At 50.0% G+C, this 57,671-nt stretch carries 49 protein-coding genes and 1 tRNA gene (2 of these 50 running past the window's edge); 12 read left to right on the top strand and 38 right to left on the bottom strand.

Going from position 1 to position 57,671, the window contains the following annotated elements:
- The 3 genes from PJI16_01850 to PJI16_01840 all read right to left on the bottom strand — a co-directional run.
- Positions 1 to 216, bottom strand: partial view of a DUF86 domain-containing protein gene (locus tag PJI16_01850; GenBank protein ID MDT3776302.1) — the 5' portion only. Its footprint begins 198 nt before the window's first position; the window shows 216 of its 414 coding nt (coding positions 1–216); it begins with the start codon at positions 214 to 216; its stop codon lies beyond the left edge, outside the window.
- On the bottom strand, positions 206 to 613 hold the full coding sequence (locus PJI16_01845; protein MDT3776301.1) for a nucleotidyltransferase domain-containing protein: 408 nt from the start codon (positions 611 to 613) through the stop codon (positions 206 to 208). Before PJI16_01845 ends, PJI16_01850 begins: the two co-directional genes overlap by 11 nt.
- An 825-nt stretch (positions 614 to 1,438) precedes the next feature.
- Positions 1,439 to 2,398, bottom strand: coding sequence for an exopolyphosphatase (locus PJI16_01840; GenBank protein MDT3776300.1), 960 nt, complete (start codon positions 2,396 to 2,398; stop codon positions 1,439 to 1,441).
- 490 nt (positions 2,399 to 2,888) lie between these two features.
- Between PJI16_01840 and PJI16_01835 the strand changes: the two genes are divergently transcribed.
- From PJI16_01835 to PJI16_01825, 3 genes are all read left to right on the top strand, one after another.
- A complete protein-coding gene (locus PJI16_01835; protein ID MDT3776299.1) occupies positions 2,889 to 3,359 on the top strand; it encodes a helix-turn-helix domain-containing protein in 471 nt (156 codons plus the stop codon).
- On the top strand, positions 3,356 to 3,874 hold the full coding sequence (locus tag PJI16_01830; GenBank protein ID MDT3776298.1) for a Fic family protein: 519 nt from the start codon (positions 3,356 to 3,358) through the stop codon (positions 3,872 to 3,874). The genes PJI16_01835 and PJI16_01830 overlap by 4 nt, the downstream gene beginning before the upstream one ends.
- 202 nt (positions 3,875 to 4,076) lie before the next feature.
- Positions 4,077 to 5,288 (top strand): outer membrane beta-barrel protein, encoded by a 1,212-nt coding sequence (locus PJI16_01825; GenBank protein MDT3776297.1) that lies wholly within the window; start codon positions 4,077 to 4,079, stop codon positions 5,286 to 5,288.
- A gap of 99 nt (positions 5,289 to 5,387) precedes the next feature.
- Here the strand turns inward: PJI16_01825 and PJI16_01820 are convergent, their stop codons facing one another.
- Positions 5,388 to 5,915 (bottom strand): peroxiredoxin-like family protein, encoded by a 528-nt coding sequence (locus PJI16_01820; GenBank protein ID MDT3776296.1) that lies wholly within the window; start codon positions 5,913 to 5,915, stop codon positions 5,388 to 5,390.
- A gap of 209 nt (positions 5,916 to 6,124) precedes the next feature.
- On the opposite strand from PJI16_01820, the gene PJI16_01815 reads away from it, so the two are divergent.
- Positions 6,125 to 6,997: a TVP38/TMEM64 family protein gene (locus PJI16_01815; protein ID MDT3776295.1), complete on the top strand. Its 873-nt coding sequence runs from the start codon at positions 6,125 to 6,127 to the stop codon at positions 6,995 to 6,997.
- A gap of 52 nt (positions 6,998 to 7,049) precedes the next feature.
- Here PJI16_01815 and PJI16_01810 read toward each other — a convergent pair whose 3' ends face one another.
- Positions 7,050 to 7,934, bottom strand: coding sequence for an MBL fold metallo-hydrolase (locus tag PJI16_01810; protein ID MDT3776294.1), 885 nt, complete (start codon positions 7,932 to 7,934; stop codon positions 7,050 to 7,052).
- Positions 7,935 to 8,124: 190 nt separating this feature from the next.
- On the opposite strand from PJI16_01810, the gene PJI16_01805 reads away from it, so the two are divergent.
- A complete protein-coding gene (locus PJI16_01805) occupies positions 8,125 to 8,559 on the top strand; it encodes a hypothetical protein (protein ID MDT3776293.1) in 435 nt (144 codons plus the stop codon).
- Positions 8,560 to 8,660: 101 nt separating this feature from the next.
- Here PJI16_01805 and PJI16_01800 read toward each other — a convergent pair whose 3' ends face one another.
- The 3 genes from PJI16_01800 to PJI16_01790 all read right to left on the bottom strand — a co-directional run bounded on the left by PJI16_01800 (position 8,661) and on the right by PJI16_01790 (position 11,064).
- The gene (locus tag PJI16_01800; protein ID MDT3776292.1) at positions 8,661 to 9,350 is read right to left on the bottom strand and encodes a TIGR04211 family SH3 domain-containing protein; all 690 of its coding nucleotides are present in this window, start codon (positions 9,348 to 9,350) and stop codon (positions 8,661 to 8,663) included.
- Between the two features lie 557 nt (positions 9,351 to 9,907).
- A complete protein-coding gene (locus PJI16_01795; protein ID MDT3776291.1) occupies positions 9,908 to 10,522 on the bottom strand; it encodes a cytochrome P460 family protein in 615 nt (204 codons plus the stop codon).
- Between the two features lie 80 nt (positions 10,523 to 10,602).
- On the bottom strand, positions 10,603 to 11,064 hold the full coding sequence (locus tag PJI16_01790; GenBank protein ID MDT3776290.1) for a YHS domain-containing (seleno)protein: 462 nt from the start codon (positions 11,062 to 11,064) through the stop codon (positions 10,603 to 10,605).
- A 243-nt stretch (positions 11,065 to 11,307) separates the two neighbouring features.
- Here PJI16_01790 and PJI16_01785 point away from each other — a divergent pair, with 243 nt between their 5' ends.
- The 4 genes from PJI16_01785 (at position 11,308) to PJI16_01770 (ending at position 17,075) form a co-directional block, all read left to right on the top strand.
- A complete protein-coding gene (locus tag PJI16_01785; GenBank protein MDT3776289.1) occupies positions 11,308 to 11,883 on the top strand; it encodes a TetR/AcrR family transcriptional regulator in 576 nt (191 codons plus the stop codon).
- A gap of 1,226 nt (positions 11,884 to 13,109) precedes the next feature.
- Positions 13,110 to 14,096 (top strand): acyl-CoA desaturase, encoded by a 987-nt coding sequence (locus PJI16_01780; protein ID MDT3776288.1) that lies wholly within the window; start codon positions 13,110 to 13,112, stop codon positions 14,094 to 14,096.
- Positions 14,097 to 14,307: 211 nt separating this feature from the next.
- Complete coding sequence (locus tag PJI16_01775) at positions 14,308 to 15,330, top strand: hypothetical protein (protein ID MDT3776287.1); 1,023 nt, start codon at positions 14,308 to 14,310, stop codon at positions 15,328 to 15,330.
- A gap of 794 nt (positions 15,331 to 16,124) precedes the next feature.
- Positions 16,125 to 17,075 (top strand): hypothetical protein, encoded by a 951-nt coding sequence (locus PJI16_01770; protein ID MDT3776286.1) that lies wholly within the window; start codon positions 16,125 to 16,127, stop codon positions 17,073 to 17,075.
- Positions 17,076 to 17,446: 371 nt separating this feature from the next.
- On the opposite strand, the gene PJI16_01765 is transcribed toward PJI16_01770, so the two are convergent.
- From PJI16_01765 to PJI16_01755, 3 genes are all read right to left on the bottom strand, one after another.
- Entirely contained in the window at positions 17,447 to 19,039 is a 1,593-nt protein-coding gene (locus tag PJI16_01765; protein ID MDT3776285.1) for a hypothetical protein, read from the bottom strand.
- A gap of 561 nt (positions 19,040 to 19,600) precedes the next feature.
- On the bottom strand, positions 19,601 to 20,500 hold the full coding sequence (locus tag PJI16_01760) for a UbiA family prenyltransferase (protein MDT3776284.1): 900 nt from the start codon (positions 20,498 to 20,500) through the stop codon (positions 19,601 to 19,603).
- A 67-nt stretch (positions 20,501 to 20,567) separates the two neighbouring features.
- Positions 20,568 to 21,296: an HAD family hydrolase gene (locus tag PJI16_01755; GenBank protein ID MDT3776283.1), complete on the bottom strand. Its 729-nt coding sequence runs from the start codon at positions 21,294 to 21,296 to the stop codon at positions 20,568 to 20,570.
- Positions 21,297 to 23,203: 1,907 nt separating this feature from the next.
- On the opposite strand from PJI16_01755, the gene PJI16_01750 reads away from it, so the two are divergent.
- Complete coding sequence (locus PJI16_01750; protein MDT3776282.1) at positions 23,204 to 24,172, top strand: glycosyltransferase; 969 nt, start codon at positions 23,204 to 23,206, stop codon at positions 24,170 to 24,172.
- Positions 24,173 to 24,454: 282 nt separating this feature from the next.
- On the opposite strand, the gene PJI16_01745 is transcribed toward PJI16_01750, so the two are convergent.
- From PJI16_01745 to PJI16_01725, 5 genes are all read right to left on the bottom strand, one after another.
- On the bottom strand, positions 24,455 to 25,894 hold the full coding sequence (locus tag PJI16_01745) for an oligosaccharide flippase family protein (protein MDT3776281.1): 1,440 nt from the start codon (positions 25,892 to 25,894) through the stop codon (positions 24,455 to 24,457).
- Positions 25,895 to 25,926: 32 nt separating this feature from the next.
- Positions 25,927 to 26,925, bottom strand: a complete 999-nt coding sequence (locus tag PJI16_01740; protein MDT3776280.1) for an SGNH/GDSL hydrolase family protein — start codon at positions 26,923 to 26,925, stop codon at positions 25,927 to 25,929.
- A 904-nt stretch (positions 26,926 to 27,829) separates the two neighbouring features.
- Positions 27,830 to 28,285, bottom strand: a complete 456-nt coding sequence (locus PJI16_01735; GenBank protein MDT3776279.1) for a hypothetical protein — start codon at positions 28,283 to 28,285, stop codon at positions 27,830 to 27,832.
- Positions 28,286 to 28,817: 532 nt separating this feature from the next.
- A complete protein-coding gene (locus tag PJI16_01730) occupies positions 28,818 to 28,952 on the bottom strand; it encodes a hypothetical protein (GenBank protein MDT3776278.1) in 135 nt (44 codons plus the stop codon).
- A gap of 122 nt (positions 28,953 to 29,074) precedes the next feature.
- Entirely contained in the window at positions 29,075 to 29,821 is a 747-nt protein-coding gene (locus tag PJI16_01725) for a class I SAM-dependent methyltransferase (GenBank protein ID MDT3776277.1), read from the bottom strand.
- Between the two features lie 231 nt (positions 29,822 to 30,052).
- Here PJI16_01725 and PJI16_01720 point away from each other — a divergent pair, with 231 nt between their 5' ends.
- The gene (locus PJI16_01720; GenBank protein ID MDT3776276.1) at positions 30,053 to 30,520 is read left to right on the top strand and encodes a hypothetical protein; all 468 of its coding nucleotides are present in this window, start codon (positions 30,053 to 30,055) and stop codon (positions 30,518 to 30,520) included.
- Positions 30,521 to 30,665: 145 nt separating this feature from the next.
- Here PJI16_01720 and PJI16_01715 read toward each other — a convergent pair whose 3' ends face one another.
- The 12 genes from PJI16_01715 to PJI16_01660 all read right to left on the bottom strand — a co-directional run bounded on the left by PJI16_01715 (position 30,666) and on the right by PJI16_01660 (position 44,505).
- Positions 30,666 to 31,124, bottom strand: coding sequence for a hypothetical protein (locus PJI16_01715; protein MDT3776275.1), 459 nt, complete (start codon positions 31,122 to 31,124; stop codon positions 30,666 to 30,668).
- A 234-nt stretch (positions 31,125 to 31,358) separates the two neighbouring features.
- A complete protein-coding gene (locus PJI16_01710; protein MDT3776274.1) occupies positions 31,359 to 31,499 on the bottom strand; it encodes a hypothetical protein in 141 nt (46 codons plus the stop codon).
- Between the two features lie 211 nt (positions 31,500 to 31,710).
- On the bottom strand, positions 31,711 to 33,075 hold the full coding sequence (locus PJI16_01705) for a hypothetical protein (GenBank protein MDT3776273.1): 1,365 nt from the start codon (positions 33,073 to 33,075) through the stop codon (positions 31,711 to 31,713).
- On the bottom strand, positions 33,072 to 34,916 hold the full coding sequence (asnB, locus tag PJI16_01700; protein ID MDT3776272.1) for an asparagine synthase (glutamine-hydrolyzing): 1,845 nt from the start codon (positions 34,914 to 34,916) through the stop codon (positions 33,072 to 33,074). Before asnB ends, PJI16_01705 begins: the two co-directional genes overlap by 4 nt.
- A 239-nt stretch (positions 34,917 to 35,155) precedes the next feature.
- The gene (locus PJI16_01695) at positions 35,156 to 36,301 is read right to left on the bottom strand and encodes a hypothetical protein (protein MDT3776271.1); all 1,146 of its coding nucleotides are present in this window, start codon (positions 36,299 to 36,301) and stop codon (positions 35,156 to 35,158) included.
- Positions 36,302 to 36,422: 121 nt separating this feature from the next.
- The gene (locus PJI16_01690) at positions 36,423 to 37,733 is read right to left on the bottom strand and encodes a hypothetical protein (GenBank protein ID MDT3776270.1); all 1,311 of its coding nucleotides are present in this window, start codon (positions 37,731 to 37,733) and stop codon (positions 36,423 to 36,425) included.
- Positions 37,734 to 37,763: 30 nt separating this feature from the next.
- A complete protein-coding gene (locus PJI16_01685) occupies positions 37,764 to 39,065 on the bottom strand; it encodes a hypothetical protein (GenBank protein ID MDT3776269.1) in 1,302 nt (433 codons plus the stop codon).
- A gap of 161 nt (positions 39,066 to 39,226) precedes the next feature.
- The gene (locus PJI16_01680) at positions 39,227 to 40,015 is read right to left on the bottom strand and encodes a methyltransferase domain-containing protein (GenBank protein ID MDT3776268.1); all 789 of its coding nucleotides are present in this window, start codon (positions 40,013 to 40,015) and stop codon (positions 39,227 to 39,229) included.
- Between the two features lie 697 nt (positions 40,016 to 40,712).
- The gene (locus tag PJI16_01675; GenBank protein MDT3776267.1) at positions 40,713 to 41,021 is read right to left on the bottom strand and encodes a hypothetical protein; all 309 of its coding nucleotides are present in this window, start codon (positions 41,019 to 41,021) and stop codon (positions 40,713 to 40,715) included.
- Between the two features lie 24 nt (positions 41,022 to 41,045).
- Complete coding sequence (locus PJI16_01670; GenBank protein MDT3776266.1) at positions 41,046 to 42,884, bottom strand: NAD(P)/FAD-dependent oxidoreductase; 1,839 nt, start codon at positions 42,882 to 42,884, stop codon at positions 41,046 to 41,048.
- Positions 42,884 to 43,999: a glycosyltransferase family 2 protein gene (locus PJI16_01665; protein MDT3776265.1), complete on the bottom strand. Its 1,116-nt coding sequence runs from the start codon at positions 43,997 to 43,999 to the stop codon at positions 42,884 to 42,886. Before PJI16_01665 ends, PJI16_01670 begins: the two co-directional genes overlap by 1 nt.
- 429 nt (positions 44,000 to 44,428) lie before the next feature.
- Positions 44,429 to 44,505: transfer RNA gene (locus PJI16_01660), tRNA-Met, on the bottom strand.
- A gap of 87 nt (positions 44,506 to 44,592) precedes the next feature.
- On the opposite strand from PJI16_01660, the gene PJI16_01655 reads away from it, so the two are divergent.
- Positions 44,593 to 45,234 carry a hypothetical protein gene (locus PJI16_01655; protein MDT3776264.1) on the top strand — a complete coding sequence of 214 codons (642 nt, stop codon included), beginning with the start codon at positions 44,593 to 44,595 and terminating at the stop codon, positions 45,232 to 45,234.
- Between the two features lie 59 nt (positions 45,235 to 45,293).
- On the opposite strand, the gene PJI16_01650 is transcribed toward PJI16_01655, so the two are convergent.
- The 10 genes from PJI16_01650 to PJI16_01605 all read right to left on the bottom strand — a co-directional run.
- On the bottom strand, positions 45,294 to 46,484 hold the full coding sequence (locus PJI16_01650) for a DUF4340 domain-containing protein (GenBank protein ID MDT3776263.1): 1,191 nt from the start codon (positions 46,482 to 46,484) through the stop codon (positions 45,294 to 45,296).
- A gap of 63 nt (positions 46,485 to 46,547) precedes the next feature.
- Positions 46,548 to 48,476, bottom strand: coding sequence for a Gldg family protein (locus PJI16_01645; protein ID MDT3776262.1), 1,929 nt, complete (start codon positions 48,474 to 48,476; stop codon positions 46,548 to 46,550).
- Between the two features lie 45 nt (positions 48,477 to 48,521).
- On the bottom strand, positions 48,522 to 49,259 hold the full coding sequence (locus tag PJI16_01640; GenBank protein MDT3776261.1) for an ABC transporter permease subunit: 738 nt from the start codon (positions 49,257 to 49,259) through the stop codon (positions 48,522 to 48,524).
- Positions 49,260 to 49,418: 159 nt separating this feature from the next.
- Positions 49,419 to 50,366 carry an ABC transporter ATP-binding protein gene (locus PJI16_01635; GenBank protein ID MDT3776260.1) on the bottom strand — a complete coding sequence of 316 codons (948 nt, stop codon included), beginning with the start codon at positions 50,364 to 50,366 and terminating at the stop codon, positions 49,419 to 49,421.
- Between the two features lie 96 nt (positions 50,367 to 50,462).
- The gene (locus PJI16_01630; GenBank protein ID MDT3776259.1) at positions 50,463 to 52,268 is read right to left on the bottom strand and encodes a BatD family protein; all 1,806 of its coding nucleotides are present in this window, start codon (positions 52,266 to 52,268) and stop codon (positions 50,463 to 50,465) included.
- Positions 52,265 to 54,178 carry a VWA domain-containing protein gene (locus tag PJI16_01625; protein ID MDT3776258.1) on the bottom strand — a complete coding sequence of 638 codons (1,914 nt, stop codon included), beginning with the start codon at positions 54,176 to 54,178 and terminating at the stop codon, positions 52,265 to 52,267. The genes PJI16_01630 and PJI16_01625 overlap by 4 nt, the downstream gene beginning before the upstream one ends.
- A 1-nt stretch (position 54,179) precedes the next feature.
- Positions 54,180 to 55,229 (bottom strand): VWA domain-containing protein, encoded by a 1,050-nt coding sequence (locus PJI16_01620; GenBank protein ID MDT3776257.1) that lies wholly within the window; start codon positions 55,227 to 55,229, stop codon positions 54,180 to 54,182.
- A complete protein-coding gene (locus PJI16_01615; GenBank protein MDT3776256.1) occupies positions 55,226 to 55,723 on the bottom strand; it encodes a DUF4381 domain-containing protein in 498 nt (165 codons plus the stop codon). Before PJI16_01615 ends, PJI16_01620 begins: the two co-directional genes overlap by 4 nt.
- A gap of 15 nt (positions 55,724 to 55,738) precedes the next feature.
- A complete protein-coding gene (locus tag PJI16_01610; GenBank protein ID MDT3776255.1) occupies positions 55,739 to 56,746 on the bottom strand; it encodes a DUF58 domain-containing protein in 1,008 nt (335 codons plus the stop codon).
- Positions 56,730 to 57,671 carry the 3' portion of a MoxR family ATPase gene (locus PJI16_01605; protein MDT3776254.1) on the bottom strand. It continues 33 nt past the right edge of the window, so the window shows 942 of its 975 coding nt (coding positions 34–975); the start codon falls outside the window, past its right edge — the gene reads right to left on this strand; its stop codon occupies positions 56,730 to 56,732. The genes PJI16_01610 and PJI16_01605 overlap by 17 nt, the downstream gene beginning before the upstream one ends.

Here is a 57,671-nt window from a genome sequence, read left to right as displayed (position 1 = left end):
CCTGCTCTCCTGGGGAACACCCCACCGCCGCTTCCGGACAATGTGCATAGCCAGATCAATTGAAACTTCACAAGTCCTTTGGAGGTTGAGAAGAATAGATTCTTGAGCCAGTAAATTTTCATAGAGGTTCTGATCGCTCAGATTGTAGACCTGACGAATCCGTTGAATACACCGCTCCAGACTCGCCACCTTGTTTAAGACGACGTCATCGGGCATACACCGACCCCCGAGTTCGGACATCCTCAAGAATCCCGGACCTTTCTTCGTTAAGCCGGGCATAGGATGCATAGACAACCATTTCAAAAAATTCCCGCGCTCGGTCGTCTCCACTGAACAGACATTCGCCTGTGGACAAAACCTGCATCTGCATCACCGTCGATGCGGCACGGAGATCAATCAGATCAACCTCACGATGAAGATTCAGCGCCAGATCTTGTTGAAGCCCCACCAACATATTTGGCGCAAGCCGATTCTGCGCCAGCACGGCCAAATCAATATCGCTCCCAGGACAAGCCGTCCCTTGTGCCTCGGATCCAAACCGGTACACGGCCAGGAGAGCCGGCACAGTCCGCTTTATAGTGGTGATAACCGATTCTAATTTCTCGTCTTTCATCGTTCCTGCGCTTTCTTCTCGGGCCTTCCTGCAACCCACCACTACCACTGCCGTCAGGCTAATGCCCCAACCACAACCTGTCAACAGCAAAGCCAAAGACGCTGCAACGTGGACATTAAGACCTTTCGACCCACCACACTTTTTTCCCGCATCAAAGAAATGGAGATAACATTTTCGCGTCTAGAAAAAAGAATGAAGATGCCCTCAATTCTTTGTGAAGCTTAACCTGGGCTTAAAGGAGGAGAGGTCGTACTATTTCAGGAGGATGTGGAGGCCGCGCTTATAATGCCAGCTGATGAAATTGGGGAAGCGTTTTTTCGGATGGTTTTTCGGTAGGTTGTATCTTTTGTCGCAGATATACTGTGGGACCTGATCTGTTTTTATGTAGGCTTTCCCGTTGTTAAATTGGTCACTCTTGGTAAATATCCAGAGGGAAAAGCCACTGTGACTCAGGAAATGATCACCTCCACAGGAGGTTTCCCTATCTTGCTTTTTGGAACAATGTGGGGCTGTTGAAAAAAGCCGCCAGCGGCGTTCTCTTCATGTTTCCGTGCTCACGTACTGGAAGTACGCTCTGCGCGCAAAAATGACTGCGGTCTTGCTGAACGAACCCTTCGGGAAGACTCAGGGCATGCTTTTTGAACCGCCCCGAGGCCTCTGATATGCACCGTGCCTGTGGGTCAATATGCTCCTGGAAAATATTAATTTTCACCACTCCCAATGTGGTTCACGGGCTTTTGGCGGGGAGGAACACTTGGGGGAAGGGGTCGGGGTGCCCGTTCCATCATAAATTTCTGCCTCTATATCCTGTTAGGCCGTTTCAACTCATGCCTTCCCTGCCTCTACTGCGATTAGGCTTTGCATGTGAATTTTCTCAATGATTTCTTTGAGTGTGTCACCAGCCACTTCATTGGCGACCTGACAGGTTCCCGCATTCCGATGCCCGCCACCGCCATACGACAAACATAACTCGCCGATATTGACCGTTGAAGTCCGGTTGACGATCGAACTGCCAATGGCGAACACGGTGTTTTGTTGTTTCAACCCCCACATGACATGGATGGACAGATTGCATTCCGGATACAGCGCATAAATCATAAACCGGTTGACGGCATAGATGGTCTCCTCGCCCCGAAGATCCAGCACGACCAAATTTTCATGGACGGTCGAGCACCGCATGATCTGTTCTTTCGCCAATTCGGCATGTGTACGGAAGAGCTGCACCCTCTCCTGTACGTCCGGCAGGGCGATAATCTCATCGATGCTGAGGCTAATACATTTTTCGATGAGTTCCATCATCAACTGGTAATTGGAGATCCGGAATTCCTTAAAGCGCCCCAATCCGGTGCGGGCATCCATAATGAAATTCATCAAGGCCCAGCCGCGAGGGTTAAGAATTTCGTCGATCCCGTATTGAGCTGAATCGCCTTTATCGACCGCGTCCATCATCTCATTCCATTCGGCCGGAAAGGTCTTTTCCCCACCGTAATACCGATAGACCACCCGCGCAGCAGAAGGCGCCTTGGGATCGATGATATGTTTGCTTCTCTCACCCTTATTACGAATGGTCTCACTCAGGTGATGGTCAAACGCGAGATGAACCCCCTCAACATACGGAAGATTGGTGGTGATATCATTTACCGAAATTTCCACCTTGCCGTCCTGCATATCTTTCGGATGGACAAACTTGATGTCCTCAATAATCCCCATTTTTTTCAGCAGAACCGCACAGACCAGTCCGTCAAAATCACTGCGGGTCACTAATCGGAATTTTTCAGTAGCCATAAGATTTGATCCTCAAAGACAAACAAGATTGATAAGAGCAGGGCGCGTATTTGTTCCTGATTGTTCGGATTTCATTCATCAGGCTTCAGGCTCCAAGCCCGGACCTCTTTAAATTTATTATAATTTTCGGTCCTGCCGTTTAGATCTTAAGTATTTGAGATTATCGCGTTTTATTTTTCCAACCGGAAAATGGCGGCTTGGACTATTGTGTTTATTCTTTCCTGAGCACACTCTGATATCGTTGTGTATCTCAAAAAATACGGATTTTACTTTTCATCTTGATTAATTTTTCATATAGTTCGATACCTTTTACATCTCCATCTGGACCCTCTATAGAGGGTCCGAATATCTAAATTCCTAAAAAATCACAATAATTTGAATAATAAAAACATTAAAAATACTTTAAACAATATTAATATATAATTTAATTATACTGTTAAAGATATTTTTATGTATTGATTAAATATTGTTTACGATATAAATTAAGGAAATGAGGAAAAGACAGACCACAATTGTCGATGACATGGCCTTATCACAATTACGTATCGATTCCTCAGTTGAGGATCACAATCTTAAGCCCAACGATTGGATCCGGCTTCTGCGGAATTATCTGCGGATGACGCAGGCGGAACTCGCTAAACGAGCCAAGATCACGCAAGCCAACCTCGTGGCAATTGAATCCGGAAAAGTCGATCCGCGAGTCGGCACACTTCAAAGGATCTACCAGGGCCTCTCCTGTCACCTCAGCGTCGAGCCCAGACCTCAAAAACCTCTGAAGGAATTACTCCGTGACCGAGCTCGGGCTATTGCCCTTCAACGGTTAAAAAAAACGATGGGGACCATGGCACTGGAAGAACAGGCGCCGGAGAAGGAAATGTTTAGGAAGCTTCTGGAAAAACGGACGGACGACATCCTTCGCGACCCTCGCGAAAAATTATGGCGCAAAGAACATGGCGGATGACATCCGGCGGAGATATCTCAGGCCTAATTCTCGGGCATCTATCGACCCCGGCTGCCCGCAATGCCGCAGAGACCGAAACCATCAGCCGGGCTTATGATAAACATGTGTTTCGCGCACGCCGAAAGAAACGCGGGGCTGAATGGCTGACGGATGACTACATTCGTCAAGTGCATGCGGATATGTTCGGGAACATCTGGGAGTGGGGAGGGCAGTACCGTCAAACCCGATTGAATATTGGGGTTGAACCGCATCTGATCCGCAAACAAATTAAACTTTTAACGGAAGATTTCCTTTCTTGGAACGAGGCGAATTCCACTATGCCGGTTGTTGAGATCGCGGCACGACTTCAGCATCGCCTGACCCGGATTCATCCGTTTCTCAATGGGAATGGTCGCCAGGCCAGGCTGATGACGGACATTTTTTTTACTCCCGCCACTACGACATTCCGCAGTGGCCTCAAATCCAACTCATGCCCCAGGGAAACCAGGTTCGCGAAGACTTTATCAGGGCCATGAAAAACGCCGACGAGGGCGACTTTGCCGGACTGATGAAATTTATTGAGAAATGTCTGGAGGAATCTAACTAGGCTTTTCCCATTGTTAGTATGTTCCAAGAGAGACGCTTCACCACGCGGCAAACCCACCGATTCATCACGCTCCTCGCTCCTCTCTTCAACGTCTAAAATGGAAGCGGCGGCTGACGGAGAACGAGAAGACAATGATATCAATGGCATGGTGGATAGCCAGGATCACGTTGGTGATCTGTTCAATTACAACGACTTCAGCCTTTGCCGGGGAATCGGAGAGACTGACCCAGAACGAGGAACGATCGCAAGCTCTATCAGACCAAGCCCAGAAATTCCAGTCGCCTCAATGGCATTACGGCGGATTTGTGGATCTTGGCTACTCACAGGACTTTAATTACCCTGACAATCACCTCTTTCGCAATCGGGGCACCACGCCCAGAGTCAACGAACTCGAACTCAACATGGGCGGTGCCTATATTATGAAGAGTGCGACCGAACAGTCCCGATGGGGTGCAGAGCTATTGGGGCAGGGCGGACAGGATTCCAAAGACTTCGGTTTCGGTACCAATCTCCCTCATGTTCCTGGCTCCGATGTCTGGCGTCACTTCGGTCGCGCGAATCTCTCCTACCTGGCTCCGGTCGGCAATGGCTTGACGATTCAGGCCGGACTCTTTAACAGCTTCATTGGGTATGAATCCCTCTACGCCAAGGATAATTTCAACTATACGCGGTCCTGGGTGGCCGATTACTCACCCTACCTCATGTTCGGAGCGAATGCGGTCTATCCGGTCAACGACCGGTGGACCGGTGCCGTCTTTATCATCAATGAATATTTCCATCTTCAAGACGCCAATAATCTGCCGAGTTATGGGGCACAGACCATCTACAAACCGGGTGAGCCCTGGACAATAAAGGAAACCGTCTATTACGGACCTGATCAGTCGAACACCTCTCTGGAATTCTGGCGATTCTTTTCCGACACCATTGTTGAATGGAAGAGCAAGAAGGTCACAATTGCCGGCCAGTATCAGATAGGAACTCAGAAGAATGCCACTGTGGCCGGCAACCCCAGATTAATGTATATGGGAGCGGCCCTCCATATGCGCTGGCACCTTAAAAAATCCTGGTTTCTCGCACTCCGACCGGAATTGTATTCCGACCCGAATGGTCTCATTACCGGCTCTGAGCAATTCGTCTGGGCGGTTACCGCCACTGCGGAATACAGGCTTCCATACGAGTGGACCAATTCCATCTTCCGGCTGGAATACCGCCATGACAACTCAACGGGTCCCGGTGGCGGGTTCTTTAAAGGCGCGGAAAATCGTTTAACCCCCTCGCAGAACTTACTGATTTTTTCCGTCATTTGGACATTCGACTCACAATGCTCGAACACACCGTGCTGAGATCACTGAGAGAAGAGGCGCATTAACTTGGGAAGAAGCCGGCTCACAAAATTCGAGAAAGCTGTTGTGAAAAAATTTCTGTATCCACCCAGCGGAAATTTATTCATACGTTCCGCGGATCGGATAGTCATTCTCCTGAATCCACCTCAGCGTATCGACTAATTCATCGGGATCGGATCGGTTGAACGGGGTGTTGGAAATATCGATCAACTGGACTTTGCCTTCCGGATTCACCGCAAACATTCCAGGTTCGGGGAACGGTTGGTCCGTTTCCTTCGGAGAGCATGGATGAGAGATATACAGCCCGAGTTCCTTCATCTGTTCAATGGAGAGCCCGTAGGCCACCGGGAACGTCACACCTGCCGTTTCCGCCATCTCCCTGGCCTTGCTTTTTGAATCTCCTGAGACTGCCACGATTTCCGTCTTCGTGGCCGGAAACTTATCTTTCAAGGATTCAAGCTTCGTCAGGTATTTTTTGCATATCGGGCAATGCAGACCTCGATAGATAAACACGACTTGCCAGTTCCCCTTCTTTTCCGGCTGACCCAATGTGACCTCCCCGCCACTCACCAGCGGGAGGGTGAATGCAGGCAGTCGGTTTCCTGACGAAAGTTTTGTTGTGCTCATCCATCTCTCCTTCTCTGAGGATTCATTTTCCTCAGGACTTTTCTTTTAAATCGATAACTGGATCGCCTCATTTGGCGACCCTGAAAAGATTCCGTTGATTTCACATTAACAAGCCCGACCTATCGGGGAATCTCTTCTATTTGGATAAAAGTTCATTTTTTGATGGAACTTTGTCTAACAACATGGGAATATTCGTGATTCAATCCTGAATGAAAAGCATCCCGAATTGGCCTGTTGATAAAACGTGTACTAAAGAAGACATCCAGACATTGCTCGACCCATTCCCATATTCCCGTTTTTCTCCCAAGCGTCTGACCGTTTCATTCTGGGTCAAAGTGGCAGCGTTGATGACCTTGTCGGTGGCGATCTACGTGGTCATGCAGACCATCAACATCGGTGAGGTATTCAATCCCGACCGGATCACCCAATGGCTTTCAGAGGCTGGTCCTTTGGCCCCTTTCCTGTTCATGGGATTGATGGCTCTCGCCGTGATCATCAGCCCGATTCCAAGCTTGCCTTTAGATATTGCCGCGGGTGCGGTGTTCGGACCATTACTTGGTGCCATGTATGCCGTCATCGGAGCTGAAGTCGGTGCGATCACGAGTTTTTACATTGGGCGAGCCGTGGGCCGGGAAGTGCTGACCCGACTGCTCCATATCAACATCGCCTTCTGTGAGAAATGCTCGGACCGTCATCTGGCAATTTTTGTGTTTCTATCCCGTCTGATCCCGATCTTTTCGTTCGATCTGATCAGCTACGGTGCCGGGCTGACTAACATGTCGATTCGTGTCTTTGCTCTCGTGACGTTCCTGGGAATGATCCCTCCGACCCTTGCTCTCACTTACGCCGGGAGCTATATGGGCTCAGGAACTTGGCTCACCGTCGTTTTGGGACTTGCGATGGTAGCATTACTCCTTCTCATTCCCTCAATCGTCCTTCGATACCCCACCTCCCGATTCGTGAAACTTTTGCGAGGGGAGACCTCAGGATCAACTCCAGCCCCTGTTCCACTCCAACAACCCATGGCGACCCCCGACCAATCCCAACCACTCTGCGACTCTTGTCACGGAAAGATGGAATGAGATCCTCGATTTTTGTGGGATACCTCCCCTCTAGCTCACGAGGGAGGTCGGGTCAAAGCGGCAGGGACTGAAAATTCCACCGTCGTTGAAGGAGTTCATCCAGGGCTTTTTTCATGTCGCGATGAGGAAGGTGGATACGTTCGCCATGCCCGGGCAGGACCCACTCAAAGGAAAGGGGGAGCAATTTCTCGACCGATCGTTCCAAATACGCGTCATCCCATACCAGCCGTTCCGGAGTCCCGAGTTGTTGGAGTTTTGGATTCCACCACAGATGATCGCCTGAGAACAAAAAACGATTCTTATATAGCAAAGCCATGCTTCCTGGGGTATGGCCGGGAACAGGAATGCAGACAAACTCCGGAGCAACGTGTACGGAATTCTCACCATCAATAACGTGCTCTGCGCCGGGCATGGCAGAAGCGTCCGCACGATGAATGATCCGGATGGCATTAAAATGCTTTGCATAACGAGCGGCCTCCGCCACATCATCCTCGTGACTGAGGAAGATGTACCGAATCCCGCCTTTCTCTTCAAATGCCTGAACCAGATGCTTGAGGAAACGGGGAGAATCGACTAACCAGTTTCCTTGGGAATGTTGGATGAAATAGCCATTGGCTCCAAACGATTTTTCCGAGTTGAATCCCACGTAGTCCACTCCGCCTTCTATATGTAGTGGAAATGAAGCTTGAGCCTCCAAGAATACCTTGCGATCCTTCTTCTCCGTGCCGATTGATCCCACCGGACAGGCGATCAGGGCTTGGTATGCAGCAAATTCCTCCTTTGCCGTTTCCGGTTGACGGAAGACGGTTGAATAATCACCGTCTTCCATAAACGTGAGTGGAGCTAATTGCCGACAGGTATCACAATCGATACAGGTGGAGTCCACAAAAAAGTTTCCCTCGATATTTGTCTGTAATCGCTTGGAGAGGTTTGCCATAATTCGATGCTCTTACTGGTTCAGTATACCGGGCAGAAAATCGTCCATGCCATATTCAGAAAAAGAGGTTGTATGGCCCTGTGTTCCAAGATACGCTAACATTCAGATTAACAAGAATGACCAAAACCGACACTTACAGGACATAGAAAACCAAACGTTATTGTACCAATCCTAAACGACGGAGGGATTTATGCAAAAGATCGCAGCCATGGTCCTGACAGCGGCCTTATTCGCCGGATTCAGCGGATGCAGTTATGTATTCTATCCGCGTGCGGATGACTATGCGGCGAAAGCGAAGGGGAGCACCAGCGTCGAAACCGTGCTGAATCTCACCACCATGATGGAAGCGAGTGCCGAAGCGGCAAAAGGCGGAACAGGGAACGATCAATCAATGGACGACCTGCACAATCAATTTCATGCCTTCGACAATTCATTGTGTTGTGTGGACGAGGCCAAACGGGAGACACCAACCTACGCTCTCGCGGTGACCCATAACAAGGAGTTGTGGGCCATCTTTAAACGACTATGGAAGTTCAAAGATACGCAACCCCAACGAGATGAACACCTCGGGTTATTTAAGAGGGAGATCCAGGAACTCCGCGCGACACTTGAGGCATTGAAATAAAATGGCGACGCCAATCCACCCGACTGGCCTTGATCGAATGTGTGCGAGATGGGTGCCCAAGGAAGGGGAAATTTGCGTCACGGTATTTTTAAGGTTATCACCTAGGTATAGCGGGTATAACTCGTCGTCTGTCGGGGTCGTGACTTGAGAATTACTCCGATTAACAGACCGATGAGTACCAAACCGCCTCCATAGAGGAGCCATTTGAGTTGTAAGTTTTCTTCCAGCTGCCTGGCTTTTGACGATAACTCTTCAACTTGGCCTGCTAAGCGGGTATTCTGCTGCGTCAGCTCGATGTTCCGGGCATGCTCATTGATTGAATCGGCCGATATACGTTTCAATTCTGTCAGTTCTTTGGACAGGGATTGCACCTGCGAATTCAGTGTCCGGTTGTTTGCGTCGGTTTCTTTGTGCTCAGCCTGAATGCTCGCACGCGCTTCGCGTTCTTTATCGATTTCAGCTTTTAGGCTTTGAAGGCGTTTCTCGGTTGCGGCCAGCTTGACACGAGCGATGGGTTCTCCGACGAGGTACTGAGACGTTATCCAGCCCTCCATCCCATCGGTGGTACGAACCTGGGTGAAACCGGCTTCCTCGTCTACCGCGAGAATGGTCAGTTGCGTCCCGCTGGGGAGACCACGGTGTAAGATGCGATGAGCAGTAGTGGGCCCACTGCGTAGCGGCACAGTTACCACGTCAGAAATATAATTCACCTCTCCGACTGCGGCCAATGGCTGTGTGGTCAACCCAAAACAGGAGAACGATAAAAAAACGAGATAGATTAAATACTTCAAAGCGTTTCGTCTCCTTGTTGTGTCGCACATCTCGAAAAAGGAGTTCTTCGGGAGAAAGGTAGAACGCCATACTCACAGGGAATGGGAAATATAGATGCCCTGGGAGACAAGCCGATAAGTAGCAAAGGAGCCGCGAGGTGTCAATGACGCCAAAAATTCGGCTCGTGAAAGTGGAGGCTCAAAAAGGTTCATTCCTTTGTTGACTATCCATTTATCCCCCTTTTTTATCCACGAATATAGGAGATCTGGAAATGGTCAAGCCAATAAGTCTAGAGAGGCTGGGTGGGTGAGGTAGGAGAAATGAAAGTCTTCACCACAATAATTTTTTGACTCCGGTGATCATATGACCCACCACCTGAAAAATGGGCTGGTCGAGCTTACGCTCAAGTCAAGGAGCGGACCATTTTTGAGCCCGGCGAATTGGTCCGCCCCTCCACAGTATGCGTCGGGAAGATGCAATTGCCGACTTGGGTGACCATATTTTAGGGTCATTTTCCGCCAAAAAGTGTCAGGCGAATAAACCTCTTTATGGAAAATTGCCGTTGAATTGCCTATTCCTATTTAAGTTTCTCTCTCATTTCCTTTTGAAGCACAGGGTACCCAAAGGAATAAATCCATTTTTCCGCATCCACAGCTTTATGCGGCGCCAACTCTTTGGCCGGGGTATGACAAGGAAGACATTCTATTTTGTAATCCTTGGACACCGTGTGTTGAGGATCATCCGGGTCAAAGAGAGACCATCCCCAGCCATCACCCCACAGACTGGATTCTTTAAACCGCCCGTTCGTATCCCTGACCAACACAAACCAGCCTTTGATGGTGGTCGCATGACCAACTGCCGGCCCGGTGGTCATCGGCATGGTGTCGGCGTTTAAAAGTTCCTTCACCAACACGGCTCCGTCGGGGAACTGGTTGTTCTCGTCGTAATACTTGATTGTGTCTGGCTGGGTATACACGACGTGGTATTCCTGCAAACCTGGGTTACCCTCCACCTTTGCGTGAGCCCACGTACCAAGTGTGGGCCATTCCCGGTAATTTTCCGGAACACTGATGGCCCCGGTCTTGGGGTGAACGTTGGGGGCAAAAGGCTTCGCTTCATTCGTCATCGCCCACCCTGCCAAACTCCCCAACCCCAGGATGAGGACGATTCCCACGGGTACAAACTGTTTCATGTACTTCTCCTTCACAGTTGGCATCTATAAAACGGCCGAGGTCCGTCACATAGACCATGACGGACCTCGGGTTTGTTCCTTTATAAATCCGACGGCGCCTTATCTTTGATGTCTTTCCAATTGGCCTCGGACTTTTTTAAATAGCCCGGAATATCCTTTGCCCATTTGCTTTGGATATCCCGATCCAGATTCAAATACAGTTTTCCCTGAACGATCTTCCAAGCTTCCGGGTCGGACACGAATTTTTTCCCGACCGCCACACCATAGGCACAATATCCGCCGTAGGCTGGCACATACTTTCCGGGGCTGGCCTCGAACATTTCTTTATGATCTTTAGTGGCAAAGGCATAGGTTACCCCCTTGTACTCGGTCACGTGGTAACCGGAGCCCTTCATCGGCTTGCCCTCGGTGAAATAGGCGACCGGATCATACCCGCTGATTCCTGGAGTGCTATTGGTGACATCCCCGGCGAAGGCGGGTGTGGCCACGATGACCAGGAACATGGCGAACAGAGAACCTAATACGGTCTGCATCATTTTCATGATGGATCTCCCTTTCAAAAGTAGAATGGTTGGTAAAATTAAGTATACAGATCTGTATCCTTTATGGAGCCTAGTCAGACGAGTTCTTGTTTCGTTACACTTCTTTTTTCAGCCGATTTGACCTGGCATACTCAATTTAAATCATTGGTATATATAAATAAAAATGATAGATGTTTGTCAGGAATATCTTGTTATCCACATAATATTTAGAAAATATATTGGTAGACGTAAAGGTCTAGTAGAGTGAAGCGAAAAAGCAGCTCGCCCTCCAAACGGGAGCAACTCATCCAGACAGCTGTGACCTTATTTGCGCAAAACGGGATTCATGCCACGGGAATCGACACCATAGTGGAACAGTCGGGGGTGACCAAAAAAACCTTGTATGCGCATTTCCGCTCAAAAGAGGAATTGGTACTCGCGGCATTGCGACACTATGACGGGCAGTTTAGGAATTCATTCATGCGGCAAGTGGAAACAAAGGCGCGCACTCCCAAAACTCGCTTGCTGGCTATTTTCGAGGTGGCGGAAATCTGGTTTTCGCAACAGAATTTTTACGGATGTATGTTCATCAATGCCGTTGGTGAGCATTCCACCCCCGATACCTCACTCCGTTACGTCTGCAGCGATTTCAAGCGGATGATGACGGAGTTTATCCTCGGGCTATGCATCAAGATGAGAGCGCGGAATCCCCAGCAGTTAGCCGAAGAACTCGCGCTCCTATTGGAAGGCGCAATCGTGACAGCCCAAGTGTCTCAAAAATCTGACGCAGCCAAAATTGCCAAACGCGCAGCAGCCGTGCTGATCGAAAACCAGAGTTAACATGAAACACCCCAGACATAGGATCAAATAGCAAGGGGAATTATCAGGTAATCCTCATTGCTTTGATGATCATCACTCGTCAAATACAGCTTCCTTAATATTAGGCCATTAGCTTGGTCGTTGGGCCTCCTGTGAACAACTCAATAAATTCAGACATGACCGTGCTGATTTCTGTTGATGTGGGAGATTCCCTTATGTTTAGGAAAAGAATGTTCGATCAACAAGCCCATTCCACTATCAGAAGCCATCGGGGTTGAAATCGTGTAGGGCAGGAAGGACTTCATGTCATAAGCCCCATCTTGAATATTGTCCTGTGGGGCACCGTATTTGGCGGGAAGGCTTCAGGTGAGGCCAACAATCCTATGGGCTTCCTGGATTTACTTACAACGAAAGCACAGGGATTGTCCTCTTATGATCCAGCGAAATACCAGACAGATACGATGAAAGACCCATTTTGAGTGCATTTTTTTGCCTTATCCACAATCCAGGACCTACTGGCACGGGAGAAGTTCTCAGTCACACTCAAGCGGTGATTATAAATACTTCAGGGTTTCCATAGTTGCCCCATGCTAATGTCCTGGAAAACAAATTAGTAAATCTGTAGGTGTTTTTGTTATACTATGCCCATACATCGGACTCAGTAGGGGGGTTCACAAGAGCGGGTGCATCTTTCGTGAGCTTGCCCTGCACCTTCCAAAATAAATATTCATACATTCCTCGAAACTGAATAGTCATTCCTTGAATTTATTCCACTGTTTCGAGCAGCTTACCAAGATCGGACCCATTGAACGGAGCGTTTGATATATCAACCAGGCCCAGTTATCCGTCCGCATCCATGACAACAGACCAAACCCGGAACACCATAACTTTCCACGCCCAATAAGTAGAAAATTCATGGGAGGAAATGAGTCTTGAAAAAAGTTTTGGCGTGCCTATGATCAATCTTCAAATTCTTCAGTGTCACCACGATGGGTACTTTGGGCAGGCTTTTTCAACCGATTCTTATCGACTAGCCAGCCTCCCATCAAATACTAACGGCCATACACACTGTGAAATTGTATTTGCCAGAAGCTCTCCTTCTGGTTTACTTTGTAGAGTTTGAACATTTCCCTTTATCTTAAGAAAGTTGTGGATCCCTGTTTTACACAATGGCTTCAATGAAGTTCAATGAGTCGTAATCTGTAAATATCTCGGGATTCCCTACACATGAGAGAGGAGCGTTAAGGATGCCAGAAATCCAGCGGATCATGTCGGGCACATGGAAGCTGTTAAAGTCCTTGTTTGACAGCCAAGAAGCAACAGCACTGGCTTCCCATAAAAACGGTCGCGACATCGATCTGGCACGCACGGTCCCGTTTCTGGCTTTGCATATTGCGGTCCTCGCAGTCTTTTGGGTGGGTTGGAGTCCTATAGCGGTCGGGGTTGCCGTGTCGTTGTATATCATAAGAATGTTCGCTATTACGGGTATTTATCACCGATATTTCTCCCACCGTACGTTTCGCACCTCACGAGGGATGCAGTTCGTATTTGCCTGCCTTGGGGCCAGCGCGGCCCAACGAGGTCCCTTATGGTGGGCCGCCAATCATCGCCACCACCATGCCTATTCCGACAAGCCTGAAGATGTGCACTCTCCCGTCCTCCGCGGACTGTGGTGGAGCCATGTCGGCTGGTTTTTAACTCATGACCAACTTGCCACGAAAATGAACCGTATCAAAGATTTTGCGCGATTCCCGGAATTACGGTTTCTAAATCGGTTCGATACACTTGTGCCGATTGGGTTGGCAGTGATCCTGTTTCTATTGGGGAAATGGCTCGGTAGTGCCTATCCAAATCTAGGAACAAGTGGGTGGCAAATGCTGGTGTGGGGCTTCGTGATTTCGACTGTTGTCCTGTGGCATGGCACTTTCACCATCAACTCGCTCTCTCATGTTTTCGGCACCCGGCGTTTTGCTACATCCGACCATAGCCGGAACAACTTCCTCCTGGCCATCATCACATTAGGTGAAGGGTGGCACAACAATCATCATAAATATTGCAGTTCCACCCGTCAGGGATTTGTATGGTGGGAAATCGATGTGACATATTACGTGCTGCGATGCCTGCAATTCTTCGGAGTCATCTGGGATATTCGTCCAGTGCCGGCATGGGTCCTGAATCAAGCAGACCTTGAAGAAATTGGCCAGGACGCTGAGTCCGAAAAGATGGCGATGTAAGACCCGCCAATACCCCCCTGGATGGTCTTTGAAGGCGTTCGACCACATTTATACGCCATCCCTTTTATATATTTGGATCTCCAAGCCGTCCCTTTCTCACTCTCCCACATCTCACAAGCTAAAAACTCGTCTTTATCATGAGAGATGCACCCACTTGGAAGGGTGATGTATGATTAGACTGTTAGCTCCTTATTTCTTGTGAGGTACGATCATGTTTCGCACTTGTATCCCCCTCATGACAATAGTTTTTGTCACCGCTCTTACCTTTTTGCTTGGAAATCAAACAGCGTGGGCCTTCTCCATAATTGAGCCGAAAGAATTCACGGTTCACCAGTCGGGAGAACATATCCCGGTTGCCCTGGATTTAGAGGGTCTCCCAGGAGTCACCACGGTGAACTACTATTGGTATGGGGAATTTGACGATATGCTGCGGGAATTGGTCGAGGAAAAATTAGCCCTTGTCGCCACGGCAAAAAGTAGCCCTCCCTTTGGCGGAAAGATCCTAATACCCAAAGAAAGGATGGGCTCCTATCGACTTCTGGCTGTAGCCGAACAGGGTGGAAGACAATCCCAGCATGAATCCTTGGCCATCTTCGATGAAATTATGATTCAGATCGAGCCAAACGCCGAACTCTTGGAAATAGACTTTCAAACGGACAAACCCCTGCGATTAGGTCGAGCCAGCGGGACTCGTGTCTATGACCAAGTGGACTTTCTCGGAAAAACCTTTGAATTACCAGTGATTGGGCGATTCTCAGACGGAATCGTCCGCTCCATTCGGGCTCAAACCACAGGAACCACCTACCAGTCCGCCAATGACAAAGTTATTTCCGTCAACCCAAATGGAGTACTCCGACTAAGGGGGAATGGGGAAACCGTACTCACCGTCAAAAACCGCAATCAAGAGGCCACCCTCGACATCATGGTTGAGGTCAACGATGAAGCCAATCATCCACCGGTTTCGGATCCCGGCCAAACGCAAACGGTCCTTTCGGGAACACGAGTCACCCTGAATGGCTTAACGAGTTATGATCCCGACGGCGGTTCTCTTCAGTACCACTGGGAACAAGTACGCGGAAGTAAAGTCCCATTGCTGGACCCGTATTCGGCTCAAGCCAAATTTTTGGCCCCATTTGTAGTAGAAGAACGGCTCTTCCGTTTCACGCTCAAAGTTACGGACATTCAGGGCGCCGATAGTCTACCTGCCTTTGTCGACGTCATCATTACGCCATAGCGAAATGGACCTGGACATACAGTTCGAGATAGAAACCACAAGATGGCTGATATAATCAGCTTCTTTCCCTCCTTGACTCTCCGATCTCCAGAGCAACCGTAAGCCTGACAGGGAAAGCATCCCTATTCTGTTCGCTATATTTTGCCATTCACCAGAAAGCGTTTGAGAACATCATCCCCTATATGGAACAAGAGGATGGGGAACTAGAATCCAAGAAAGAAAAGACGGGAATGAAAACGATACCCTTTCTAAGCTAGCGGAAATGTCAGGTAAAATATCTTTGCGGCCAGAAAAGGTTCCATTTGACTCCTATCCAAGTAGGGCCTGATCCAATTCCTCAAATAAAAAATCTAAAAGTACCCTGCCCACTCTATGCCATGAAACCAAAATACGACAGATGCCATGTGAATTGAGGTTACAGAGAAATAGTCAGATGACCGGGAGTCAGATCGTGAATTTGGAGAGTGTGATGCTGCGGGAAAGGGAGAGGGAATAAGACGATTTAACATGCACCTGAATTTACGATTCATGAGCGTCCACATGTAGAAATTGAACCTCCAGCCTGATCCTGCAATTGTTTTTCGGGTTCATCTCAGGGAATAATGCCTTTTTTAAGAATGCAGAAATTTCTTCCCCATTGAGATCCAAAAGTATGGGTCCCCGACCTCACACGGCTACTAGATTATGTTAATGGATAGCACTGATCCTAAAATGGGAGAGGCAATTCACAAAAACAAGGGAATGCAAGGTTGCCCTTCGAATTCCAATGAGTGCGTGAAAGATTACCGGTGCCTATGTTGAAATCAAGTTGGTGGGAAGGTAGCTGGTTTGTGTGGCCTCTGATGGCCTTCACCATTCTGACCGCATGCCTGGGAAAGTTTGAAACGAAACCCACATTGACCGACCCGTGTCGCCTCGATTGGCAAAAGCAAGCAGGCATAGCGAAAGCGGATCTTCCTGATTCAACTGTGAACCGTGGGCTCCCGGTCTTGGTATTTAATATTCATGACCGCCTTCTTTCCGATTCGTTCTTCTCGAGCGAGGCCCACACTGAAGGAGAGGTCACATGCATTGGGGATCTAGCCTCCATGTTCGATCTAGTGCTCTTTCAAGAAGCCTTTGTCCGTCCGGCGCAACTCGCCCACTACACCAAACATGCTTGGGCAAATCACCCATTGTTCACTGAAGGCGGTGGTGGTGACTGGTGGCCCTTGCGAGCCATGTGCAACATATGTTTGAGTCCCGGACTCCTGATGCTCGCCCGTGAACAGCCTGAGTCTATCTATTCAGAACCCTATGAGGACTTTGCAGGCTGGAATACTGACCTGAACAAAGCCGATGATTTCTTTTCGAAGGGCTTTCAGCTTGTCAAATTCCAAAATTTTTGGGTGCTGAATAGTCATATGGACGCGGGTCGCGGAGAGGCCAGCATTGAGGCCAGAGCCCTTCAGTTTAGACAGATTAGTGCGGGCATTAGGCGTTTGGTTTCTCCTGATGCACCCCTGCTCGTCGGAATGGACGCAAATCTTCGCCCGGACAAAGGGGAACGCGACGCAGAGATTTTGGAAGAATTTCTAAATGCCAATGGGCTAACCCTGGTGCAACAAAGCGGGCCGGATTTGATTGCCGTCAGAGGAATCCGCACCGACCGCCCCAAATCCCTATCATTAAAAGGCATCCTTAGCGATCACAACGCCCTGTCCGTCATTATGTACCCGCCATCCAGGCAAGAGTCACAGGACTAATCAGATTCCCCTTAATGTTCCGGTGACTTCCCGTCTCTTTTTCAAATGGGTCAAGTGGTGGGACCGAGTTTGTGGATCGGTATTGGGGAGAACTCTATTTTTTAAAGGACTGTGAATGGACTTATCAAAGATATCAGCCCTTCTAGTGATGCCTCAACACACCTGCCAACTCTCTACGAGACATCTACAGCGATTTCAAACACATGAGGAGGGGCCTATACGGAAGGTCGGAGATAAAACCCCTCAAAGAATAGAGAGGAACTCGCGCTCTTATTGAAAGGCCCGATCATACCTCCCCAAGTTGCTCAATATCCTGAATCGGGTAAAATTGCCAAACGGGCCAAAGAAGATCAACTAGTCAATCGACAAATTTATATTTTTGTGTTGATGTACACGTTTACTCTAGTATCGAAATCCTTCCCCAGAGAATCGAACATCTTTTCATCCAGGCCGATGAAACTTGCATCGTTCCGAAGATTTTCATCCGCTAAAGTCCCTCGGTCAACGATAATGATTTTGGCAAGAGACGATTCTACCTCTTCGATAGTTTGAGACCTTTCCGACCTTCCATGCCAGGGCACTTGCATCAGGAAGGCGGTATAGGCATCAATATTTTCAAATCGGCTTGTCGAGGCAATTGGACCACTAATATTGAGGGTACTCAATTTTTCTTGTAGAACTTTGGCCGCCTGGTAACTGGGCCTTTGAGGGAAAAATGAACTGTTGGCGAGGGGAAAGAGAAAAGATAATGATATAATGGCCAGTGCCATGATATGAAGAATTTTTGCCTGGCTGGTCCGACTCTTGGCCAGATGTCCCACATAGCCCAAACTCCCGCCAAGAAGAAACGGGTAAACGGAGTAATAATATCGTTTTTCTCCTGCATAACCCGGCAAAAATATCACCACAAGACCCCCGATGAATATCGCCGCCCAACGCCAGCGATCTGACCGGATATTCTGTCTCCATGGAGCATGAAACAAGAAGCCAAATACGACCGAGACCAGACCGATGCCAAGCCAGTCAAAGTCCTTCAGCAGATGTATAGTTTTCATCACATTTTTATGAACAATTTTCAATTGGTGACGGAGATTCTCTGTGCTCTCAAGCGGGGACCAGTGGGAATACTTTTTTGAGATTGGATCCTCCCAGGATGAAACTCGACCCTGTTCAGGAATAACAAAGTCAGAAAAAGTGGGATGTCCCCGCCCAACACCAGGCGGCCCCATTACGGCATGACTAATTCCTGCACTTGTCGAAAACACAGGCTTTCCATATTTGAGGGACAATATGAGAATCCAAGGCCCGGCGATAAGCATTAATCCGATGATGGTGATCGCGACGCTACGTAGAGCACGAGTCAGACTAGTCTCTTGAGAAACAGTCCATAACAACCCTGCCGCCATAATCAGAATAAATGCAAATGGCAACCCAGGCGCTTTCGCTAAATAGGCAGCCCCGAATAATAGCCCGGCAGAAAATTGAACGGATGCCTTGTCGCACCAATCCGGCTGCAGAGTTCGGCTAATGGCCATGCAAAGTATTCCACTCATTAGGAGATCCGGAGTGATACCTTGAACCGCCCAGTGGACACTCATAAGCGCAACGATCCCGAGAGCCACAAGGATCGCGGACGACCCGATCCCCAAAACCCGGAAGATCGCCATACAGCCCATGAGATACACAATCGCGGATATTCCCATGGCCATCTGCGCAGCGGATAACGGTTCTTCCATCAAGCCAAGCAACGGAATAATGATCCAGCTCACCATGGGCCCCCAATAACCGGAAACCGCTAAATCGAACTGTCCCGACGCATAATATTGCGCAATTCGAATATAGGAAATCCCATCAGTACTGATCCAATCCTGATTGACCCAACCGGCCCAAATCAGCAACCCAATCTGAAGAACAAAGCAGCCGATCATAGCTCTGGGGATGCCTTGTCGATTCATCTCATCCATTGGAGATACCCCTTCACAGAAAGTTCCCTTGAGAAATAAGCCGTTTCCCTAGGCAAACTTCAACCTATTTTTTTCCAATTCATGTACCTACTATTCCACTTTCCTATCTCACCACTTTCATTTCCGCCTCACACATATTCACAATCAGGACTCCGGATGCCTCCGAACCCTGGGAAGGCGCTGTGTCACAAAAGGCATACATGTTCGAGGCCGGGAATTTCCTCGCATTTGGATCCCTTTCATAAAAGATCCTCCACAATTTCAACTGGCATTTTGGCAGAGTCGTGCTCGTGCTCGGAAGAATTTTTGGATTGTGAAGGGAGCATCCCGTGCATGCCAGTATATTTTCTTCGGGAGGCATTGCACGCTCAAACGGCTTTAAATTTCCTCAACCCATGATATGGTCACTTGGGCCATACAATTTCGAATAATTCTTCAGAATGGTTACATAAGACTGAAGGGGACTTTGGTGGTTGCCTTACACCATCGCCTAACGAAAATAGACCCACAATCCTCAGCCTCGGGCATCCTGTATTCATTTGGCTAGACAGGTGACGGCACTTACTTTTCACCAACAGTCCATAGAGGTGGAATGATGGCTGGGTTAACATTAAACAACTCATATAAAAACGGGATTTCAGAAAACATAAGGAGGAGAAAGAGCAATGTGCTCAATCCTACATACACGACAAATCCGCCTTCCTTGTATAATTTTTCTGGATTTTGAACAGGGCTATCCTTAAGCATGCCAATCTTAAGATAATACGTCAAAAATCCCGCCCCAATAGGAACAAAAAGTATCAACTCCATATGATATCGAACAAGAAATATTCCAGATACAAATGAACAAGCCATCGCATAGAAAAACATACTGAGCAATAGACGGTTTTCTGTGTAATATCCGAATGACTTCCGATACGCCTTTGCACGTATCGGATCATCAATACGCCGATATTCGGCAAATCGCTTGGTTGCCATGAAAAATGCGCCAACCATCCAGTAGGCCAACACAAGCGAAAGAGGAGGGATGCTATGGGTTACAAGCGCAAACCACCCGAGCAACAACCGAATTGGATTATTCAGTGATTCAGTAAGCACATCCAAAAAAGGGAGATCTTTGGTCCGTATGGGGGGAATATTGTAAATGAGGCCGCTCACCAAAAATACCAGGGCTGTCGTCCCAAAATACCCATTTAGGGAAAAAGCAAGAACCATCCCTGAAACCCCCAATAAGAACCATTCTATCAAGGCCCAACTGGTTCTGACCTTTCCGGAAGGAACAGGCCGGTCCTTTTTTACCGGATGAAGACGGTCATAGGGCGCATCAAGAACTTCGTTCACCACATAATTGCTTGAGGCAATCAAACAGGTAGCTGCGATAGCCAGGAGCAAAGGAAAAACACTTTCCCAGGCGAAGAGTTCCAGCTCATAAAACAAGGCCAGCACGATGCCCAGAATCATAAAGACATTCTTAAACCAGTGATCGATCCGGGCAATCTGAAAATAAGGCCATAGTATCCGAAAAAATTTAGATGGCTGAGTGGATAACATCGCAAAGACCTCTAAAATTAGTAATCGAACGAAGTTCGGTTGTTGCACTCGCATTAAACCCGCGAGACGTTCTGCGAGAAAATATGACGTATGGCATTCCGGCAGCTTTGGCACCACAGGCATCGACGTCATGCCGATCACCCACATACAACACTTCCCCTGGATCAAGATTCCAGAGATGACAGGCATAAAGAAACCCCTTGGGGTTTGGTTTAAACGCATTAATCTCCGGATCCGTTCCGCATAATTCCACTGTTAACGGAACAGGAATCCCTAGCTCCTGCAATTTTTCTCTTACAGGGTAATCAGAAAAGACTCCCGTACGAAGACCCATTTCGTCCGCCAACTGAAAAAATTCTACCATTCCACGGCGCCGGCAGATCTTGAGGTATTTCAAAGGGCGACGATACATCCATTCCCTTACAATTAATTCCACCTCTCTAGAGGTCACACAGAATCGTTCGGCAACAAGGGAATATTGTAAGCTCGCCAAGGGGATACTGGGATCTTTCATAGCCCGCAACGCTTCACGTCCTTCTCGAAAACATTTCAAAATCCTCCAGACACCCAGAGCCTCTGGAATAGAACCTAACGAAAATGGAGCAGTAGCCAGCTCAAAGGCCATCAGGCCACGAAGGGCCTTTTGGTGATACAGTGTCCCATCAATATCGAGCAAAACGGCACGAATCTGCTGAACTTGTTTCACAACCCAGGCTACTCCTCAAAATCAGAAAAATGGCTATTCAAAAATAGACTCTAAAAAAACTCACGAGCACTATATGCATGGTGCATGGTACAAATTACTTAAATCCATCAAGATATTGAATGCTTGTACAAAAATCCGCTTTTAGGTTCTCTTAAGAACTTCCTGGTCCATACAAGCAAGAATTGGTCCGTAATGAATCTATATCGGTAGCCAGAATTACTGGCTGTACAAAAATTTTGAAAAACGGACCAGTTTCAGGCTGTATCCGATAGTAGCCGTCCAGCTTACGCGCAGGTATCAAGAAGCCAAGATTGAGAACTCTAAGCGCGGTCTACTGTCCTCAGTTGACTCTTCCTATGATACATGCTGTTTTCTGACGACAGTGAAGGTGATAGTTGGGACTATTTTCATGGCCATCATCCCCTATTAGGGGAAGACCGTTTCTGAACAACTACCGGCGGGGGAAGACGATTAATCTCCCAAGTAGTTATCAGTCTTTTTTGCCTTTTTTATCTCCTCCTAAATGAAGCCAAATGTCTAATGGAAAAACCATAGTCTTTGGCCTTTTTAGGGGATTGGCGAGGACTATCTGGATAATAATATATGATTTAATCCACGCTGCAAGCAATCATTCCCATTAGGAAGGGGAGGCGAGATTATGGTCCAATACTCAAGGACTGGCTGGGCAACGCGGTTGGGTGTCATGAGGCAATATCATCGGATCGATTATAGGCATGATGAATCTTCTAAAGAACAACACTTATATCCATGGCATGGGAAGGAGTTTCGTCAATATTCGCCTGGCTAAATATAAAATAACGCATTGCCATCATCCCCATTTTTTTGCGCTCGTATCTTGAGAAATGAAACAAATAGCGCAACAAGCATGGCTGTCAAAACCTATACAAACTTTTAAGCAAGATGTTTATTTAAGATCTTCTAAGCATGTTCTAGATTTTTTGCCCACACAGGAAGCCAAGTTCACTTTAAAATACTGGGAATTCCATTGGTCTCTTGAGAAAGAAAAGCCTAAATGGTCGAATGACTCCAAGGGTTACCTACAACCAATGACCTTTGAGGCGCCGAATTTCCGGGCAATACAGCCTCTGCTTTTCTCTTTCAGGGAAGTACCCGCAGATGCCAAGGATACAGTGATATCTGTATAACCCGTTCTACCCTAGGGTGCAAGTATGATCGCAGCCATCTTTTGGGAGGCCCCTATCGCCTCCCCCTCATGGAACAGATAATCGGTGACCACCCTCTACCATATACCGTGACTCTTAAACAAAGGCGCGAGGTTTTTGAGCTCGTACCCTTCTCGATAGAGCCGTCTACGCACTCTTTGCACGGGTACTCCTTGTCTACCTTGGATGACACACTATTACGACGACTTGAGTGGACGGGAGCGCAATCGATATGGCGACTTCCGCTACGGCATGGGTCAAAGCTGTAAGGCTAATACACATCTCTCAGCAAGCTGAGGAGAGGATCCTGCGCCGGACCCCTGACACGAAGAACGGTCTTCTCTGCCTCTCTGAGGTATGACGGCACTGCCGGGAACATGCCCTGTACAGGCTTGAGACGAGGCCATGCGGACCATCGTCGAAGCCATCCTCGGGGTTCCCCCTCCAGATCGTCGGGACCCGCAGCGTGGACCAAGCCCTCAGGGAGCAAGGGGTGGCCCTCGGCCGCTCAGACCATGTCGAGTTCACAGGGGACCGTGCGAGATCATCCCCCCTATGGACCGGTTGCTGATCCCGTCCGACCACGAAGTCTTCGTGACACATTGCCAAACGGCCTCCCGTCAGGAATAATTCCATTCCCGTGGAGTGAGTGGCGGGTAGAGTCAAGACAGGCGCCGCCTGTAAAAACAGGCGCGCGCAAACACAGCAACTGGAGGAAGACCCATGCGTGAGAAGGAGCAGCCGGAGCCCGGCCCCACTGCCAGGCCGGTGGTAAGCGTGCTGATTGTGGCGGACCATGACACCGAGCGCCACGCCGAACTGGCGGATCTGCGCAGTTGTCTGCACGCCCTCGCCGCCCAGGAGGTGGACGCCCCCGTGGAATTTCTGCTCGTCGAGACACAAGAGCGGGCCCGAAGCCTTCCGGCGGAGGTGCTCGCCCTGTTACCGGGCTTACGGGTGATCGGCGTGCCTCATAATGCGACCTACGAACAAAAGAACGCGGGCGCACAGGCGGCGCAGGGGGACATCATCGCGCTCTTGGATGTCGACTGCATTCCGGTGGCCGGCTGGCTGCAGGCCCTGATCACCACGTTCCGGGCCCATCCCGACTACGTGGCGGTGAGCGGCCGCACCAGGTATGAGGGCAAAACCACCAGCGAGCGCTGTCTGTCGGTCCTCTCCCGCGGCTTTCTCGATCCCGGCAAAGAAGGCCCGACCCGCTTCATTTCCAATAACAACTCCGGGTTTCGCCGGGAGGTGTACGCACGGTTTCCCCTGCCGGAGGGAGAAGGCCCCTACGCCGCGCAGCTCCAATCGGCGGCCATGAGGCGGGACGGCGGCCGTTTTCTCTTTCAGCCCACCATGACCGTGATCCACGACTTCGAGGGCTGGACCATGGAGCGGGATATTCGGTGCCATATCGGCTGGGCCACGATCCGAATCCGGCAGATTGATCCCGGGTTGCGATTCAGCTGGCTGCTCCGGCTCGGGCCGGCGTCCATTCCGTTGTTTTACATAGGGCGGGTGGTGGAGAGCGTGGGGACGTGTCTCCGGGTGGGCCATCAATACGGGCTGCGGCTGACGGACTATCCCGTCGCCCTGGGACTGACCCTGTGGGTTCATTTTCTCGAAATCACCGGCATGCGGCTGGCCTTCCGACACCAGCGCGTGGACCACACGAAATATCGCTGACTGCTTATGGCCAAGCCATTTTCATTTTTTTCTAGTGTGTCCGTAAAATCGAGGGATAAACACAAAGCGACCAAGGCCGCCCGACAGGTCTTCTCACTTAATATTTCAATTCCCTTATTTGTAGGCCATCTCTTTGCCTCCTACTGAGGCTATGCCAGCTAAAACCAACAACACGGCTGGAGTTCGAAAAGCAACACGTGTCGTGCTCTGCGCACTGAACTCACTTAATTCTCCTACAAAGGATTTTGTCCACTATCCCTCAATTACCCTTGAAATTCGAACTCACATTTCCTTCTGTTGTTCTATAGTTTCGGCTTTTGATCCTATAAACGAACGAGCCAGTGCAATTTCGTCGTGACTGAATTCTCGCAAGACGAAATATGCCAGAATTATCACCACTCCGATACACCCAATTTTCATCATGAGCAAAAGGCCAGAGGTTGGCCATATCACGGCCAACGTATAGGCCAATACGCTAATGATAGCGCCACGTAAAAACGTTCCAATTGGTGGGAATATCCCCCAGAGGCGGTTGATCGCAAACAGGGAAGCTAATGCACCAATTCCCTGACACAGAGCTGTCACCATGGCCGCGCCAAAAGCACCGAATCTGGGAATCATCACCAAGTTTCCGATCAACACCAGCACAACCAGCGGAATGCTTAAATATAAGGTGAATAGAGGAGCACCTGAAGCCGTCGCAATGACCACGGCTACTGAGACCATCACAAATGCGATGGCCCCCATAATCAACACCCCCAGGATTGGACCAGCAAGCTCGAAAGACTGGCCAAACACCAATGTGACAATCTCAGGAGCAGCACCCGCAACGAGAGCTCCAAAGGGGAATAAACCCACAACCATTCTCATTGCACCAAATCCCATACTTTTTGCCTGATCAATTCTCCCTTCAAAAAGCAGACGGCTCACTGTCGAGAGCAATAATGGAGAAAACGACATCCCGAACAGACCAGGAATGATAGACAAATTCTGAGCCGCACCATAAATTCCTGCGGCCTCCAGCGTTCCGCCAAGAATTTTCAGCATAACCAAGCCCATGCTAGAAAAAATAAGGAACAATATGGATGAAACACACAGGAGAATACCGAAGTCATAAAATGGGCGAGTGAGAATGGCAACCTTGCCAAAGAGGGGAGGCCTGACATATCGACGGCTGACAGCGAGTTCGACAAGGGACGCCCCAAGACTTCCAATTATAGCGCCAGGAACAGACAGGCCCATTTCAACCAGGACCAGAATCAACAGCAACCTGGCAATCCAACGGCAAGCATTGGTCACGGCTTTTTGCCGAAAATTACCAATTCCCACGAGAATACTCTGGTGCGCTTGAGTCAGGCTACTGATTGGAATATGGAGGGCAAAGAGGGCGAGATACGGAGCGAGCAGCGGTTCGTCGAGCAGCCAGGCAAGAGGAAACGCCAGCAGTCCTAGTAACACGCCTCCGACAACCCCTGCAACGAATTGCAACCGGATGAGGGTGCTACCAACTGGCAGCCAGTTTTTCGCTTCCCCAATAAACTTAATCGCTGGACGCGCAAAAAATGAGTTAATCCCGAGCTCCACCCATCCAAACAACGTTGCGGAGAGCACCAATAAGCCATAGCCATCCGTTCCAAGTCGTCGGGTAAGGAACCCTGCGGTAATGAGCCCGGTAAGCGGAAACAGGAGCCCGGCGAGAAAGACTCGGACTGTCCCATCCACAAGGTGACGGCCTGGTTGGGACGACAAGGGACTCACTGGGGGAACTCTGGTTGGTGTTCCACATACACCGCTAATTCTTCCCCGATTCGACGATGAACCGCAGGGGAAGGATGCAGGTCAAACCGGCTTGCCATATATTTGTTCATAGTAAATTCTTTACGTAAGTATGACAAATCAAGATGCTTGATCGTGTCTTGTGTCAGTCTGTCAGAAAGAATACCCCAGGCATTTTCCTCCATTCTGGGAAGGAGCACGATCAGGTAGGGAAGTCCGTATTGATCCGCTGTCTCCTTGAATTGCTGAATGTACCGATAAGAGTCGGGAATCTTCCCATGTGAAAGCAGTGGGTCAATGTATTGAGGTGGAGAAATCCAGCGTGAGCCGATATCCCTTAGGACATACAAAAGGCGAATTCCTCTCAAAACCTCTCCGACCCGAGAATCCAGAAGCATAGCGACATTCTGTCCAACCAGATACCCAGCTGCATCAATAATGGGGGTCCGCTTGAGATCCAAATCTGGTGGAATGATTGCCATGATAACCAGATCCGGCTGAATGGCCAGCATCCGGTGTTGAAGCAGGGCGGCCATCTCTCTCACGCTATAGGCCGACACTCCGAAATTAAACACTTTCACGGTCTGGATATTTTGTTGCTGATTAATAATATGTTCCAGAACTTCTGGGAATGTTCCATCAGTATTGGGGATGCCCTCACCAAACGTGACGGAATCCCCGGCAATGGCAATGCGATATTCCGGTGGTTGTTTGAGGCCATAGACCGCCCCGGCGGCTTTTGAACGCAATCCCAGGCTATCCGTGTTGATGACTGCAAGCCCTCGGGCTCGGGCTTGCAGAAGATTGGGCTTATGGATGTAGGGAATGTCCTCGCTTGATTCAAATGACGTATAGATCGGATCATGAATATGATGCTCCGAATACCCCCAGAACCTGACCCCAATTTCCAAAAGGGGTAAGGTCACGAGGAGCAGATAACCTGCATACAATAGAATCCTTTTCAATCTTTTTGGCATTGATGATTCTTTCTTAACTAAGCCAACCGTGGCGGCTTCGACTGCCCCGTTTTCAATTCGTAAATTGATTCAGTATCGATAAAACAGGACCTTCCTAGAAGGAATCAATCCTAACACGGCATCAAAAATCCGGCATTGGAATTAAAATGACTCGACAAGAATAAATTTCTCTGGTGGCACCTTTTCTTGGTCCGCCCATGCCGGCAGGGCTCGATAAAGGTTTCCCACAATTCCTCCTCCCATGCTGCGTAGCCCGAAACCACAATGACCGATAGGCCAGCTTCTTTGCTATTTGTTGCCTGTCATTGCTTGATCATGGCGATTAATAGCCAACCCACCCCACTGGAATTGTCAGAATCAAGGAATGAAGCGGTGTCTTGCCCTGATCCATATTTCCTGCATGAACTTGTTGATCCTCCACTTTGCCTTTTTTTTCGTAAACCATTTCAAGGGATGCCACGCCCATTCGCTCCGGGCCCGAGTGATCTCTTTCACCTTTCTCCACAAGTCATATCAATAATGGGAGTGTTAAAAAATTCTGCCTGGCCGGACACGCACAAGAAATCTGTAAATATCACAGACCACCGACGAAGAACCATATACACCTGGGACACCGTCTCATTCACCACCATTCATGCCCATCTCTTTGCTAATTGCGATTGCGCCAGGACCGCCAAAAGAGACCCCGGGCACCCAACCCCGAGTATAGAGTTCTACCCCAGCGGCAACGAGCTTATTGCCTAGAGATGGGGGGCAGCGCTTCGCTGAATCTCCCCAAAGCGTTGTCGTGCGAACTGTTCGGCAATCTCGCGCGATGATACCTGCCGGTGCATCGCCTCCCTTACTAGGCACGCAACGCGATCGCCGAAATGAAGCTCCATAACCGACATGATCTGCTATCTGCTCATCGACGCAAAGCCATCGTACTCCCGGGCATCCCGCCACAGTTAGTCACGAAACCGGGAAGGTCCATGAGTCCCAGTTCAAACAGAATTTTCTCGGCTTCCGCCGTTACTGGTTCATTGGCTCCTGGACAGATAAGACGCGCGGGTACACGAGAAGCATCGTCAGCATGAAGACTGGGATGGGTCGCACAAGGACACAGCAGATCGAAGGTCAACTCAAACAAGTCAGCGCAACAAATTCCCTCGGCATCTGTATAAAAATCCATCAAATGGCTACCATACTGAGCAGCGAGTTGGTTGAGCTGTCTCACATTCAGACCATGCGGATTTGTAATCGCTCCCCTCTCTGTAGAGATTGCCACCACTTTGGCATTTGCTTCGTCCAAAAGGGTGACCAACGCGCTCCCCACCTTACTGAATCCTTCAATGGCTACCATACAACGAGAAAGCGTCAAATCGAAATGCTGGATTACCCATTAGGCACTGATGAACACAATCGCCGCCGTATAATGCCCCTATTGCGTATCGCGTAACTTCGTCAACTTAAGCTTCACACCAACCGCATTGAGCATCGCGCGGATGTCTGTGTCATTTGTACCCATAGCAGAGCCAAGAATAAAGATGCGGTTAATTTGAAGCGGAACAATCGCCCAAACGCTTCCAAGTGCTGCCGGCGTTCTGCGAGCTGGGCCTCAGGGTTCAAACGCACGCCTGCCTTCGTGCCACCTTGTAGTTGTCTTAAGAAGCCGCCCTTGAGGGTCATCGTAAGGGCTAGACCACGCACTTCTGCTTCGGTCACATTGGGTGACATGCGAAGCCCCTCTCGCGAGATGCCACATACGGTGGAATCAACGACGACCTACCCCATAACTTCGGAGCTTCGAGCGACCGTGCAGACAAGTTGGTTGTCATCCCTCATCTCTCGATGCACATCGACGCAGTCACTTCCCTTGAGGAAAGATGCCATCGAGAATCCCATTCAAAACTTCAATACTCGAACAACCATGAAGTGGCCGGCGTGATGGCATGCGGGATATCTTGATAGGTGCTGAATCCTTGCTCACGCAAAAACCGTTTGGGCGTTTCTTGCCAGCGGCTTATAGGATAAATTCCAAACTTCATGTTCAAATGAATCATCAATGATCAGACTTTGGTTTAAAGGATCTTTTCATTCGTTCGCAGCATCCACTAACCGAGCTATTGCCTGTTTACCAGGTACCTCAATCGCTGGACACGATTGCTGTCTAGGGTTTTTTTGCATTGAGGAATAACAGCTCCCAATTCATGCGACACGCAGTGCTGTCGAGATCATAGCCCAAATGCTTTCGGATACCCTCTAGGATCTGGGCAGAGTCTGCTTTATCGATCCCGAACAACAGTTGAGAAAATCGTCCCATGGCCTGGGGAGAATCAAATTCCCAGTGAAAAGGGATCAACGAAGACTCCCTCACAGTAAATCCCCATCCTTCGATCTCATCTTGAGTTTCGGGGGAGATATATGTCCCTTTGTGTCCCATTGTATTGTGTTCGTTGACAAAACCGTCCAAAAATTCGGAAACGGCCGACCCCACTTGCACGTCAGCAATGGTAAGCGTCCCTCCCTTTCTTAGCATTCGATAGGCCTCTGAGAAGAACCGGTTCTTTTCATCGACATGGTGCAATGCCGCGAGGCTGATAATTTTATCCACCGCCCCGGTCTCGATAGGAATATCCTCCAGAGTTGAAAGCAACACTTGGGGCACACCATTCGCTCTGCCGAGAGCAGCAAACACCTCTGAGGTTTCGATATGGCAAAGAGTCGTAGTCCGATCCACGAAGTTCCTTAAGTACCCCCCGCCGGAAGGAATATCACAAACGATATCTCCGTCTTTCATGTCGGCCATACGTACGATATGAATGAATTCTTTTGCACGAGCGCTCGGATACAAGGTCATTGCTTGATGATATAGATGGCCTCGTTTCTTGAAAATTGCGCGATATTCCGAAAACATCAATCACCTCGTATTCTTTTTGCCCGCCTCGCAATTCCAATGCGATTGTGACGATGTCAGCTGATTCACGCCTAACCTCGGAAGAATCCGTTCAAAATTGCAGAATTCCATCCCACCAACATGAGGTATCCCGCCCTTCTCCTGTCCAGAAAACGCACCCACCTCCTGTGAACCATATCCGGTTGGCACCGCCACAAAGAGTCGTTGCGGGCCTGCCATCCACAACGAGCGATGCCTCATGGACGCTTGGTCTGCGTGGGCTACGTCATTGAGTCTGATGGCGGACGGCCCCGCCAGGTGACCGTGGTTTCTGAAAATCAACGGCGCGTCAGCAAGGAAGTCGAGGACCTGCTCATTCGGTCGCTCCCACCGGACCAGGTAGTCATAGGGAGTCTGGTATTCATCCATGAGCTGGACTCCCCACTTCCTCTTGAAGCGAAGAAGTCCGTCATTGAGAATCGGCGGGGTGCCACCGAAGTCAATGCTTGCACATCTACCCTCTCGGGCGCACTTGATTTCGAAAATGTAGAGTGCCGCAAGGGCACCCTGCTTCATCAGCGAGAGGTCCCCCCCATCTGTGCCCAAAGCCACTCCACGGAAAACGTCACCCTCCCGCTCAAACAGCGCCCCGGCAATGCGATGGTGTCACCCAGCCGCAGCCAGATAAGTCCCCCACGACGAAACTTTCGACGGAGCTGATGCACGTTATGGATCACGGCGAACTCTCCGTGCCGCTTCTGGACGAAGGGAAAATACATCGAGGAGTAAAACGCCTCGCAGTCTGCCTCCCTATGTGAGACCCCCATCGTGAAACCCTCACGCCGGAGGGTACCCAAATCTTCTTTTATGCTGAGGCTGGCCTGTGCAAGCTTGTCAAAATCGACCGGCAGCAAAAGTCGGCAGCCGATGCTTTCTGGAACCACAAGGTAACCGTCTTCAAAAATGAGGCGGCAGAGACACGATCGACGCGCGCGACAATAAGGTCCGCATCAACAGCCAAACGTTTTAGGAACGAAGGAAGGGCCCACACAGGCACGGCTCCAACGACCTCTCGACGAGGCGCACATGCAAAGAAGCGACGCGGCCGGTAATCGGCCCAGGGGTGAAGCCCAGCCAATACGATAATTCCCAATCGCTTGGAATGCCTGGTTGGCCCTCGCAGACTAGCGACAGGTACGCGAAGCGCAAACCATGGCAAGACCCATGGGGCAAATCTCTTGGCTACCACGTCCAAGCCGGCGGGAGCATGCTCATAGAGCCACCACGCCCAGTCATTGAAGCGGGGAAAACTTTGGTTAGCCATGCCCATTTCCAACTCCCGGAGACTAATTACTCAGATGACCAACCTCGAGCAAACAAAGGCGGCCTCACCGGCGAATAGTTCGTTCCTGTTCTATAAACCGAAAATGATGGCCGGTGCATTTGTTTGGATTTTCAACCATAATACGTGGAGGGCATCTCGGTTATTGGTGACCGATGGACGAACGGAGCATCCCATTTCCTCCGTAATCGTTAAGGTGTCTCCGCTTCCTGACACTCAATACGGCTCCAAAATGAACCGTTCGTTCTCATCGAGATGTTGCAACACAGCAAGACTGAAACGTTCACAAAGATCAACAAACACCTCGGACGTTTCGATATGAATGAGAGTCGCCGCTCGATCGAAAAAGATCCTCACGTAATCATCACCCGATGAGGCCTCGCAGACAACCCCTCTGTCCTTCATGGCGGTTTATGCGGACATCATGACCAGGCTCTTCAATACGTTGCCTGTGGAGACATCGTCATCCCTTGATGATTGAGATATCCGCGTTTCTTGAAAATTTCATGATAGGGTGCAAGCAAAAGTCACCTTGTGCTCCTTATCCACCGCACTATCGGCATAAGAATTAGGAGTCGTCATGGACTCCAGGAGGAACTATTTTTTGATCCGTCCACGCAAATGCGTCATAAGCCGATCGAATATGGGAACGATATACTCGAAATTTCCCGCTTGCCTCCCTCGGGATTGTGTCCACCAACACTACCTGGAACTGCACGTCGGATCCCAGCAACGCAATCACCGGTTGAACCAACGCTGCCATCTCCTCGGCGGAGGGTGTATGAAATGGGACGACTTTCATCACGATGAACTCCATGCGTTCCTGGGTCACCTGAAACTCTCGAATCCAGGGGACCTTTCTGACCCCCAACTCATAGGGATGGACAACCCTGTCGCCGGGAAGCACGAAGTAATCGATCATACGTCCCTGGATCGATCGAATCGTCGAAAACGGTTGTCCACATCGACAGGTTTGGCTTCCCTTTGTGACGACATCGCCAAGCTGGTATCGGATCAGCGGCATCGCAAACGAATGCAAGTCGGTTCCAACAAGCTCTCCCCTCTCTCCTTCATTCGCCGGAGTCCCATCCCGCAGCACTTCGATAATTAAGCCATCGTCACATGAGTGATATTCCCCAGTTTTTGGGCATTCCCAGGCCAGAAGGTAAAATTCGATACTTCCATACGTTTCATAGACTGGCGCGGAAAACCCGTCCTGAATCTGTTGGCGCATGAGTGGCGTCAGGACTTCTCCACCGGGATTTACAAAGTGGAGCCGAAGGGACCGTAGTACGTCGCAATTCACAGTCTGCGCGATCCTGGCCAACACGCCGGGATACCCCCCCACGACCGTAGGTTTGAACTTCTGCAGAGCCTGGACAATGTCCTCCGGTGGCTGCAGGGCATCAATGACCTTTCGCCGGGCCATCCTGAGGGTGTCCAGGATACGCTTGGCAAGCTGGTCCTGTCGTTGGATATTCCAGTTCCCCATCACATAACACATCTTGTCGCTCGCACGGAGGCCCAACGCCTGGAGCGCACGCCACCGAAAGGCACCATGAAGGCGTTCCTCCAGCCAAGTGCGACGCACAATAAATGGTCGCCCGGAGGACCCGCTGGAGGCGCGGGTGATCAAAGACCTCGGGTCCACATTCCGAGCGATGATTTCATCGACCGGCAAGCCTTGCAAATCACTTCTGGAGGTGATGGGCACGGCCCCCAAATCCTCGACCGTTCGGATATCCTGGGGTTTCAGTCCATGTCGATCAAAGAGCCCACGGTAATAGGGCACATGGCGATAGGCATGTGCGACCAACCGGCAAACTCGCTCGTTTTGAAAGGCCACAAGCTGCTCCCGTCCGACATGCGGATGGCGAAGCATGGAATAGAGCGTGGACACAGGATTGGAGGCCAACACATTCGTGCATCTCACGACGGACGGCACCCTTGGACAAATAGGTCATCCCATAATTGAATATTGAGGACCCCGATTAATTCTCTTCCAAAATTCGCCTTGCCGTTTTGATGTTGCTGAAGCATGTGTCGAACAGAATGAGGATTGAAATACCCTTTGGTGTGGAGCCTGCTTTCGGACAGAGCGTCTGCGACAAATTCCGGCAAAAGACCCTGCCATGGCCAGAATGGGGCGGAAAGCCCCCTCTTCCTTCTTTTCAGAATTTCCGCGGGCAAAACACCTTCCAGGGCCCGTCGAAGAATATGCTTTTCCTGAAGCCCTCGCATTTTCACGTCGGATGGAATCTGGCTGCATAATTCGACAAATTCATGATCGAGGAATGGCACGCGTGCCTCCAGGCCATAAGCCATGGAGGCAGCATCCAGGGTTCTTGTAATGAAGTCCGAAAGGCGCACATTAATATCCAAATACTGTAATTGAGCAAAACGATTCCTTCCTTCAAAATCCTTCGGAAGAAAGAAATGCGGTTCTGAATCGTTGAAAGAACTATGGATGTTGCTAAGGTGATAGGAAAAAAGATCATCGTAACTTCGGTGGGAGGCATTATCGATTATTTGGGTGTATCGAGACAGGTCCATCGTGGCGTGGGCGGCGAATACCCGACTTGATCGAGAATATTTTTTCCTCAGGAACGGGATGTTTGCGATGAGTTGACGCACACTGAGTGGAAGATTGAGGAATGGTTCATCCGAGCCCTCACCGGTCAAGACGACTTTCACCTGCTGAGCCGCCATTCTGGCGAGCAACATATGGGGGATGCCCTCAGATGAGATATTGGGATCTTCGCGATGCCAAATCATTTCCGGCAACAGATCAAAATCGGCGGTTCTGCAGGTTGTGATGTGATGGCGAAGATTGTAGCCCGAGAAATCTGTGAAAATCCTTTTCGGACCTATCTCATCAAACAACGGATCTTCAAACGCCGCAGAAAAAGTGTGGATAGGATCCGAGATTTCTCGGCTCATCAATCCCGCCATAGCACTTGAATCGATTCCACTGCTCAAATAACAAACTAATGGCACATCGCTTCGGAGGTGGAGGCGGACGGACTCTTCAAGTTTATCTCGTACCGTCTCGGCCCATTCCTGAGCGCTTCGTTGAAAGCCATCCTCACCCCTTGATGGAAAGGAGTGATCCCAATAACGCTGGAACGTGATCTTCTCGTTTTCATGGAGAAGATAATGCGCGGGTGGGAGCCGCCGTATTGAACACAAGAGGGTCTTCGGCGCTTGAACAAATCCGACCGCAAACAACTCCTTCATAGCACCGGCATCAACCTGACGGTCAATACACCCGCTTGCAAGGATGGACTTCAACTCCGATCCAAAAAACAGAGCACCGGGTTTGATGGCATAGCTGAGGGGTTTGATACCGAACCGATCTCGGGCCAACATGAGACGACGCTGACGGGAATCCCAGATAGCGAAGCCGAACATACCTCTCAGAAAATCCACACAACGCACCCCATAATCCTCGTATAAATGGACAAGGACTTCGGCATCCGAATGTGTCCTGAAACGATGATCTGCAGCCTCTAGATCTTGACGCAATTCCTTGTAGTTGTAGATTTCTCCATTACATACACCGGTGACAGAGTTATCCTCGTTGGAAATGGGCTGATCGCCGGTTTCCAAGTCTATGATGCTCAGTCGACGGAAGCCGAGACCGATACCCGGGTCAACAAAGTACCCAGCCCCATCCGGTCCACGATGGGACATCATGTTTGTCATATGATGAAGCATATCCCGATCGACCGGCCTCTTAGGATCGGAATACACCACGCCGCACAATCCGCACATAGGCCACTCTTGGGTGTCGCGTACCTCTTAGCCAAACCTCGGCGAAGCGCGTTTGGTCGTGGTCCTAGTTGATGACTTTCAAATCAACGACTGAATACAGCGCATTCCTATAGTTAGAAACTATCGTCTAGCCAAAGGCTAGGTTTTCGAACCTCGCATCTCGCCACAACAGGTGTCCCTACTGATCATCGGCGCAAAAAGCGGGAATGTTGATAAGGCCCTCGATGCCTCCCCAAGCATCATGAAAAGGTCGATGAGAATCGGGTGTGGCTCCGGCTACGCTTAACGAGAACTTCCTCATCTATCATCGGTTGGCGACCGGACTCAGTCAGGAGGTAGAGTCGATGTAGCCCTTCAATCCAGAGAGATCGGCGACTCTGTGATTCGTCCGCATGGATTGCAGACAAGCGTTCTCCGTCCCGAAAGATAAGGCCCGTGTGAGAGAAGAAGTCCTTCACTATGCCGTTTACGCTATTCCAACGGATCAACAGATCATAATAGGAATTAGGATTGTCAAATAGGGCATTTCCCCATTTGCGTTTATAGCGAAGCAATCCGTCATGCAGGGAAGACCGAGCGGCTCTAAAATTCACCTCAGCAAACCCCAACTGGCGGGCATACTGTATGCTGTAATAGTAGAGCGCGGCCATAATTCCTCTTTTTTTCAGAGGGATTTCACCCGAAGCCATGCCTATGGCCAAAAGGTTAAATGTGTCCTGTTTTCGTTCATAGAGAACACCGGCAAGTGGCTGATTATCTCCCATAACCCAGAGGATTCCCCCTTTTCGGATAAACCGACGTAGTTCCTGCCGGCCTTTGATAATGGCCATGGCTCCATGACGGTCTCTCGAGAAAGGGACGTACATGGAGTCATAAAACTCGTCAAATCGCTCCTCCCCTTCGGTGACCAATGGCTGCAACTTATGTTTGCGGACCAGACGCATATCCTCCCGGATACTTCGGTTACTACGCACCAACTCATCGAGATCCCCAGGAAGGGCGAGACGCATGTCAATCCATTCAGGAACCGCAAGATAATCCTTCCCGAAGAATTTTTCCGCTGACAATCGGTCTGCACGAACAATAGTCAGATCGGCTGCATCACGCAGGCGATCTAGCAGAGCCGGCAGGTCCCGTAGCGACACATTTCCTACCAGCTCACGTTGGGGTTCCCCAATGAAAAACCTGTTCGGCAAATAGGCAACCCAGGGATCATGGCCCGCCACCAATAGTGTCCCGATATGCCCGGATTGAAGGGTGGGCCCCCTCAGCAACACAACTGGGACCCCTCGTAATCCCAGACACGCCCACGCGTAAAAACCATATCGCGGAACCAAGGTTTGTGCCTTGCCGGAAAGGCGGGAGATGACCCACTCTACCATCATGTTTTTTAAATGGTTCATCCTATTCGTGCCCACTGTTTTTGTTCCGACTGGCCGCAACCACATTCGCAAGGTTCAACTACCCTCTGTCCTGGTTTCCACGAAACCATGGGAATGTCGCGTCTCAAGATGCCGCTCCCGTGGTGTCTCTGAGAGAGCCCTCGTTGAGATTGCCCCCTCTGAAGATTGCATGGGTCTTGCCCGTGCCATCTGCCGGCCACGGCTTAACGACCCTGATTGATAGATCGACCTCACCAAGGAGCTTTCGGAGATGACCCAGAACGGTTAGATGGACATGCGAATCGGTGTCTTCGTTCTCGATCCCTGGATGGCCGACGAGGGCGTGGAAGGTGAGCTCCAGCCGAAACTTCTTTAGGCTTTCCTGGTAAAGGCGGAATTCTCCGAGGCGAAGTGTTCCCGCGAGGTGATCAAGTATCTTTCTGGTCGTAAGGAGACGCCCGTCTCCGAGTAAAATTGAGGCTCGTTCGCGCCCTTCGATTGAACCCATCAAAGGCAGTTGTCGACCGCAGGAACATTCACCTGATGCAGCTATGGCCAGATCAGCCGTATTGTACCGTATGAGTGGCATCGTCCGGGCACGCAAATCTGTCACCACGATTGTCCCTAAGTCGCCCGGATGAGCCGGTATCCCATCCCGCAATATTTCGACAAAATGTGTATCCGCATTCACATGGAACGACCCACGCTGCTCGCATTGCCAGGCGATGTATCCGACCTCGGTCTGGCCATACAACCCGACCGGTTCGCGGTTGAAGACTCGCGTGACTAATTGACGGGTTTCGGCATCCACCAATTCTCCTGCGCAAAACACCACCCGTGGCTGTTTGAGTATGACCTGGGCCGCTTCGCTCGCTCGCGCAATGCGGCGAAGTGCCGTTGCCGTGCCCACCACCACATCAGGATTGGCCTCCAACAATTGAGCCAACTGGTCCTCGATGGACTGCTCCGTCGAGATCCATGTCTTCCGAGAAATTCCGAAGCGCTGCAGCATGTGCGATGGACCCGGCTTTATCTGAAACTGGGCGGTGTGATGGCGCCAACGAAATCCATGTTCGAACCAAATCCGCAGTCCCACGGCTCTTCGCACACGTTCTTCGAGCGGCCGCTTCCAGACCCGTAATGCCACACCTGATGAGCCACTTGTATCAAGATAGGTACAGGATGATGGGTCCACTCCTCGCGCCAGCAACTCGCCAAGTTTTGCAGCTTCTCGCACCATGGGAGCGGTAATGATTGGAATACTCTCCAGATCCTGAATGCCTCGAATGGCTTGGACATCTACCCGCGCTTCGTCCCAAACACGCCGGTAAAACGGGACGTTTCTGTAGGCATGGATCGCAGCGGCACGGAACAAATGATCTTGCAACGATCTGAGATGTGCGGGAGAACGTGTTACGTTCGACCTCAGATCCATTAGGCACTTCCATGTTCGCAGTATTTCCATCTAGAGCCCTTGCCTTCCGGAGGCAGGCTGCTCCTCAATTGCAGTCCCGACTTTCGAGATGATCATCCTGGTCTTCTCTCCCGGGCTTAACAGGATCCTCTCCACTCGCTCAACCTGCAGATGGATTTCACCAGGCAGGACAGCCTGAAGATCCGATTCTATTCTCGAAAGAAGATCTTGAGCGTTATTTGTCACAACGATTTGGAGCTGGACTTCGTTCAACCTATCTTGCAAAATCCTCCACTGGTGTAACTCGTCATAGCGCCCCAGGACCTCGTGAAAAAAAGGCCAGAAGATGCGCCTGCCGTCCTGCAAAGCCACTGAATCCACCCTGCGTCCATAGATTCGCCTCAGAAGGGGAAGAGTGCGCCCACACGGACATGATGTGGTCTCAACCTCGGCCAGATCTCCTGTTTCATAGCGAATCATCGGCATGGTCCACATGCCTAATGCTGTGGTGATGATTGGACCAGGTTCCCCTGAAGCCGCAGCCACCTCCACAATGTGGCTATCAGCGCTTACGTGAAATCCGGAATGACGCTCGCACTCCCACGCGAAATTCGAAAGTTCAACCAATCCGTACACATCCACAGGATCCCTTCCCAACGCACAGCGAACCAATTGACGCGTGGCCGGTGAGAGGGTTTCACTATCGGAGATGATAAGTCGGGGCGCGGGCAGCTTGAACCCCAGTGTTTGGACAGTTTCCGCCAATGCATGCAAGGTACCCGCCCCTGCAACAATCACGTCCGGCCTCGTCTTAACCATGCGTTGGGCCCATGACTCTGGCGGGTCCAGAATCGAACACCAATCTTTTGGAGCGATACCAAGCCGTTGGACGAAAAACTGCCGACCAAAAGTCATGCGAATTTCAAGCGTGCGGTCAGTCCAGCGGAAACCATGTTCGAATAGAATGCGCCAGGCAACCACCCGCTGCCACTGCTGATCTATGGATCCAAGAAAGATCCGCAAGGGAGTTCCTGTCGAACCGCTCGTTTCAACGATTCTACATCGGCTTGGATCAATCCCCTGAGCAACAACTTCCTCCGGACTTGCTTGCTTGAGACGATCCTTTTTAAGAATAGGGATTTCCCCTATATCATCCAAAGAACGAAATTCCTCAGGGTGATAACCCGCCTCCTTATAAAGGCTTCGATAGAGTGGAACGTTGTGGTAGGCATGATTGAGGAGTACCCGAATCCGCTCCTCCTGTACCTGACGTAAATCCACCAGGCTCCACCGACTGGAAGCCAGAGCTTGTCGAATTAACCGAAAAGTTTTCCATCCGTTTAACAACATCATTCGTTTTGGTGCGGGGTCTCTTCTCTTACATCTGTTCTGATTCAACAACACGAGTGAGCAATAAAAATGCCTCGTTGACCAACCAAGTTCGCGCATACGACGCGACTCACAAACATTCTATAGAAAAATCATTTATTCCCTGTAGACCCTGCTCGGTTGCTTTATTTTTTTGCTGCTCTGACAGCAATAAAGTTCCCTGTTACATACCGCGTGGGCCAGCGCGACAGATGTTCAAATGCCTCCAGCCAAAGCAAAAATCGTTGTTGCACGGAACCCTTCGCGCAGGAGCACAAGAGCTTGGCGACGAATACGGCGAAAATACGCGGGCAATGGAGCACTGCCGTGGCCTCCCTTACCTCGAATCCGATCTCCCGCAGCAAATTCTGTAAGCGCCATGGACCGCAGGTGGCACCAACATAGTAGGGAAGGATACCTAACCGGTTTAATAATTTGAATGGAAGAATGTTACGCGCGGCAATAATGGGATTAGCAGGATTATCCAATGTCAGGATTAGCTGCCCGTTTTTGCGAAGCACCCGGTGCAATTCCCGCAAACTCACGATGATCTCATCTAGGGTTAGGAAATGGTCCAGGGTGGAATTGGACACCACCACATCGAACGACTCCTCTCCGAAAGGAAGATGACGCACATCTGCGCAAGTTCCACGAATGCTCATATCCCCAGGACAGGCCAATTCCACATTCTGGAATGAGAGATCCATTCCAACGACCTTGTGAGCACGTGTCTTCAGGAATTGAATAAGCCCCCCTCCCACCGCTTCGTCAAACGTATCAGTCTTTAGCAACCGAGGAGATGGCTGTTCGGGAAGCCAACGGAGAAGTAGGGATTGATTAACCGTATCACTATGTTTTCTCCAGAGCTGATCCGGGCGTGTCTTTTTCCATTCGTCTGCTATGGAGTCCCAGTAGCTCGCACCTTCGTTTATCACGCCGTCGATTCCCTGATTGGTAAATGGGAGTGAAGAGCCCTTAGATCTGAGCCAAGATACTTCTTCTCTCGCTAGATCAGCCCACGACAATGTCGCCCAGATAGTATCGGACTTTCCGAACAGTGAGTTGACATTTTAATAGGTAGGTTCTCAAGCCTTACACTGACAAATCCGCCTGAGGATGAAGCAACCCTCCATTTACCCGAATGAGAATGTTGGGTTGTCATCATGTGCATAGAGGAAAGGCCTGATTTGGCGGCACGAGAATTGGTTGGGCACTTACATGTCTGGTTCTCTCACCATTCAGGCCATCACCTATTTTCCAGATGGTGGATTTCCCCTGAATGTCTGAGCACTTGAATAGGAGGACTGGTTATATCCGTGAATAGTCCGCTTAACGGCGAGCGAATTCGCAATATTTACTTTGCAATCCACTTAAGGTTTTTCAAGAACAGAGGTAAATTTGGTCGATCACATAAAGCGTCATCCTACCTGGTCCGTTTTCAGCAAACCCTTAGCCTGATGATTTCCACAAAACCGGCTTCCTTCATAATCAGGATTTTCATGGTTCATTATTTTTTGCGTTCTGAATATTTCCCTACACGATAGTCTCTAACGATTTTCCCTTTACAGATTGGCAAACCATGAAATCGTTTACCATCCGTATTCAATCAAGAAAAACTCAGAGGAATGGCGTTTACCGCCCTCGGATTCCCACTACTCTGTTATAAATGAACCCGATGGTCCAACCCAGAATCCCACCGGTCAGTGCTCCATAAAAAAGCCCCACCAGGCTCCCTTTCCACGTGACTGAATACCCGATAAAATAGTTGGAAAGTAATTGAAGATGAGAGCCAACCTGTGGCCCTCCTTCAAGAAGAAGCCAGGCTGTCATGATAAAAAGGCCTAATCCACCCATCAGCCCACAAACTACTGCCAACACCCCTGCCTGAATTTTGGCCACAACCCGGCTCAGCTCTTCATTACGTTTGAAATCTGTTCCCATATCTTCCCTCCTGGACCCTGGTAGCTAATCTAGAAGATTGCGACGACGAGTTACTTCCTCTCGCCACAGCATGAATTTCGCAAAGGCCTTCATGCTCCAGTTTCGGAGTGAGGCTCCTGAGTAACCTATCGCAAACCCCCCGATTCCTCCCTCCAGGAAACCTACAATAGAACCACCCCATGTCACTTGAAATCCAAATAGAAAATTCCCAAGCAGAGACAGGTTGGGCCCCACTACCGGCCCACCTTTGAAAACAAGAAATGCGGTCCCGATCAAGATGAGGAGGCCACTCACGGTACCGACAGCCACACCCAGCGCGACAGGGTCCAGTTTGGAAAATACAATCTCGATTAATTCTTCTTCGTTTTCCATGGGAAGTTCATCGACGTTTTCCTGAACCCGCATTGGTACCAATCGATCGCCGGCATTGACCGAAGCCGCACGGCCCTCCTCATGGTATTCCTTTTCCGTATTGACCGCCCATACATCATGATGCGATTCACCCATGATATTTCTCGCGGCATACACTCCTGTTACCATGGAATGATCCTGATTGTTGTAGCGATGCAGACCATTTCGTCCAATGGTCTGAAGATTTGAAAATGTTTCCAGATACTCTCGAATCGTCCGGACATGATCCTGATAGTGATGATCGTAAACCGGATAGGCCTTTTCCATACGAACCACGGTTCCGTCTTCAACATCGCGGGGATTAATGAGCCCCAGTTGCGCACATTCCCGTGTACCAAATTCGATTAACCGGTCGTTCGACCATGTCCACTCATCGTCTTTGTCCCAGAGAAAATATTCAAGGCCCAGCGAAGTCCGTGAAGGATCCGGCACCATATACGGGCTCCAATTTTTATAATTCTGTATTCGTCCCATTTTGACTTCAGGTGAATGAATATAGATCCAGTTATCAGGGAATACGTCTTCGCAGTTAACCACCAGGACCACGGTTAAATAATCCCGATATCGTAAACCAAGGGCAGCTTCCAAGACCTTCGCGGGAGGTTGAGGGTCCATGGCCTCGATTAACTCGCGGAGAGGCATCGTCGACACAAAATCGCTGCCCTCGAATTCTACATGTTCCCCTGATGATGCTCGCCCGGAAACACAATCTACCCGCCCATGGCGATGTCTGATACGCTCGACCTTTATGCCTTTTAATGTCTGAGAGCCAAAACCAGCCACCAATTCCTCGCACCGTTCCCACATCATCCCCGGACCTAGGCGAGGATAATGAAACTGCTCAATGAGCGAGGTCACGATTTCACCCTTCTTCCCACCCCTTTGACCAAGTAGGGCATTGCGAACCGCTTCTTTCAGAGACAGGTTTTTGATTCGTTGCGCAGCCCAATCGGCGGATATCTCGGTACAGGAAATTCCCCAGACTTTTTCCGTGTAGGTTTTGAAAAATATCTGATACAGGCGATATCCAAAACGATTGATGACCCATTGTTCAAAATTATCCTCTTGGGCACCTGGAAATACCTTGGTTTTGGCATAACTGAAACAGACCAGGAGAGCTTCAACGACCCCCAGTCCGGCCAACGCATTGGTGGCCTTAAGGGGATAGTCAAAAAAATGCTGGTTGTAATGGATTCGGCTTATACGAGGTCGAAGGAGAAAGTTGTCACCGAGGATTTCATTCCATAACTCAGTCACCATCGGCACTTTTGAGAAAAATCGGTGACCACCGATATCAAAACGGAAATCTCGATAGTTGACGGTTTGCGATATACCACCGACCTGTTTCCCAGCCTCAAGAATGAGGGAGGAAGAACTGTTTTTTCCCAGCTCATAGGCCGCCGTAAGACCAGCGGGACCTGCACCAATCACCACGACAGGATGGGATGCCACTATTGTCCCCCTGACTTTTTTATGGCGTCAAAGGAGTCAGATTCAAGGGCCGGCTTTGTTGACTCTTTCCTGTTGTCCCCACAAAAAGCATGTCGTGCCAGGCCTATGGCAAACGCCAAGCCACTATACAGATAGTAGAGCCAATGCCAGGGAACACTCTGCAAGGCAAACCGAAGCCCACGTTTTTTTTGAAAGAAACGATAAAGTGGCGCATTGATGATCACAAGGGAAACCATGATCAACCCCGCCACGGGCAGCAATGAAATCCACCAGATCGCTCCCAGCAAGGCCCCCACAAGCCCATACGTCAATACCACGCACAGGCGCTCGGAATGCCGGATGTTTAAGTCATTGGTAAACCTGCGATCCCGAAGGATTAACTCTGTCCAAGGGATGGCGCGGTAAAAAAAATCTGCTTTGAGCATTGAACGGACACCCCATCGTTTCAAATGTTTGACATGGATATCTTTACACAACTGAATCTGGTGACCAGCCTTTTTCACTCGATATCCTAACTCAATGTCTTCAATTGAAGGACGACGATATTTTTCGTCAAACCCACCTATTTCCAGGAAAATATCACGGCGGATGGCTCCGCAAGCCCCCCAAAAAGTGGAAGCCTCCTTTTGAGCATGTTGATGGACATAATGGTGAAAGAGATTTTTGTATTGGGATAAAAAGTTTTTTTCGGCAGGGGTGTCGTCGTACGATCCGATCAATGCAGTGAGGTCCGGATTACAATGAAACGTTTCTGCCACCTGTCGCAAAGTATCCGGATGCACACACACATCGGCATCGACAAAGAAAAGATATTCGCCTCTGGCCTGAAGTGCCCCAATGTTTCTGGGCTGTGCCGGTCCCCCAGAAGTGGTCGGAAGTCGAATGACTTGAGCACCAAACTGTTCCGCCACTTGCCAGGATCCATCGGATTCACCATCGGCAACAACGATTATTTCCAGGGGAGGAGGTTGTAAAGCAACCAGGCTCATCAGGCATTGACGAAAGGCCTCACCCCCGTTGTACACAGGAACAACAATAGAAATGGTTATTCCCTGTATGGATGATAACGTACCACTGTCCTTCTGGACTTTGTCATCTTGAGAAATTTTGTTCATAACCAAATTATATTTGACTGACGAACACATTCGGCTCAAGACAGTCCTTCACAGGCACTTAAGTAGGAAACTAGTGGGAAATTCCCTAAAATTTTTGGTATAGCCAGATCCACCGAACAGAAAGAAATCCAGCCTTAATGGACAATTCTTGTCCATGCGTGGGTTGGTGTCAAAAAGTGAGGCAAACCATTTCAAAATCAATTGGGGGCTAAAAATTCCACAAGTCCTCGAGTAAGCTGTTTTCACCCCCACCAGAAATTTATCGGTTCCCAGAACGAAAACCCAAGAGAAATCAACCCTTAAAAGGGTCCCATATCAAGAGAGATTACGACTCCCAGGCTCAGGGGAAATACATTCTTGAGTTTCAAAGCAGGAAAATCGCAGGAAAGCATGGTGGAAACCCGTGAGCTCTTTGATGGGATACCGAGGTGGTTGCGGGGGAGGGATTTGAACCCTCGACCTTTGGGTTATGAGCCCAACGAGCTACCAGGCTGCTCCACCCCGCGAGTCGATAGTAGAGGAGGTATGGTCGAGAAGTCAATGCAAAAACAGGAGTTTAGCAGAAGAAGACACTATGGTATCTTCTCCTTCCCATGATGTTTGCCGGAATCATTGCCATCCTGCTGTTTCTATGCCTAATCATTGGTGACTGGTTTCAATTCACCACACTGAAAAGTTGGGCCTGCCGGTATGGATGTCCCTTGGCCCACAGGCAGAAAGCTCTGGATTCTCATCCAGCGCACCCCATTTCCCATGCTTTTCACAAGTCTGACGCACTGCCCTTGCCTCATGGGATTGCCCGCTGGGTGGAAGACAAACAAGTCATCGTGATCCGTCCCTATTACCAACTCTTTTCCCTGAGTTTTCGCACAGCATGGCCATTGAAGGGGACAATTGATGTAAGTTCAGCCGGCAACCAACTCCTGCTTCATTTGTCCAAGCGTATTCCCTGGTCGTCAGCTATTCTCACCCTGATATGGCTACTTTTTGTGATTGGGGGCACCCTCACGTTTGTGGTGCTATTTATTCTTGATGGAGGTATGAGCACACTTGGGGGATTTTTTTGGGTGGTCGGGACAACCGCCTTAGGCTGTTTAGTGCTGGCAGGAGGCTTGATCCTGATATCCTTTGCCTACCGGCTTGAGGATTCCCGCCTGATGCAGGTCCATCAGGAATTACTGGACGCGTTGACCGCTTCTCCCTTAAAGGGTTCGGATAAGACCGAGAAGGCCTGAAGCTGTCTCAAACGTAGAGAAGCAATCTTTCACACCTCCTATATCCTGAATGGTCTAGTTTAGGGAATTGTGGCAAGAAGATCCTTCTTGGCTTTTGAAAAGTTCTCGACCCGGAACGTTGGCAACTGATACGCCCACCCCTGTACACGCTGATTGAACGCTTCAACTTCTCCCTGAACCTCTTCCGGTTTTTTTAATATTGATTCTTCTTCGGAGTAACGCTTCCCCTGCTCTTCATCTGGTTGCTTCCCTTCAGGCGATCCAAGGACCATTTCGTCTTGAGCAGAATCCTGGGCTTGGACCGTTTCCCCTTTTTCTGAGAGAGGCGTGTCCTCCACAGGTTGAACCAGTTTCTGATCAAATTCCGCAGAGAATTTTCCGAAAATTTTGTCTTCCTGTTTGGTCGTTTGGACATGAAGCCTGAGACCGTCAAAGGTTTCCAACACGACGGTTACTCCTGTGTGATTCTGAAAATTCACCTCTTCTTCTTTTTTCACATCTTCTAGGGGGAGTTGCACAAGAGTCCCCACCACATTATTCACATTAAACTGAGATGCCACCTTGGAACCTGCAGGGACCGAATCCAATTGAAAATCAAGATCATCCGGCTTCTCTTTTAAAACGAGAAGAGTTTCCCCGTCGGGATGCGTGACCGTCACTCGATACACCCGTTTGGTCGTCAGTGCCGTTATTTCCGTGTCCAGCCATTCTCCGGACACTTTTTCCAACGGCAAATTTCCTATTGTCAGCCAGGTTTGGGGATCTCCTGGTTTCCGCACATAGATTTCACTCATCCGTGGATTCCCCTTGGCAGGACGTTGATTCCCCAAAATCACCACTGCCGCCTCAGGATTATTCGCAGTTTTCAAAGTCACGGTTGTCGAAAGCGAGTCTTCTTGCTCCTTGTCTTGTAAACCCAATCGATCGTATAACTCTGGATTTTTCGTTTTGGGTTCCAGTATCCGCAACTCCGCCAACCCGATGAGAGTCTGCTTTACCTTCTCCACATCAGCGCGATACCCTGCCTTCTCTTTGACCCGCCAAGTCTTCTCCTCACGCACCAGCGTCACGGTCTGATCCTTCGTCTCCACAACCACTTCGCTCACATTATTCACCACCGACAACAGTGACGGAAACAAGAGTTCACCACTACCTGGCAACTGAGAAGCCGGCTCTTGATTGACGAAAACGGCAACAACAATCCCTATAATGGTTATGGCGGCTAAAATACCTAGTGTTTTGGCTTTCATTCGCTTCCCTTAATATTCTTGAATAATCTAATGCGGTCTTCTGATGATCGGTAACTGAGCATCTTAAGCTTTTGGCCGTTTCTTCCTGATCCCGGAGGAACTGATCCACACACCCGCTATACCAATCAACAATGGCACAAGCCCGATATTGATAAATTTCACCCAACTCTCCACACGCTCAATATTTTTACCGAGTTCATGTTGCACGCCTCTCAATTCCTTGCGAACCTGAAGCAACTCCTTGCGAAATTGTCCCATGGCCTCCTGCTGCTCCACACTCAGAATCATGGAATTTCCTTCAGGCTTTTGGCTCTGCAGTTCTTGAATTTTTCGTTCCGTGGCCTTGAGTTGTTCCTGGAGTACTTGCTCCTTTTGCCGGAACTGTTGCTCGGCTTCTTGTTGCAACACTCGCAAAAGTGTAAATGGCCGGGAATATCCAGCGCGACTTCTGACGCTGATGAGATCATTGCTTCCCGTCAAATTATCCAAGGCGTTCGTGACAAACGTGCCATTGCCGGAGTTGGGAATACCAATCCGTTGCCCGAAGAAATTTTGAACTTGAACCCAAAACCGGTCCTGTAAAATATCCGTATCTGCCACCACAATGACGTTGATAGGCTCCTTCGATTCCTTAAGGTGGTCTTTGGTCTGGCTTTCGGTTTCTGGAGCCGTATCCGGAGTCTCATCCTTGGTTGGCACCTCTTTTGGTTTTCCCTCAGGAAAAGCCGTTTTCACGGTTCCGGTTACTCTGGCGGCCACGATAAACTTCTCCCCTTCGGGACGATAACTATTGAGTAATCCACCGACATCCGGCATGGCTGACAAGCGGGATGCCTCAATCTGCATCGCGGCTTCATCTGATTGGATGAGCGCCTCGACTGTGGTCCCGGTCTCCCCTTTCTTTCGAATGATTCCTGCTGATGCCACCGTGATCGACGGCACTTGAGCCGTCACGATATCCTTGTCACTGAAATGCTCCTGCCGGAAATCAATCCAGACTGGGTAATCCACCACCTGTAGCCGGCTTTGCTGTTGCACTTGCACCTTTTTGGCCAATGGCAAATCTCCCAACACCTGCCCTTTCACCAATTCAACACCCCAGGCTTCAAACAATTTAGGCATATTTGAATCCCGGGGACCTCCTCCTCCCATCGGGTTCATGGGATTTCCGCCTCCACTATCCGATTCGGCAAGGGGATCCACAAAAATCATGGCATGCCCACCTCCCAACACATACTGATCGATCGCATAAAGGGTCGCCTCACTCAGCGATTTAGGATGCACAATCATTAAGACACTAATCTCTTCGGGAATGGCGCCCGCTGTTGGTTCGATCTTTTTCACTTCAAACATTTGTTCGATGTGAGAAAGTATGAGCCAGGGTTGGCTGCCTCCTTGTGGTGGCATAAACGGCATGCCCCCACTTCCATCAATGGGTAGTGTACTCAATAGACCAAGAACCTTTTTCTTGGGATTTGCCAGCGTGTGAATCAACTTCGTCAGATCATATTCCAAAAACTCTTCTCGCTCCGGTTGAAAAAATGGAATCACTTCCAACTCATCGGTGGAGCTGGTCCCGGCCAATCCAAAATAAAACTGCGTACTGCCATTATCCAACGGAATACCCTGCAAACCGTATGCTACCGCTCGATCCTCTTCCTCTGAAAACGGCTCTGGATCCATCACCTGCAGGTACAATTGATCTCCGGCAACTTGTGCGTATTCCTCTAACATTTCCCGGACTCGCGTCGCGTAACTTTTAATTCCTGGCAAACCGGTTGCCAGCTTTTGAGAGAGATAAAACCGCAGTGTGATAGGTTCCTCCAAATTCTTAAGAACATTTCTGGTGCCCTCGGACAACGTATACAGGTCATGTTCTGTCAGATCGAACCGTGCGGAACTGAACGCCGCGTTACTCACCATATTGAAGACACCGAACAGGACGGCGGCCATGATAAGACCGCTTCCCGTGAGTAATTTTCTATTCATCATCACTCCTCATTAGCAAAAGTTCACACACGATCCCTTGGCATTCCCTTATGATTCGGCCTTTTTCATATCAATAACCGTGGCCGTCGCAAATAGCCAAAATGCAATCAGCGACAGAAAAAAGAGAATGTCTCGCAAATCCAGGACACCTTTGCTGATCGATTGAAAATGCGTCAAAAAGCTGAATGAGCTAATGGCATTAAGCAGAAATTGTGGCGCCCACCCACTGAATAGTTCTAGAACGAGAGGGAACCCACTCAAGATGAATCCCAAAGAAATGACGACGCTGATCACAAAGGCAATCACCTGGTTTTTGGTCAGAGCGGAGATGCAGGAGCCGATGGCTAAAAACCCTCCGGCCATCAATAGACTGCCGAGGTAGCTGGCAAGGATAACGCCATTATCCGGGTCGCCCAACAGATTCACCGTGAGCCACATGGGAAAGGTCAGGGCCAAGGCAATACCGGTGAAACACCATGCGGCTAAAAACTTCCCTGCCACGGCCTCCCACATGGTGACCGGCAGGGTCAGCAACAGCTCAATCGTTCCGGAACGACGCTCTTCCGCCCATAGGCGCATCGCCAATGCAGGGATCAACACAAGATAGAGCCAGGGATGAAAATCAAAAAACGGCACCAGATCGGCCTGACCCCGCGCAAAGTAATTCCCCAGATAAAATGTGAAGGCTCCACTGAGTAACAAAAATATGACGATGAATACTGCCGCGATCGGTGTGGCAAAATACCCGGCCAATTCACGTTGAAAAATCACTCCAATTCGTCCCACAATTCCTCCTTCACTTACGAATACTTCTTTCAGTCCCTTTAATTTTTCGCCACTGGTCTCTCAGAAGCGCATGGAGATTTGCTCCTGGTGATTTGAGGGTGCACACCGGCTACGTGCCTCACCTGCTCGGAGTACCCCGCCTTCCAGAACAATCGCGTATTAGGAGATTGTTTGCTTGGGAGTCGTCAACAAACGAAACACCTCATCTAACTGCCCCCGGTCGGGATACAGTTCCCTCACTTCCCACCCCTGTTCCCGGACACAATGTCCAATATCCGGAAGAATCCACTGCCCGTCATCGGGGTAAATACGAAATTTCACCAAGTCACCGTCACGATCCAACTCCTCAATTTTTTTGACCCCTTTCACCGTCATCAAGTGATGATGTAGGACCAAGGGATCCACACCGGCAATCGTGCCCAGGACCGTATTGTGAGCCGGAGACTTTCCTTCCAATTCTGCTGGAGTGCCATCAAACACCACTTTCCCCTTCGCAATGATCATGGCGCGGGAACAGAGTGCATGCACTTCCTCCAAGATATGCGTAGAGAGAATAATGGCCTTCTCCTGGGCCATAGCCCGAATCAGTGTTCGAACTTCATGCTTTTGATTGGGATCCAAACCATCGGTGGGTTCATCTAAAATTAAAATGTCCGGGTCATGAAGGATCGCCTGAGCCAATCCCACTCGACGCTTAAACCCTTTAGATAGGGTTTCGATCGATTGGTTCATCACCGATTGCAAATTCACCTTCTCGACCGTTTCCGAAACGGTTCGCTTAAGCGTTGCTCCACGATATCCCCGCATCTCTCCGATAAATGTGAGAAACGAGGCTGGAGTCATATCCTGATAAGCCGGAGCCCCCTCCGGCAGATAGCCTAAACGCATTTTAGCTTCGATGGGTTGATCTTCAATATTATGCCCACAAATATGCACCGTGCCGCTCGTCGGCGTAAGAAAACCCGTGATCATTTTCATGGTTGTGGATTTACCTGCTCCGTTCGGCCCTAGGAAACCCAGCACTTCCCCTTTTCCTACGGTAAATGACACACCATCCACCGCAACAATCGGCCCAAATGCTTTTCGCAAGTTTTTAATTTCAACCATGATTTCCATTCTACCCTCTTTATCTCAATAATTTTATGAAATGATCTGTCGCACAGTCGTGCTCTCGCCACCTGATTCGATCAGCTCCCTCTCCACTCAATGGAGATACAACGGGGGCAACTCTTTAGCGTGTTTGTGAGATTTTGGCGCCTTGGCTGTTATGGCCGGCTTGACTGTTTCCCAAAACTGCCGACCATCCCATGTCCCTTGTTCTGTGGAGTTAGTATACAAAGTCCGATCAAGGTTCCAAATGGCCGTGGAAATCGCTTCCTGATCAGAAATAGGCTGACTCAATATACGCTCAACCAATCTCAGGCTCCGACAGGGACGCCCTTCTTCCTTGAATGAAGCCCATTGCAGTAGCGCATCGCGCGTTTTTTTTGCCGACTGTTCAAAGCATGCGGTCTTGACGACTTGAATAGCTTTTTTTTCCGATTCAAATTTCCCATCATCTTTTTTCGCTGGCTCCTCACTCCGTCCATTCCGCTTTTGACGCTCTCGCCACCAGGCCGCCAGGGTCACCAACCACAACAGCAAGCATCCCCCTGTTATCCAGGTCCATGGTAATTGCTCGGCACGATCAGAGATGCCGATGTTAGCCGGCATTTGGGCATTCACTTGATGATCACCCTCTATTGAAGTAACAGACGGGGCCTGAACCGATGTGGGAACCTGTGCTGAGGATCCTGGTGGAGCCGTGCCGAGAACCGTCAGAACCTTAGCGGGGAGGTTGGCTTCTTCCCAGCGGGAAGTCTCAATGTTCCACCAGGGAACATGAATAGCGGGCAACCTCACTGTGCCAGGTTGAGTCGACACAAACACGAATTTTTCTTCCCTGGACCCTACTACCCATTTCCCATCAAAATCTGTTTGGGTTTTGGCCTTGTCCGGATAGATCTTTACGATGGGTTGTGAGGGCATTGTCACTTCAGGCAGTTGCTCCCCACGCTGACCTTTTGCACGCATCACGATGGTTCGAGTAAGGGAATCCCCTATTTGAAGTGTATCGGTATCACCCGACCATGTTTCGGTGAGGGTGAGTGCTTTCGCCGGCAGCCAAAAACGCCCATTCAAATCTGGCGGAAGATCTTTGACCGTGAGCTCAATCTTCGGACTTCGCCTATGAATCGATTGTGAGGTTTTGAAAGGATTTCCCCCCAAACTCCCGGACCGATTGCCAAATAACTCTTCAAAGAGCCTCCCACGGGTTCGTCCATCCTGCACCGTTCCAGAAAAGAGGACCTCGGGAATAACATGAGCCCCGCTTTGTTGCGGGGTTATCACATACCGACGCTCGGTGATATGATACCGCCGCCCGCTGCGAGTGGCTTCGTAGGAGGCATCCTTTCCGACGCGCTCCACTATGCCCCAATCAATTTCCGGTTCATCTAATCGGCCTTCCTGAACGGAAATCGCACTGACCAAACGAAGCGTCAGAAGAACCTGCCCTTGAAGATGGGGAAAATGTGAGTCCACATCCGCTTCGAGGAAAATATCTCGCTCCTCGTTCGCGCCGCTGCGGTGATTCGGCTCATTGACCATCAGTGGAATGGGGCCAGTCTGATGAGGACCCACGGCGATAGGAGGAATGGTCACTGCTCCTGTTCGCTTTGGCGCCAGCGTCGCAATCCATCGAACCAAAGAAGTGGTTTGCATATTGATGATTGAAGTTTGTTGACTCTGGGTGGTGCCCAATACATCGAATTCCGCGTCTAAGCTATCCCACTCTGGCGATTCACCGGAAGCAGTCTGATCCGTCTCCAAGATGAGCTGGAAGGTCTCATCTGCCATGACCGGATTCCGATCCACATAGGCCCTGACCGTTTGGGCCGAAACAGGAGTGCTAAGCCCCATCATTCCAAGGCAGACAACCATCACCAATAGGCATCTCAAAATTCTCACCAGCGTTTTCCTTGAGAAAAAGTGGACCCTCCAGCCTCTACACGGCGTTGATGCTCCAAAAGAAACTTTCGGCGTAACAATCCGCCGGGATCATCAGGGATACGGCGAAGCCATTGTTGGAGAACCTGTTCAAACTGCTGCCTTTCCCGTATTTGGGCCGCATCCACGGCAGAGGTCACTTCCGAATGCTCCGACTGATCTTCCGAATTTTCTTCCATTGTTGATGGAGGGGACAGCAGCTTTTTAGCTTGTTCCGCCTTTAAAGGATCTACCCCTTGCGCCTCTCTCTCAATATTTTCTTCAGAAGCCTGTTGATTACCATTCGACTGGTTAGAGGTCGTGGCAGGATCCGCCCCGGATCCGACCGTCTGGTCTGATTTCTCTTGTTTTCCGTTTTGAGAGTCAACTTTTTCCGAATCGGGTTGTTTGTGGGCTGAGTCTGAAGCCTCCTCTGGGTTTTCTCCTTCAACTCCGGTTTCATTCCTATTATTTTTCTGTTTTGCAGAGGAGTCATCCGATTTTTGAGATTGTTCTCCTCCCTGATCCGCAGATGATGGTTCATCCAGGAGCTGCTTGATGATTTCTAGATTATGTTTGGCATCTGCGTGATTTGGCTGCTGAGTGAGAGCTGTTTGATAGGAGGCCATTGCTTCTTCATAACGACCGAGACGAGCCAAGGCATTGCCTCGATTGTAATGCCCCTCCGGCGTATCAACTATGGAAAAGGCTTCTTCTGCTTCCTGATATTTCCCGGCCCGATAATGGGCTATGCCCTTCCAACCGGGGTCTTGAAATAAGGCTGCCGCTTGTTCCGGGGCCTCACGCTCTAATGCCTTAATCCCCTGTTGATCGGGACGAACCCAGAGATTTTCCCAGGAAAAAGCCTCGCTGATCTGAGGAATAAGCAGGAATGCCAGCAGCATTCCTAACCATCCCGGTCGAAATGCGGGCAATGCCAATACCAGGAGCAGGAGGACCAGCCAGGGTCCCTCCTCTCGCCACAGATCCGTTGTTCGCTGTTCAGATGTTGAAGAGGATAGCGCCCTCGTGGGCATACTGGAAGGTAAGACCCGATTGATATCCTGATCGTCCGCGGTCACCGTGGCATAACGCCCTCCTCCTACTCGAGCGATAGCTTGAAGAGACGGAATATCTAATTTGGGAATAACCACCGCTCCATCCTGATCTTTGAGGAATCCGCCTATTTCGGGAATAGGGGCTCCATCGACCGTCCCAACACCAAGCACAGACACACGCTTCCCTTGACGGCGTAACTCTTCAGCCATATTCAATGTTGCAGGATCTCCCTCACCGTCCGTCAGTAATAGCACCTCTCCCTTTGCCTGCCCGACGTGTTGAAGGAGTTCATGGGCTTTCTGCAAAGCGAGATCAGTACGGCTACCCTGGGATGGCATGAGTTCTGTCTCGAGGGATTGCACAAGAGGCACCATGGTGTTGACATCATCAGTCAGTGGCGACACCACGAAAGATTCACCGGCATATACTACCAGAGCGGTTTGCCCTTCCTTCCTGGCCTTGAGCATATCAAGAATTTTGTGTTTGGCTCGGGTCAACCTGGAGGGAGTCACATCCTGCACATCCATTGAACGGGATAAATCCAAAACCATCACCAACGCCGATTCTGCTCGAAACACAGGCTGGGGTAATTGGGACCAGACGGGCCCGGCAAGAGCAAAAACCGCCACAGTCCAACCTAATCCGAGAAGCACGAGAGGCATGCGATGCGTCGCTCCCTCCGTCCCCACCAATAAATGAGGGAGTAAATGGGTATCACACACCGACTCCCATATCTGAGCTGTTCTCCCACTCCTGGCTGCCAGCAGAAAGAGCCCGAACAAGGGAAGCAATCCCCATAACCATTCCGGTCGTAAAAAATGAAACATGGACATTTTATCGTCCTGCTCGTGCTGGGATCCCTTCCGCCTTCCATCTTGGTCTGAGAAACCAATCCTTTTTCCAGATGAAAGACATGACCGTTACACACGAAAGGGCCAAGGCAAATCCTAACGGCCATATATATAATTCGGTCGTCGGTCGAAACAGTTCCGTTTCAGTTGTCGCCGGCTCGAGACGATCCAATTCTTCATACACCTTCCTGAGTCCCTCAGTATCTTTCGCACGTAAGTACAACCCTCCGGTCCGTTGGGCAAGAAGGCGAAGGGTATCTTCATCCAAATCGCGAGAAGGATTCACAGTCTGTGTGCCAAAAAATGATGCAATTTCCATTCGATCGGCACCGACCCCGATGGCATAGATTCGAATACCTTGTTCCTCAGCCAACGCCGCCGCTTGTGTGGGTGACACTTCTCCCGCAGTATTGGCTCCATCGGTTAATAGCACCAATACCCGGCTTCCCGCCGGTTGTTCCTTGAGTCGTTTCACGGCAAGGCCGATCGCATCCCCAATCGCGGTTTCCTGCCCCGCCAGGCCAATTTCTGTTTCCGTCATCATAGCCTTTACCGTGTCCCGATCAAATGTCAGAGGTGTCTGCACGTAGGCCTGGGAGCCAAATACAATCAAACCCACTCGATCGCCAGTTCGGCGAGCGATGAACTCCCCGGCTGCAGCCTTCACAACTTCCAAGCGGGTGACTTCCCGCCCGTTCACCGAAAAATCTGGAATTTTCATGCTTCCTGAAATATCGACTGCCAACATCAGATCTCGCCCACTGGTTGGCAACCCGACAGGGTCACCACTCCACTGGGGACGGGCTGCCGCCAGAAGCAGAGCAGACCAGATGATTATCCCCACCCAAAACAATGTTGAGCGCCTGGAACGATTCGCTTCAATCAACTGGCTGGATTGAAGACTCATGATGTCTTCAAAGTGCGGCACTTTCATGGCGCGACCGGATGAATTGGACACAGAAGGTGCCCAGCGCTGCACCATCCAGGGAAACAAAACAAACGCCAACGCCCACGGCCAGGCAAACGTCATCATGTCCTCTCCCTCCCATTGGGAGGAGTCACGTGCTGAATCCAATGTTCGACCAATTGCATCAGCTCGTTTCCCGACACGACCGCCTGCTGCTGGTATGGCCCTGAACTCAACAGATGGCCAACTCCGGCAGTGAATTCATTAGTCCGACCCGACCGATCTAAAAACTGCAGCCATGATACTCCTACTAATCCTGCTACCTCTGTTCGAGGAAAAGTTACCATGGCATAGCGGCGGACAATGGTTGAAAGTCGTTGAACCAGCCATTGATCATCTCGGTGAGTGTCATAGTGCTGTTTGATCGCACCAAGCTCATGCATTGCAAGTCGACGCGCCTGTGTCCGACGTCGATTCCTCAGAATCCACAGGAACACCATGCCTCCCATCATGACCAAACCGAAGGTAATCCACCAACCCGGGGCTGGAGGCCACAGAGAAATCGGGGCTGGCAAATGCACATCCCGAAGCTCTTGTAGGAGAGAACCTGATGTCGGCATGCTAGCCCATTCCCGTTATGCCATGCTGTGTTGGGCGCTTCGGCGATGCCCGATATCCTGTAACCCACCCCGTAATTGGAAAAGAATATCGTCGTGGGTTCCCAATGAAATGAATCCGATTCCACGGGTCAGGCATAGCGTCCGGACATCTTCATAACGTTCCTTGAAGCACGCTGAATAGGATTGGATTGTTTTGGCAGATCCTGTATTCAATATTCCCGTTCGTATACCGTCCGTTACAGGATATTGGCCGGCAGGTGGCGGCTCTTGCTCCAATTTATCATACATGAATATCACCACCACATCCTGGTGTCCGCCCAACCGAATAAGGGTCTGTTTGGCCTGCTGGTCCCAATCCCGAAAATCACTCAAAAGAAAAATGAGGCTTCCGGGCTTCGCGGTTGCCTGGACTCGATTTAAGGCCAACTGAAGAGGTGAGACAGAGGGATTCTGCTGTTCATTCACCTCTGACGGGTGCACACTATCTTGAGCGAGGAGGTTGAGAAGTTGAAGGACCCCGGTTCTTCCTCCTCTGGGTCTAAGTTCCACATGGTCCACATCTGAAAAAACCACCGCCCCAATCCGGTCTCCTCGCTCTTGCGATGCCCAACCCAATAATGCGGCAGCATGCGCTGCTATGACTGACTTAAAGGCCACTTTGGTCCCAAATCGCATTCCCTTTCTATTATCCACTACGAAGAAGACGGGTCGCTCCCTCTCTTCGCGAAAGACCTTGAGATAGGGTTCATGAGTTCTCGCCATTACCCGCCAATCCATGAGGCGCACATCATCGCCCGGTTGATACCGGCGAGACTCCTCAAAATCCATGCCTCTGCCCTTGAATGGAGAACGCTCTCCGCCAGCCAACAGGGTATGCACCCGTTTCCGCGTTTTGATTCCCAATACCCCTGTCTGGTGACGCATATTGATGAGATCGGCGAGCCGAACCTCTACTCCCTGAAATCCTGCAGGACGGTTCGGTCTGAATTCTGATGGTGATGGCGTTTTACGGAACGGCCACATGATTCAAAATTTCTGAGATCACCTGATCGGTCCTGATCCCCTCCGCTTCAGCTTCAAAAGTCAGTAATATTCGGTGGCGCAACACATCATGGGCCACAGCCTGTATATCTTCCGGCGAAACATAATCACGTCCTTCCAACCAGGCATGCGCCCGGGCACACCGCTCCATTCCGATGGTCGCCCGGGGACTGGCTCCAAACCGGATCCACCGCTTCAGCATGGAGCTATAGGGGCCGGGCTCACGCGTGGCCATGACTAATTGGACGATATATTCTTCGAGTGCCGGCGCGAAATATATATCCCACATCTGCCGACGAGCCGCCAGAATGACTTTTTGAGGCACCGGGGGGGGGGGGGGCATTCCATCCCCAGGAATCGCCCTCGCCTGTCGACGAACAAGCTCGGCAATCTTTCGCTCTCCTTCCACATCGGGGTACTTCACCCGGACATAGAGAAGAAACCGATCCAATTGGGCTTCCGGCAACGGATAGGTCCCTTCCTGCTCAATGGGGTTCTGTGTAGCCATGACTAAAAACAACTCGGGCAAAGGATAACTGGTCCGCCCGATCGTTACTTGATGTTCGCCCATGGCCTCTAATAAAGCTGCTTGCACCTTGGCCGGCGCTCGATTGATTTCATCGGCGAGGACCAGATTGTGAAAAATCGGCCCTGGTTGGAAGCGAAAGGAGCCGTCATTGGGACGATAGATATCGGTCCCGGTAATATCAGCTGGAAGTAAATCCGGGGTAAACTGAATCCGGTGAAAATCGGCCTCAATTCCAGAAGCCAACGCTTTAATGGCAGTAGTTTTGGCTAAACCTGGCGCACCCTCAACCAGAAGATGTCCATCAGCCATCAGAGCAATCAATAGCCTGAGAGTGAGGCCCTCTTGTCCAATTACCTGTTGATTCAGGAAGGCTCGAAG

This window comes from Nitrospira sp. MA-1, assembly GCA_032139905.1.
Classification (GTDB): domain Bacteria; phylum Nitrospirota; class Nitrospiria; order Nitrospirales; family UBA8639; genus Nitrospira_E.
This window is presented reverse-complemented; position numbering and strand designations above follow the sequence as displayed.

Bases quoted from the DNA above. Each gene is read 5' to 3' on its own strand.
- PJI16_01795 (MDT3776291.1), bottom strand. From the start codon at position 10,522: ATGAAACAGTTTGTACCCGTGGGAATCGTCCTCATCCTGGGGTTGGGG.
- PJI16_01665 (MDT3776265.1), bottom strand. From the start codon at position 43,999: ATGAACAAAATTTCTCAAGATGACAAAGTCCAGAAGGACAGTGGTACG.
- PJI16_01685 (MDT3776269.1), bottom strand. From the start codon at position 39,065: ATGATGTTGTTAAACGGATGGAAAACTTTTCGGTTAATTCGACAAGCT.
- PJI16_01770 (MDT3776286.1), top strand. From the start codon at position 16,125: ATGTTGAAATCAAGTTGGTGGGAAGGTAGCTGGTTTGTGTGGCCTCTG.
- PJI16_01820 (MDT3776296.1), bottom strand. From the start codon at position 5,915: ATGAGCACAACAAAACTTTCGTCAGGAAACCGACTGCCTGCATTCACC.
- PJI16_01750 (MDT3776282.1), top strand. From the start codon at position 23,204: ATGCGTGAGAAGGAGCAGCCGGAGCCCGGCCCCACTGCCAGGCCGGTG.
- PJI16_01615 (MDT3776256.1), bottom strand. From the start codon at position 55,723: ATGCCGACATCAGGTTCTCTCCTACAAGAGCTTCGGGATGTGCATTTG.
- PJI16_01845 (MDT3776301.1), bottom strand. From the start codon at position 613: ATGAAAGACGAGAAATTAGAATCGGTTATCACCACTATAAAGCGGACT.
- PJI16_01655 (MDT3776264.1), top strand. From the start codon at position 44,593: ATGATGTTTGCCGGAATCATTGCCATCCTGCTGTTTCTATGCCTAATC.
- PJI16_01645 (MDT3776262.1), bottom strand. From the start codon at position 48,476: ATGATGAATAGAAAATTACTCACGGGAAGCGGTCTTATCATGGCCGCC.
- PJI16_01730 (MDT3776278.1), bottom strand. From the start codon at position 28,952: ATGAAGTTTGGAATTTATCCTATAAGCCGCTGGCAAGAAACGCCCAAA.
- PJI16_01620 (MDT3776257.1), bottom strand. From the start codon at position 55,229: ATGATGACGTTTGCCTGGCCGTGGGCGTTGGCGTTTGTTTTGTTTCCC.
- PJI16_01815 (MDT3776295.1), top strand. From the start codon at position 6,125: ATGAAAAGCATCCCGAATTGGCCTGTTGATAAAACGTGTACTAAAGAA.
- PJI16_01760 (MDT3776284.1), bottom strand. From the start codon at position 20,500: ATGATTCTGGGCATCGTGCTGGCCTTGTTTTATGAGCTGGAACTCTTC.
- PJI16_01830 (MDT3776298.1), top strand. From the start codon at position 3,356: ATGACATCCGGCGGAGATATCTCAGGCCTAATTCTCGGGCATCTATCG.
- PJI16_01810 (MDT3776294.1), bottom strand. From the start codon at position 7,934: ATGGCAAACCTCTCCAAGCGATTACAGACAAATATCGAGGGAAACTTT.
- PJI16_01840 (MDT3776300.1), bottom strand. From the start codon at position 2,398: ATGGCTACTGAAAAATTCCGATTAGTGACCCGCAGTGATTTTGACGGA.
- PJI16_01690 (MDT3776270.1), bottom strand. From the start codon at position 37,733: ATGGATCTGAGGTCGAACGTAACACGTTCTCCCGCACATCTCAGATCG.
- PJI16_01775 (MDT3776287.1), top strand. From the start codon at position 14,308: ATGTTTCGCACTTGTATCCCCCTCATGACAATAGTTTTTGTCACCGCT.
- PJI16_01790 (MDT3776290.1), bottom strand. From the start codon at position 11,064: ATGAAAATGATGCAGACCGTATTAGGTTCTCTGTTCGCCATGTTCCTG.
- PJI16_01625 (MDT3776258.1), bottom strand. From the start codon at position 54,178: ATGTCCATGTTTCATTTTTTACGACCGGAATGGTTATGGGGATTGCTT.
- PJI16_01635 (MDT3776260.1), bottom strand. From the start codon at position 50,366: ATGGTTGAAATTAAAAACTTGCGAAAAGCATTTGGGCCGATTGTTGCG.
- asnB (MDT3776272.1), bottom strand. From the start codon at position 34,916: ATGTGCGGATTGTGCGGCGTGGTGTATTCCGATCCTAAGAGGCCGGTC.
- PJI16_01740 (MDT3776280.1), bottom strand. From the start codon at position 26,925: ATGCCAAAAAGATTGAAAAGGATTCTATTGTATGCAGGTTATCTGCTC.
- PJI16_01715 (MDT3776275.1), bottom strand. From the start codon at position 31,124: ATGGCTAACCAAAGTTTTCCCCGCTTCAATGACTGGGCGTGGTGGCTC.
- PJI16_01695 (MDT3776271.1), bottom strand. From the start codon at position 36,301: ATGATGGTAGAGTGGGTCATCTCCCGCCTTTCCGGCAAGGCACAAACC.
- PJI16_01650 (MDT3776263.1), bottom strand. From the start codon at position 46,484: ATGAAAGCCAAAACACTAGGTATTTTAGCCGCCATAACCATTATAGGG.
- PJI16_01720 (MDT3776276.1), top strand. From the start codon at position 30,053: ATGCCTCATGGACGCTTGGTCTGCGTGGGCTACGTCATTGAGTCTGAT.
- PJI16_01780 (MDT3776288.1), top strand. From the start codon at position 13,110: ATGCCAGAAATCCAGCGGATCATGTCGGGCACATGGAAGCTGTTAAAG.
- PJI16_01825 (MDT3776297.1), top strand. From the start codon at position 4,077: ATGATATCAATGGCATGGTGGATAGCCAGGATCACGTTGGTGATCTGT.
- PJI16_01835 (MDT3776299.1), top strand. From the start codon at position 2,889: ATGAGGAAAAGACAGACCACAATTGTCGATGACATGGCCTTATCACAA.
- PJI16_01725 (MDT3776277.1), bottom strand. From the start codon at position 29,821: ATGTTTTCGGAATATCGCGCAATTTTCAAGAAACGAGGCCATCTATAT.
- PJI16_01805 (MDT3776293.1), top strand. From the start codon at position 8,125: ATGCAAAAGATCGCAGCCATGGTCCTGACAGCGGCCTTATTCGCCGGA.
- PJI16_01675 (MDT3776267.1), bottom strand. From the start codon at position 41,021: ATGGGAACAGATTTCAAACGTAATGAAGAGCTGAGCCGGGTTGTGGCC.
- PJI16_01610 (MDT3776255.1), bottom strand. From the start codon at position 56,746: ATGTGGCCGTTCCGTAAAACGCCATCACCATCAGAATTCAGACCGAAC.
- PJI16_01765 (MDT3776285.1), bottom strand. From the start codon at position 19,039: ATGGATGAGATGAATCGACAAGGCATCCCCAGAGCTATGATCGGCTGC.